We start from the raw sequence: 54,055 nt of genomic DNA, 5'->3' as shown, positions 1-54,055 counted from the left end.
TATTTGACAATCCTCAATCGGCGCGCTGTAAACAATTCATGTCCAGCCATCGCTAAATGGAGCAACACCGCATGAAGAGCTATAAGAAGATCCTGCTGACCGCTGCTGCCTCGCTGATCATCGGCACCCAGGCATTCGCGGCGGAAAAACTACGGATTGGTACCGAAGGCGCCTACCCACCCTTCAACCTGATCGACGCCAGCGGCAAGGTGGTCGGCTTCGACCTGGATATCTCCCACGCGCTGTGCGCCAAGATGAAGGTCGAGTGCGAGGTGGTTACCTCCGACTGGGACGGCATCATCCCGGCGCTGAACGCCGGCAAGTTCGACTTCCTCGCCGCCTCCATGTCGGTCACCGAGGAACGCAAGAACGCCGTCGACTTCACCGACCATTACTACACCAACAAGCTGCAGTTCGTGGCGCCGAAGAACGTCGAGTTTCAGACTGACGAAGGCTATCTGAAAGGCAAGGTGATTGGTGCGCAGCGCGCGACCATCGCCGGTACCTGGCTGGAAGACAACCTGGATCGCGTCGTCGACATCAAGCTCTACGACACCCAGGAAAACGCCTATCTGGACCTGGCCTCAGGTCGCGTCGACGGCATCCTGGCCGACACCTTCGTGCAGTGGGAATGGCTCAAGAGCGATGCCGGCAAGAACTTCGAGTTCAAGGGCGAGCCGGTATTCGATGACGACAAGATCGCCATCGCCGTGCGCAAGGGCAACGATGAACTGCGCGAGCGGCTGAACAAGGCGCTAGCTGAAATCATCGCCGACGGCACCTACAAGCAGATCAACGACAAGTACTTCCCTTTCAGCATTTACTGATCCAACCGAACCGAAGCCCGATCGCCAGCCTGCTGGCCGATCGGGCTTCGGTGTTTGAGTTCCTATGATTCCTGACCTTCACGGATTCGGTCCGGCCTTGATCGCCGGCACCTGGATGACCATCCAGCTGGCCCTCGCCTCCCTGGCGCTGGGGCTGGTGCTCGGCCTGCTCGGCGCACTCGCCAAGACCTCACCCTACAGCGCGCTGCGCTGGCTGGGCGGCACCTACTCGACCATCGTGCGCGGCGTACCCGAGCTGCTCTGGGTGCTGCTGATCTATTTCGGCACCATCAGCATGATTCGCGGCATCGGCGAGCTGTTCGGCATCGAGAATCTCGCGCTCAGCCCGTTCGCCGCCGGCACCATTGCCCTGGGTCTGTGCTTTGGCGCCTACGCCACCGAAGTGTTCCGCGGCGCACTGCTAGCCATTCCCAAAGGCCACCGTGAAGCCGGCCTGGCACTGGGCCTGGGCAAACGGCGCATCTTTACCCGCCTGATCCTGCCGCAGATGTGGCGCCTGGCCCTGCCTGGCCTCGGCAACCTGTTCATGATCCTGATGAAGGACACCGCGCTGGTCTCGGTGATCGGCCTTGAGGAAATCATGCGTCGCTCGCAGATCGCGGTGACCGCCAGCAAGGAACCCTTCACCTTCTTCCTGGTGGCAGCCTTCATCTACCTGTGCCTGACCATCGTCGCCATGGTGGGCATGCACTTCCTTGAAAAACGTGCCGGCCGTGGCTTCGTGCGGAGCGCAGCATGACCTGGGAAATCTTCATCAAGTGGCTGCCAAGCTTCATCGACGGCGCCTGGCTGACCCTGCAACTGGTCGGCGTATCGGTGATCGCCGGTCTGATCGTCGCCGTGCCACTGGGCATCGCTCGTTCTTCCCGGCACCTAGCGGTGCGTGCATTGCCCTACGGCTACATCTTCTTCTTCCGCGGCACACCGCTGCTGGTCCAGCTGTTCCTGGTCTACTACGGCATGGCACAGTTCGACGTGGTGCGCCAGAGTGCGCTCTGGCCATACCTGCGTGACCCGTACTGGTGCGCCATCATCACCATGACGCTGCACACCGCGGCCTATATTGCCGAGATCATCCGCGGCGCGATCCAGAATGTGCCTCACGGCGAAATCGAAGCCGCCCGCGCGCTGGGCATGTCGCGCAGCCAGGCACTGCTGCACATCATCCTGCCGCGTGCCACACGCATCGGCCTGCCGGCCTACAGCAACGAAGTGATCCTGATGCTCAAGGCCAGCGCGCTGGCCAGCACCATCACCCTGCTGGAATTGACCGGCATGGCGCGCAAGATCGCCGCCCGCACCTACCTGCACGAGGAAATGTTCCTCACCGCCGGCCTGATCTATCTGCTGATCGCCTTCGTGCTGATGCAGGGCTTCAAACTGCTGGAGCGCTGGCTGCGGGTCGACGCCTGCCAGGGACGCTGATTCCCGCACTGCCTCCTTGCGCAAGGAGGCAGTCACCCTTTGACCGCTCCGGCTGAATCCCGCCCTCACTCTGCGGTCAGACGCAAACCCGAACCCTTACGAGATTCCCCATGCCTGTCGATATCCAACGCATCGAAATGAACCAGCTCGCCTGCTGGCGAGTACGCCGCGGTGAGGACGAACTGCTGATCGCCGAACAGGGCGCGCAGATCCTCAGCTATCGCCAGGGCGATGCGCCGCCGATCATCTGGCTCAGCGAGGAGGCCGCCTTCGAACAAGGCCAATCGGTACGGGGAGGCGTACCCGTGTGCTGGCCATGGTTCGGCGATCTGGCGCGCAACCCACAAGAGGTCCGGGCGAGCTACCACGGCGAGCAACCCGCACCCTTCCACGGCCTGGTACGCGCCCTGCCCTGGCAACTGCGGGAGCAGCGCGGCGAAGGCGATACGGCGATTCTCGAGTTCCACTGCCCGCAGGCGCTCGGCGCACTGCCGGGCTGGCCGCACCGGGTCGAACTGACGCTGCAGATCCGCCTGACCGACGAGCTGGAGCTCAGCCTCAGCAGCCGCAACGTCGGTACGGAGGCAGTCACCATCAGCCAGGCCCTGCACAGCTACTTCGCTGTCAGCGACATCCATCAGATCCGCGCCGAAGGCCTGGCCAGCTGCCCTTACATCGATACGCTGCTGGATTGGGAGCAGCGCCAGCAGCAGGACGGCGACCTGGCGTTCAACGGCGAAACCGACCGCATCTACTTGCAGCTCCCGACGACCCTGAAGCTCATCGACCCGGCATGGAAACGCAGCATCCGGCTGACCACCCGCGGCTCGCGCTCCGCGGTGCTGTGGAACCCCTGGATCGACAAGGCCAAGCGCCTGTCGAGCTTCGCCGACGACGCCTGGCAGCGCATGGCCTGCATCGAGACAGCCAACGTACTGGACGACGTGGTGGTCTTGCAGCCAGGCCAGCAGCACCTGTTGGGCGTGTCAGTCACCGCAATCCCCGCGCACTGAATAGCCGCCGCGTCGGCTATAACAGCACCAATCATCTGTCTGTGATCGAGTAGATAGTTGCATGTAAGTGATGACTTACATGCAACTGGTTTATTTCGCACAAGTTTAAATAGATCGCAGACGCAACTTTCCCGGCACTTTTGAATTAGTTCCGTCGTTTGCCGGCTAATATTTCCCACTGCAACAGAGATCACACTTCTCGCCTTGAATGAGGCATACCCCCCGTCTAGGATGCCCACCCCATAAGGCCCTGTGCAATTTGTTGCGCAGGGGAAGGTGCGCAAGAAGTTGCGCACCTCCTTTCTCGGAAACATGCCGCTCTTAAATATTCGGCTGTTTCAAAAGTTCATGGATCGAACTTGAGCGTCACGGAAGACACCCAATGCACGCCAGCGCACTCAGCAAGCATTATCTGGAACTTGCCAGAAAGCCGGTCAATGACAGCAATTTCCCTGGCAGTCAGGAAGGAGCGAAGTCATGACCAACAGTGGATCGGTCGCTTCCAAGCAAGTCAGCGAACTTTCTGACGGGCCGGAAGAAAAATACGTCTGTAACATTGAGTCAATCGAGGCGCACGATGACAGTTGCTCCCTGCGTGTCGGGGAACACTCAGCTACTCAAAGTGCCGATCAGAGCCTCGCCCGGCAAAATTCAGAACCGGCCGTTGATGCGCCGAGCCTTTGGCAAAGCAAAGACGCCAGTAGCACAGAGTTGGAAAAGCTGATCGGGCTACGCGACGCCTTGATTGCTCTGAAAGGACCCCACGGAAACATTTCAGCTTTTCGCGAGACGATCCAAAGACTGCTTGAGGATACCGGCAGCTAACCGCCCGTTCGGGCAAACATCCGTCCACAGATGACGCAGTAGAGCAATGCGGCTGCTGAGACGTTAAACCAGCTTAGTGTGGACAACCGTTCGGCAGCTGAACGCCGGCGGGCGATGAACGGACAGGGATTAAGCCGCGCGAAGTGACAAAATGACATCACAGCTGCGGGTGCAGCCCTTCCGATGATCAGAGTCACTTTTCATGTCCGCCAATCGCCGCTATTCCATCATCCTCGAGCACACCGGCCAGGTCCTGCTCGAGCAGGCCTCACTTGAGCAGGTCGAGGCGTTCTGGGACGCCAATGACGAAACCTATTTCGGCCTGCGTATCGAGGACGCCCAGAGCGAACACGCACGCGTATACGTCACGGACGAGATTCCGGAAGACGAAGAACTCGCCCTGTCCTGATCGCCAGCACTGCTCCGCTTTCGCGCCCCGCCTGAGGACGAGTTCGGCATAATCGTCTGCCCGACCGCGGAGCAACGGCCATGCAGATCGACGAAGAGCTGACCCTGAAGAAGCTGGAAGTGTTTCTGGCCTTCATGCGCAGCGGCAATCTGGGTAAGGCGGCGGTCGAGCTGAACACCAGCAACGTCAGCGTGCACCGCGCCATCCATTCCCTGGAAAGCGCGCTGCGCTGCCCGTTGTTCAAGCACGAGGGGCGCAACCTGATTCCGCTGGAGAGCGCCTACGTGCTCGAAGAGCGCGCCCAGCAGCTGGTCAAGGACGTGCTCGAGACGGTGCGCCAGACCCGCGAGGCCGCCGGCTTCTCGGCCGAGCGCTTCAAGCTCGGTGCGCTGTATTCGCTAACGGTGAAAACCGTGCCGCAGCTGATCATGGGCCTGAAGCTGCGCCGCAGCGAACTCAACATCGACCTGATCCTCGGCTCCAACGTCGACCTGCTCTACAAGCTGAAGAACATGGAGCTCGACGCAATCTTGGTGTCGCTCAACGAGAGCGTGGCCGACCCGGACTGCGCCCAGGTGCAGCTGTTTTCCGATGACATCTTCCTCGCCGCGCCTGCCGACTCGCCCTTCGCCAACCAGAGCGAGGTGGATCTCAGCAATCTGCGTGACGCCACATTCATCACCCTGTCGCAGGGCTTCGCCACCCATCAGGACGGCAACCGGGTGTTCCAGCAGGCGGGCTTCGAACCGAAGGTGGCGATGCAGGTTAACGACATCTTCACCCTGCTCAGCATGGTCAATTCCGGGGTCGGTTACGCGCTGCTGCCGGGGCGCGTGGGCATGGTCTACGAATCACGGGTGCGGCTGATCCCGCTGCAGGCGCGCTACCGGCTGCAGCAGCATATCGGCGTGGTGTTCCTCAAGGCCAAGGAACGCGACCCCAACCTGCTGGCGCTGCTCGCCGAATGCCGGATGTATGCGCGGCGTGCGCTGGAGCAGGGCGAGGGTGCCAAGCCTGAAACGCCGTAGGGTTTAAAACCCGCGCGACGGTTTTCCACGCGTCAGCCAGCCGGAACGGGATGATCGGCGCCGCAGCGGTGGAAGAGGCTTGGCCGTCTTCCACCCTACGACCGCTGTATTGGGCGACGTAGGGTGGATAACGCGGAGCTTGCCCACACAGCCTTTCGCAACGCCACAGGATTACGATGACGCCAATGCCCCCACATGGCCAATCAACGCAGGGCCGGAACGCACAAGCCTGCACCCGACGTGAAGCCAGCCACATCGTGGGTGCAGAGCCGGCGCGCAAAGGTGGAAGAGGTCGCCGTCTTCCACCCTACAACTGCATGACTAGGCGACGGCTGTCTGCCCGGACGCGACCGGAGCCGGGCGGCCCAGGCTTTGCGCCACCACGTCACCGACCATATCCGCGGTGATCGCGCTCAGCGTCCAGCCCAGGTGCCCGTGGCCGGTGTTGTAGAACACGCACGGCGAGCTGCCGCGGCCAACCTTGGGCATCATGTTCGGCATCATCGGCCGCAGGCCGGCCCAAGGCACCACGCTGCGGGTGTTGACGCCTGGGAAGCACTGGTTGACCCAGTCCACCAGCGGGCGGATGCGATCGGCACGGATGTCACGGTTGTAGCCGTTGAACTCGGCGGTGCCGGCGACGCGGAAGCGATCGTCACCGAGGCGGCTGCTGACCAGCTTGGTCTCGTCGTCGAGCAGGCTGACGATGGGAGCCGAGGCGCGGCTGACTTCGTCGGTCAGGTTGACGGTGATCGAGTAGCCCTTGACCGGATAGATGTTGACGCGGTCGCCGAGCTGCGCGGCCAGTCCACGGCTGGCAGTGCCGGCGCAGATCACCAGGCCATCGAACTCCAGGCGCTCGCCACCGGCAACGCCGCCCAGCGTCACGGTTGCGCGCTTGCCGTCAGTGGCCACCGCCTGCACGTCCTCGCCATACAAACAACGCACCCCAAGCCGCTCGATCGCCGTGGCCAGGCCATGGGTGAACTTGTGGATGTCGCCGGTGGAATCGCACTCGGTGAAGTAGCCACCGTAATAGCTGCCGGCCAGGGTCGGCTCGATGGCGCGCATCTCCTCGGGCGTCACGCTGCGCCGCGGCAGACCGCCTTCGGCAAGCAGGCGGGAAACCAGCCCGGCATGCTCGAAGCCGGCCTTGTCACGGTAGATGTGCAGGATGCCTTTCTTTTTCAGGTCGAAGTCGATGCCTTCCTCGTCAGCCCAGGCGAACAGATGCTCGCGCGCGGCGATGGCCAGGCGCGCGGTCTCGACGGTGTTCTTGCGGTAATTGGGGATCGAGCCGATGAACTCGGCAAACCAGGAGAGCTTGTGCCAGCTTGGCTTGGGATTGACCAGCAGCGGCGCATCGCTCTTGAGCATCCACTTGAGACCCTTGACGATGGTCGACCAGTGGTTCCAGACCTCGGCATTGGAGGCCGACAGCTGGCCGCCGTTGGCGAACGAGGTTTCCATCGCCGCGTAGCGGTGCTTTTCCAGCAGGGTGACCGAGAAGCCGCGCTTGGCCAGGGCATAGGCGGTGGTGACGCCGGTGATGCCGCCACCGATGACTGCGATTGTTTTCATTGTTGTCGCTCCAGAACGTCGAGGGGTCATAGCCCGTGCGCCCAACGCGCGGCGGGCGCCCCCTCTGTTCTGGACCTGAGAGATTCACGAGCGCATGACGGCTCGCTTGCTCCTTCGGTGCGCCCGGCGACGAAAACCGGTCGGCTCTTCAGAGTGTCAGCAGTGATAGCGGTCCTTTTGCCTGAGAGTTTCCGGGGCGGTTGCTCCTTCGGCGCTGCCATGCGGCAGTCTCTCCCGCAATCACATCGATTCGTGTCAGCGCCGGTTGCGGCATTCTGTCGCGATTCGAAGCCTACCCTGCCAGAAAACGCGACCGCTGTAACCCCCACATTCGCATGACGCGGACGGGAGGCTCTCGCCGCCCGTGAAGCACTCCGCTGAACAGGGCTCGCCTTGAGCGGCCGGACCGGGGCCGGCCGCTCATGAACGCAGCGGTCAGCCCAACAATCCGCGCATGACGAAGAACAGCAGCGATGGCCCGAGCAGGCAGCCCAGCGCGGTGTAGAACGCCGCGGTCAGGCAACCGTAGGGCACCAGCTTCGGATCGGTGGCTGCCAGGCCGCCGGCCACGCCGCTGGAGGTGCCGATCAGGCCGCCGAAGATCACCGCCGAGCGCGGGTTGTTCAGCCCGATGTAAGGCGCGACGAAGGGCGTGGCGACCATCACCACGATCGCCTTGACCAGCCCCGCGGCGATGGACAGCGCCATCACTTCCGAGCTGGCGCCGATGGCTGCGCCGGTGACCGGGCCGACGATGTAGGTCACAGCGCCCGTGCCGATGGTTGTCAGGCTGACGGCATCGGTGTAGCCGAATGCGAAAGCGACCGCCACGCCCGCCACGAACGAGGCGAGTACACCGATGAACAGCGCGAGCACGCCGACCATCCCGGCCCGTTTGAGCTCGTCGACACTGACACCGAAGCCGGTGGCGACGATGGCAAAGTCACGCAGCATCGCCCCGCCAAGCAGTCCGATGCCGGAGAACAGCGCGATATCCACCAGGCCCTTCTGCCCGCCGGTTACCACGCCGCCGATGTACGACAGCAGGAGGCCGATCAGGATGGCCACCGCCGAGCCATGCAGGCGGCCCTTTGTGAGCTTGTCCGACAGCCAGTAGGAGATCCACATGGTCGCGCCGATGATGGCGAAGCCGCTGATCAGGCCGTAGCCAGTGATCACTTTCATGAGAGATTCGTACATGGCCGTTACCCCCGTCCACTGCTGGTGAGCGGCTTGACTGGATCCGCCGGCAGTGTCGGGTCGGCCTCAAGCTTTTTTCGACCGATCCGATCGAGCACCGGGACCAGCATGAAGGCCAGCGCGACCGCAGCGACGCCGGCAAGAATCGCCATTGGTCCGCCGGCAAGTGCGCCGTAAACGTTCTGCTGCGCGGCCATGGCGACCACGATGGGGATGTACACGGCGCTCCAGAACTTGATGCCCTGCTCGGACTCCGGATTGAACAGGCCGCGTTTTTTCAGATAGCTGCCGATGAGGATCAGCAGCACCATGGCGATACCCACGCCGCCGACGTTGGCCGGCACGCCGATCGCCTTGCCGAGCAGCTCACCGACAAAGATGCCGGTGAGGGTACACAAGGCCAGAAAGGCCACACCAAAGATGATCATTGTTCTTGTCCTTTTGGTTGCGCTGCAGCTTGCAGAGGGCTGAGCGCGTGTTGTCGAGGTAGTTGTTTTTATCCATCGATCAGCCGGCGAGGTAAGGCTTGCTCGCGCTGAGTGTGCACGCGGTCTATCGGCTCTGGCTGCCCTCCTGACGCAGCAAGGCGTCCAGTGTGTCCAGCCGGGCACCGTCGAAAGCGACCAGCGTACCCTGTTCGAAAACCCGCCGTGCCAGGCCGGTCAGCACCTGGCCCGGCGGCAGTTCGATATGCAAACGCACGCCACGTTCGTAGGCGGTGCGCAGGGTGCCGTGCCAGTCGACGACGCGGCACATGTTGAAGGCCAGGTCGTCGCGCAGACGCTCGGCGTCGAATAGCGGACGCGCCGAGGAGCCGCTGAGGTAGCGAATCCGCGGTGCACGCACCTCCACCTCGGCGAAGGCATCCGCCAGCCGCTGTGCCGGCTGCTCGAGCAACGCGCAATGCGAGGGCACGCTCATCGCCAGGCGCCGCGCGCAGGAGGCGCCCAGCGCCTTGGCCCGCGCCGCGACCGTGGCCATGGCAGCGTCGCTGCCGGCGATGACGATCTGGTTGTCGGCGTTGATGTTGCCCAGGTGAACCGGACCCTCGGCTTCGGCCAGCAGCGACTCGACCGTGCCCAGCGCCAGGCCGAGGATGGCAGTCATGCCGTAGCCCTCGGGATAGGCTTGCTGCATCAGCTCGCCGCGCAGGGCGACCAGGCGCAGGGCGTCGGCGAACGTCAGCGACTCGGCGACAACCGCCGCGGCATAGGCACCGATGGACAGCCCGGCGACGTAGTCTGGCCGCTGGCCATCGCGCATCAGCAGGCGCGCTCCGGCGACACCGGCGATCAGCAGGCAGAGCTGCACAGCGCGGGTCGAACGCAGCGCCTCGGCCGAATCGAGCAGCAGCGCATCCTCGCCGAGCGCGGCACTGGCCTCGGCCAGGGTCGCGGCGACTTCCGGCGCCTCGGGCAGCCGTTGCAACATGCCAGGCTTTTGCGCGCCCTGACCGGGAAAGGCGAACAGGCTGCTCATGCGGCACGCTCCGTAGCCCAGGGATCGCTCACCAGCCGCGGTCCTTCGGCGGTCTTGACCAGCACCCGTGCGGCGCCACCGGCCCATTCGCCGAGCGCCACACCGCCCAGCGGGGTTTCCAGTTGCAGGTCGACGCGGCAGGCGCGGCGTTCCAGCAGCTGCAGCAACGGGCGCGCCTCGCTACGCGGCAGTGGGCGCTCGGTTCTGAGCAGCAGGTCCAGATCGCTGTCCGGATGCGCCGTCGGCAGCCCGGTGGCGAGCTGGAAGCCGGCCGAGCCGGTGACACCCCAGGCGTAGCCCAGCGCATCGAGCAAGGGGCGTAGCTCGGCCAGCACGCGGAACACCGGCAGATCCTCGCTGGCCTGACGAGCCAGCAGTGCTTCCGGCGCGACCCGATGACTGATCGCTTCGATCGGCATCAGCGCGGCCAGGCGCTGGTCTCGCGTCGCCCCCCGCAACCCGACCGCAACCAGGCCGGCAGCCACACGCGCACGCCGCACCACCACCGGCTGGCCGGCGGCGAGCACGGCAACCGCCCAGGCGGGCGCATCGGCCGGCAGCTGTGCTGGAGTCATACCCCAGAGCAGGTCGTGGGGGCGAGGTGTGTCGTGCATCTACAGCCTCCTCGTGATTGTTGTTGTCGAGTCGCTGATGGGTTCGGCGGTACGGCCGCTCAGGTGTTCGCTACCACTGCGCGCGCAACAGCTCGCGCACCCGTGACGACGCCTCGCGGTTCGGCGCGCCGAGACGGCCGCGCAGACCGCTGCCGCCGCCGATGTCCGCGACGGCCTTGTTCAGGCAATCACGCACCCGCTGCAGGTCGTCCGCCGAGGGCTGCTCAATGCTGTCCACCGAAAGGGTTTCCCAGAGCAGGCCGAGGGTCGCGTAGTTGTCGATGTCGTAGGCCATCGGCGGCACCGATTCGGCCAGGGCTTCCAGCTCCTCGACGCTGCGCAGGGTGATGCGCGCCGCGGCGGCCTTGCCCATGGCATGCACCATGACGCCCGGATCGCGCAGGGCGATGATCCGCTGGGCCTGATAGCCGTGGGCGAGAAAGGCACCGGACATGGCCTTGCCCACCAGCAGCGCGATCACCGGGTGCCCGGCCAGCCGTGCGCGGGCATAGCCGTCCACCGCACCGGCCAGCGCCTGGTGAATGCCCAACGCCTCCTCGCGGCGGCCATAGGCCTGGCTCGGCACGTCGACCACGGCAACCACCACACGCTTGTCCGCCTTGTCGCGATCGGCGGCGATCACCTCGTCCAGCGCCTGGCCCAGGGCCCAGCCTTCGAGCAGGCCGACCTCGCCATTGCGCGCGCGCGGGAATGGATTCTCGGCGTCCGGCACCACGGCGATATAGCGGGCGGCGCGCTCACCGAGCGTGCCGTCGACCACCTTCACCGAGGCCGGATAGCCCGCCAGGGCCTGACCGCCGGCCAGGGCTTGCAACCAGTTCAGTCCACGGCTCATTGGGCATCTCCTTCGTAGAGGGCACGCACGGCGGCAGCATCGAGCTGCGTGCGGGTGTCGACGTCGGCCAGGCGCTGGAGGTACCAGGCGTGGCGGCGGCTGCGCGGCTGCAGCGGCTTGCCGAGGGCGAACAGTTCGTGCAGTTGCGCGCGGATGGCGTCGGTGTCGTCGGCCACGTAGGCATCCACCAGACCCGAGGCATAGCGCTGCTCACCGCCGGTCAGGCTCCAGATGAAGGGGCGGTCGCGCGAGTCGTACTCGTCGAGCCCGGCTTCCTGCTCGATCACCTGCGGGCCATTGAGGCCAACGCGGGCTTCGCGGGTGACGACCAGGTAGCTGCACAGCCCGGCGGCGATGGACATGCCGCCGAAGCAGCCGACGGAACCGGCGACCACGCCGATCACCGGCTGGTAGTCGCGCAGCTCGACGATGGCCGCCTGGATTTCGGCGATGGCAGCCAGGCCCAGATTGGCTTCCTGCAGACGCACGCCGCCGGTTTCCAGCAGGAGCACGGCGCGGGTCGGGATGCCGTTGCGGTTGTCTTCAGCAGCCAGTTCCAGCAAGCCTGCGATCTTCGCGCCGCCGACTTCCCCCATGCTGCCGCCCTGGAAGGCGCCTTCGATGGCGGCGATCACCGCCGGCTGGCCGTCAATGGTGCCCTTGGCAACCACCACGCCGTCGTCGGCCTGGGTGACGATGCCCTGCTTCGGCAGCCAGGGCGAGGTGACGCGATCGAACGGATCGAGCAGTTCGCGGAAGCTGCCTTCGTCCAGCAGTGCGCGGGCACGCTGGCGGGCACCGAGTTCGACGAAGCTGCGCGACTCGAGTAAACGGGCCACGGTGTTAGCGGACACATCAGTCATGGCCGACCTCCTCCAGTCCCTGCTCCAGGCGCAGACGCACTACGCCGGGTGTGGCCCCAAAATCGTGAATATCGATGTTCAATGCCGGTGGCGTCTCTCCGCGGAACATCCGCTCGAACAGGCTCTTCCAGCGTTGCTCGGCACCATTGACCGAGGTGACTACCTGGATCGCCAGCTTGCCGGCCTGGCCGGGCTCCAGCAGCACTTCCAGATCGCCCGAGCCGACCACGCCGACCAGGGCCTTGCCACGGGCGGGTTGCCCGGCGGCGAATTCGAAAGACAGGGTTTCCATGTTCAGTTGCTCCCAGTCGGCGCCGGCGCATGCGGCGCCAGACGGTCGAGGAAAAGGGTGGCGGCCAGGAGGTCGGCGGCGCCCCCCGGCGAGGCGTTGAGGGCGAGCATGTCGCGATCGAGCAGGCGCAGCTGGCGACGACCGGCGAGGCTGGCGGCACCGCCGGCTTCGAGCACGGCGCGGGCACCGGCCTGCATGTGGGTCAGCCCTTCAAGACCGGCGCGATGCAGCACGCAGGTGTCGGTCAGGCTGCTCATGATCGCCAGCAGTGCATCGAGCCTGGCGTTCTGCTCGCCGGCGCCGGCGCGGCGACTGGCCAGGAGCTGCGGCAAGCCGTGCTCGATGACTGCGGGAAAGCCGTATTGGGCCTGTTCGCGGGCGCCGAGCACGCCATAGCGACGGCAGACCCGCGCGCCGTGGCTGTCCGGATTGTGCGGCGCGGCCGGGTCGTCCAGCCGCGCCAGGGCGGCCGCGCTGGCGGCGATCCCGCCAGCCGAAGCGCCGCTTTCCAGCATCGCCGCCGCGCTGAGCAGCCCCAGCGCCCAGATCGCGCCGCGATGGGTGTTGACCCCGGCGGTGACGCGCAACATCTCCGCTTCGCCGTCGCGGCCCAGCTGGCCGAGGGTTTCACGCAGCGCCTGGCTGACCCGACCTTCGCGCCGCGCGGCATCGGCCATGGCGGCGAACGCCGGCCACAGCGACTGCGCCGAGGCGTGCATCAGCCCCAGGTGCAGATCGCTGTGCGCGCCACTGCCGCGCCGGTCGACCAGCCCCGGCTTGGGCGACAGGTCGGCCTCGTCGACCAGCGCCTGCACCGCCAGATCGGCCAGGCGCTCGGCCGCGGACGGCGCCTGTCGTGCAATGAGTGCGCTCATCACCAGCTCCTGAACTTGGCAGGCGGGTTGTAGAGGCCGCCGGACCAGTCGACCAGCTCGGCGATGCTCTTGGCCGCCAGCAGCTCGCGGCTGGCGTCGTTGCGGCGGATGCCGAGGTCTTCCGGCAAAGCGATCAACCCTTCGCGGCGCATGCGCTCGGTGTCCTTCGGGTTGTGGCGCAGGCCGATGCTGGTGACGCCGGCGACTGCGGCGATCATCGCCTGGCGCTCCTCCAGCGAGCGGGCCTTGTACAGGTAGGCGATGCCTTCCTCGGTGAGCAGGTGGGTGACGTCGTCGCCGTAGATCATGATCGGCGCCAGCGGCATGCCGCTCTTCTTCGCCACCTCCACCGCGTCGAGCTGCTCGACGAAGGTGGGTTTGCCGCCTTCCTGGAAGGTCTCGACCATCTGCACCACGAGCTTCTTGCCGCGCTCGAGCATGGTCACCGGGGCTTCGCCGCCGGGCATGGCCATGTCCAACCAGGCGGGCGTCGGATGGCGACGGCCGCGCGGATCGTGGCCCATGTTCGGCGCACCGCCGAAACCGGCCAGGCGGCCACGGGTGACAGTGGAGGAATGCCCGTCGCCATCGACCTGCAGCGTTGCACCGATGAACAGGTCCACCGCGTACTGCCCGGCCAGCTGGCACATCATGCGGTTCGAACGCATCGAGCCGTCGCGACCGGTGAAGAACACGTCCGGGCGCTGGGCGATATAGCCCTCCATACCCAGCTCGGTGCCGAAGCAGTGCACGCTCTCGACCCAGCCGGTCTCGATCGCCGGGATCAGCGTCGGGTGCGGGTTGAGCGTCCAGTTGCGGCAGATCTTGCCTTTCAGGCCGAGGGATTCGCCGTAGGTCGGCAGGATCAGCTCGATGGCGGCGGTGTTGAAACCGATGCCGTGGTTGAGCGACTGCACGTTGTGTTTTTCGTAGATGCCGCGGATCGCCATCATCGCCATCAGCACGTGCACCGGCTTGATATGGCGCGGGTCGCGGGTGAACAGCGGCTCGATATAGAACGGCTTGTCGGCCACCACGACGAAATCGACCCAGCTCGCCGGGATATCCACACGCGGCAGCTCGTCGACGATTTCGTTGACCTGAAAGATGACGATGCCATCGCTGAACGCGGTCGGCTCGACCAGCGCCGGGGTGTCTTCGGTGCTCGGCCCGGTGTAGATGTTGCCGTGGCGGTCGGCCTGAAAGCCGGCGACCAGCGCGACGTTGGGGATCAGGTCCACCAAGAGGCGCGAATAGAGTTCGATGTAGGTGTGGATGGCGCCGACTTCCAGCAGGCCGTCTTCGAGCAGCTGGCTGATGCGCAGGCTCTGCGGACCGGCGAAGGAGAAGTCGAGCTTGCGCGCGATCTGCCGCTCGAACAGGTCCAGGTGCTCGGCGCGGCTGACGCTCGGCATGATCATGTGCAGGTCGTGCAGCTTGCCGGGGTCGGCCTTGGCCAGGGAGCGGGAGAGGAAATCCGCCTGCTTCTGGTTGTTGCCCTCGAGCACCACCCGGTCGCCAGGGGCGATCAAGAGTTCCAGGGCCTCGACGATCCGCTCGCTGGGCAGCACCACGCCATCGGCGAGGCTCTGCACCTGATCGAGACGACGGGCTTTTTCAGCGCGACGACGCGACCACTGCGGCGGTGGGGAGATTGTTGTTGTCATGGCGACTCCACAGTTTTTCCGCTTGTGGAGCGCACAGTAGGGACGTGACCGAAGGGTCATCAATCAAGCAGCGGACGCAATCGTTACGCTTGGGTTAACGATATGTCTGGACGGCCGGTTTGCCGGGATGCAGCAGGCGCGGCGCATTGCACGCCACGCCTGCCGGAGCCGATTACTTGTCGCGATCGATGTTGAACGGCGACCAGGCCTGGCGTGTCGGCATCACTTCCAGACGGTTGATATTGATGTGATCCGGCAGGGTGGCGACGTAGAAGATCTGCTCGGCGATGTCCTCGGCGGTCAGCGGCGTGGTGCCGCGGTAGAGCCGATCGCTGGCGTCCTGATCGCCCTTGGTGCGGACCAGGGTGAATTCGGTTTCGGCCATGCCCGGCGCGATGTCGGTGACGCGCACGCCGGTGCCAAGCAGGTCGCAGCGCAGGTTGTAGCCGAACTGCTCGACGAAGGCCTTGGTTGCGCCGTAGACGTGTCCGCCCGGGTACGGCCAGTGGCCGGCCACCGAGCCGATGTTGACGATGCTGGCGCCCTTGCCGGTGGCGATCAGCGTCGGCAGCAGCGCGTGGGTGACGTTGACCAGGCCGGTGATGTTGGTGTCGATCATGGTGTGCCAGTCGGCGAGGTCGACCTGCTGCGCCGGCTGCGGCGCCAGCGCCAGGCCGGCATTGTTGACCAGGCAATCGATCTGGCTGAACCCGGCAGGCAGCTGCTCGACCACCTCCTTCACCGCGCCGGCATGGCGTACGTCGAGGGTGGCGATGTGCACCGGCACCTTCGCCGACAGCTCGGTCTGCAGTTCTTCCAGGCGTTCGCTGCGCCGCCCGGTGAGCACCAGTGCCCAGCCAGCCTCGGCGAAACGGCGGGCGGTGGCGCGGCCGAAGCCGGAGGTGGCGCCGGTGATGAATACGATCTTCTGTTTCATGCTCTTCCTCTTTCTCTTCAATGCCTGACGGTCGCGTAGACGACGCGCCAGCACGGGACGCAATGACGGCGTCCAGCTTAGGGGGCCGCGCCGCGAAGGCAAAGCGCCGCGTGCGCTGATCGCGCGCCAGCCGGCGCCCGCTGCGCTGACCATCGAACCTTCACCGAATGGTCATCGCAGGTTCACGGACGCTTAGCGGGACTGCAACAGAGCCTGACTACCTTCTCGTCTAGACAAGTTGGCCGACCTCCCCGGCCGCGCAGACGAGAGGGCAAGACATGAATGCGGCTATTCGAGTCGAGCGACTGAACAAGACCTTTGCCGGCAAGCAGGCGCTGTTCGACCTGGGTCTGGCGATACAGCCGGGCGAGATGGTGGCGCTGATCGGCGCATCCGGTTCCGGCAAATCCACGCTGTTGCGCCATCTGGCCGGCCTGGCCTGCTGCGACCGCTCCACCGGCGGACGCATCGAGGTGCTCGGCCGCGAGGTGCAGGCCACCGGTCGCCTGCACGGCGAGGTACGCCGCCTGCGCGCCGACATCGGCTACATCTTCCAGCAGTTCAATCTGGTCACCCGCCTCAGCGTGCTGGACAACGTGCTGCTCGGCTTTCTCGGGCGCATGCCGCGCTGGCGCGGATCGCTGGGCATGTTCAGCGACGAGCAGAAACGCCAGGCCATGGCTGCGCTGGAGCGCGTCGGCCTGGCCGAACGCGCCGCGCAGCGCGCCTCGACGCTCTCCGGCGGCCAGCAGCAGCGGGTGGCGATCGCCCGTGCGCTGACCCAGCAGGCCGAGGTGATCCTCGCCGACGAGCCGATCGCCTCGCTCGACCCGGAGTCGGCGCGCAAGGTCATGGAAATCCTCGCCGACATCAACCGCCAGGACGGCAAGACCGTGGTGGTCACCCTGCATCAGGTCGACTACGCCCTGCGCTACTGCTCCCGCGCCGTGGCGCTCAAGGGTGGCCGCATCCATTACGACGGCCCCTCGGCAGCACTCAGCGACCGCCTGCTCAACGACCTCTATGGCGCCGATCTGGACGCCAGCCTGCTGTTCTCCGACCGCGCCCGCAACGCCGAGCCGCGGCCGTTGCAGCTGGTCAACGGCTGACCCGCAGGCCGCCCCGACAACCAACGCCACACCCAAGGAGTGACCTCCATGTTGAAACGCTTCAGCCGCGCCCTCGCCGCCTCCACGCTGCTGGCCGGTGCCCTCGCCGGCGCCACGCTCGGCACGGCCCAGGCCGCCGAGACCATCACCTTCGGCATCATCTCCACCGAGTCCTCGCAGAACCTGCGCAGCATCTGGGACCCCTTCCTCGCCGACATGAGCAAGCAGACCGGCTACGAGGTGAAGGCCTTCTTCGCCCCCGATTACGCCGGGGTGATCCAGGGCATGCGCTTCGACAAGGTCGATCTGGCCTGGTACGGCAACAAGTCGGCGATGGAAGCGGTGGATCGCGCCGGCGGCGAGATCTTCGCCCAGACCGTCGCCGCCAACGGCAGCCCGGGCTACTACAGCCATCTGATCGTGCACAGGGACAGCGCCCTGAACTCGGTCGAGGACGTGCTGAAGAACGCCAAGAGCCTGACCTTCGCCAATGGCGACCCGAACTCCACCTCCGGCTACCTGGTGCCCGGCTACTACGTGTTCGCCAAGAACAAGGTCGACGCCGGCCAGGCTTTCAAGCGCAGCCTCAACGGCAGCCACGAAGTGAACGCGCTGTCGGTGGCGAACAGGCAGGTCGACGTCGGCACCTTCAACAGCGAAGGCATGGAGCGCCTGGAGTTGACCGCGCCGGACAAGGCGGCCCAGCTCAAGGTGATCTGGACCTCACCGCTGATTCCCGCCGACCCGCTGGTGTGGCGCAAGAACCTGAGCGACGAGCAGAAGAACAGGCTGCGCGAGTTCTTCATGAGCTACGGCGCCAAGCCCGCCGAGAAGGAAATCCTCGCCGCGCTGCAGTGGGCACCGTTCCGCGCCTCCGACAACGACCAGCTGTTGCCGATCCGCCAGCTGGAGCTGTTCAAGAAGCGCAGCGAAGTCGCCGCCGACAGCAAGCTCTCCGACAGCGACCGCCAGGCGCAGCTGCAGGGCATCGATCAGGAGCTGGCCAAGCTGGAGCAGCGCATGGCCGAGCGCGAGCAGAAGACCGCGACCGCCAAGGCCAGCTGAGCAACGCCGGGCGTGGCGCGCTGGCGCCACGCCCCCGTCCGTGCCGTTTGTGAGAACCGAACATGACCACTCTGAGCACCACACCGCCGTTGGCGGGCAACGACAAGCGCAGCTGGTTGCGCCTGCTCGGCTGGGGCCTGTGCCTGGCCGTACTGGCCTGGTCCTGGCAGGGCGCGGAGATGAATCCGCTGCTGCTGATTCGTGACAGCGCCAACATGGCGACCTTTGCCGCCGACTTCTTCCCGCCGGACTTCAGCAACTGGCAGCTGTACCTCAAGGAGATGATCACCACGGTGCACATCGCCCTCTGGGGCACCCTGCTGGCGATCGTCTGCGCCATTCCACTGGGCATTCTCAGCTCCGAGAACATCGTGCCCTGGTGGGTCTACCAGCCGGTGCGCCGACTGATGGATGCCTGCCGGTCGATCAACGAGATGGTCTTCGCCATGCTCTTCGTCGTCGCCGTCGGCCTCGGCCCGTTCGCCGGCGTGCTGGCGCTGTGGATCAGCACCACCGGCGTCCTCGCCAAGCTGTTCGCCGAAGCGGTGGAAGCCATCGAGCCGGGCCCGGTGGAAGGCGTGCGTGCCACCGGCGCCAGCGCACTGCAGGAAGTCATCTTCGGGGTGATTCCACAGGTGCTGCCGCTGTGGATCTCCTACTCGCTGTACCGCTTCGAGTCCAACGTGCGCTCGGCCACCGTGGTCGGCATGGTCGGCGCCGGCGGCATCGGCGTGATCCTCTGGGAAGCCATTCGCGGTTTCCAGTTCGGCCAGACCGCTGCCCTGCTGCTGATCATCATCGCCGTGGTCAGCCTGATCGACCTGTGCTCCCAGCGCCTGCGCAAACTCTTCATCTGACGGAGTGGGGCGCTGTGCGCCTCTCGAAAACACCATGCAGTTGTCTAGACAACCCAGCGAACCGCTCTACCTCGAACTGGCCCAGGTGCTGCGTGGCGAGCTGCGCCACTACCGCATCGGCGACTTCCTCCCCGGCGAGATGCAGCTGGCGCGACGCTTCGCGGTCAACCGCCACACCCTGCGCCGCGCCGTCGACGAGCTGATCAACGAAGGCCGCCTGCTGCGCCGTCAGGGCAAGGGCACCCAGGTGCTGCAACGCCCGCTGGTCTATCCGCTGCAGGCCGACAGCGCCTACAGCGATGCGCTGGCGGCGCTTGGCGTGCGCACCGAAGCGCGCCTGCTCGAGCGTCGCCGGCTCAGCGCCAGCGCCGAGGAGGCGCGTCACCTGCAACTGGCCGAGGGCGCCGCGCTGATCGAACTGAGCACCCTGCGCCTGCTCGACGGCGAGCCGGTCAGCCTGATCCGCCACCGCTACTGCGCCAGCCACACCGAGCTGCTCGCCGACTATCAGGGCGGTTCGCTGCGCCGCTACCTCGGCGAACGCGGCCTGCCGCTGACGCGCCGTTTCAGCCTGATCGGCGCGCGCCTGGCCGACCGCGACGAGGCCGCACAGCTGCTGATGCCGCTGCGCATGCCGCTGCTGTCGGTCTTCACCCTGTCCTGCGACGCCAGCGGCCGACCGCTGGAGATCGCCCTCTCGGCCAGCCGTTCCGACCGCTTCCAGTACCAGGTCACCACCTGATGGAGAACCCCATGCCCACCCGCGAACAATCCCCCCGCCAGCGCTGGATGGCCGTGCTGGCCCGCGCCGGCGCTGCCGAACTGGCGCCTTTCGAGAGCGCCCTGCGCGACTGCGCCTACCAGCTGATCCGCCCGGCGGAAATCGGCATGACCCTGGTGCGCGGCCGCATGGGCGGCACCGGCGCGCCGTTCAACCTTGGCGAGATGAGCGTCACCCGCTGCGTGGTGCGCCTGGCCGATGGCAGCACCGGCTACAGCTACCGCGCCGGCCGCGACAAGCGCCAGGCCGAACTCGCCGCCCTCGCCGACGCCCATCTGCAAGGCCCGCAGCAGAGCCGCTGGCTCGCCGAGCTGATCGACCCGCTGGCCGCCGCGCAGGCCCGACGCGCCGCGCAAAAGGCTGCCGAAACCGCCACTACCCGCGTGGAGTTCTTCACGCTGCTGCGAGGAGAAGACTGATGCATCGCGCCCCATCCGACCTGTTGCAGGCCGCCTTCGCCGACCCGGTGCTGGACGCGCAGAAGTGCTTTCGCGCCGCGCTCAAGGCGTTGTCCGAGCCGGGCACGCGCCAGCCGCTGGTCAGCGTCGCCGCCATCGAGCCGCTGCAGGCCGCCAGCTACGCGCTGTGCCTGAGCCTGCTGGATAACGACACGCCGCTGTGGCTGGCGCCGGCCTTCGACACTCCGGCGATCCGCACCAACCTGGCCTTCCACTGTGGCTGCCCGATCGTCGAGGCGCGCGAGGAGGCGATGTTCGCCCTGCTCGACGCTGCGGCACTGGACGACCTCTCCGGCTTCTACGCCGGCAGCGAGCGCTACCCGGACCAGTCCTGCACATTGCTGATCCAGCTGGAACACCTCGACCGCGGCCCGGCGCTGAGCTGGCAGGGTCCGGGCATCGACGGCAGCCGGCTGGTCGGCCTGCCCCTGGCGCCGACGTTCTGGCAGCAGCGCGCCGCACGCAACGATTTCCCGCGCGGGCTGGACGCGCTGTTCTGCGCCGACGGCGAAGTGCTCGGCCTGCCGCGCAGCACCCGCATCGGCGATTCGCTGCAGGAGGTGGCCTGATGTACGTCGCAGTCAAGGGTGGCGAACAGGCCATCGACAACGCCCACGCGCTGCTGGCGAAGAAACGCCGCGGCGACACCGGCATCGCCGAACTCGCCGTCGAGCAGATCCGCCAGCAGCTGCCGCTCGCCGTGGCGCGCGTGATGAGCGAAGGCTCGCTGTACGACGAGGAACTCGCCGCGCTGGCGATCAAGCAGGCCGCCGGCGATCTGATCGAGGCGATCTTCCTCTTGCGCGCCTACCGCACCACGCTGCCGCGCTTTGCCGAAAGCCTGCCGCTGGACACCGGCGCCATGCAGCTCAGCCGGCGCATCTCGGCGACCTTCAAGGACGTGCCCGGCGGCCAGCTGCTCGGCCCGACCTTCGACTACACCCACCGCCTGCTGGATTTCGCCCTGCTCGCCGAAGGCGAGCGCCCCGGCCCGCCGGTGGATGAAAGCGCCATGCTGGGCAACTGCCCGCGGGTACTCGGTCTGCTCGGCGAGGAAGGCCTGATGACGCCGGAAGTCGACCGCGGCGAGCCGGTGCCGGACCTCACCCGCGAGCCGCTGGAGCTGCCGACGAGCCGCGCCGAACGCCTGCAGGCGCTGGCCCGCGGTGACGAGGGCTTTCTCCTGGCGCTGGGTTATTCGACCCAGCGTGGCTACGGCCGCAACCACCCGTTCGCCGGCGAGATCCGCATCGGCACCGCCGAGGTCTGGATCGAGCCGCAGGAGCTGGGCTTTCCGGTCTGCCTCGGCGAGATCGAGCTGACCGAGTGCGAGATGGTCAACCAGTTCGTCGGCGAGAGCGCTGCACAGGCGCAGTTCACCCGCGGCTACGGCCTGGCCTTCGGCTACGCGGAGCGCAAGGCGATGGGCATGGCGCTGGTCGACCGCGCGCTGCGTGCCGGCGAGTACGGCGAGGAGGTGCAGGGCCCGGCGCAGCAGGAGGAATTCGTCCTGATGCACTGCGACAACGTCGAGGCCGCCGGTTTCGTCTCGCACCTGAAACTGCCGCACTACGTCGACTTCCAGTCCGAGCTGGAGCTGATCCGCAAGCTGCGCCAGCCGCAGGCCGAACCGGCCGAGCTAGCCGCCGAGACGCCGGCAAAGGAGAAACGCGCATGAATGCCCAGGCCATTCCCACCCGCGAGGCGGGCTACAACTTCGCCTACCTCGACGAGCAGACCAAGCGCATGATCCGCCGTGCGCTGCTCAAGGCGGTCGCCATACCCGGCTATCAGGTCCCCTTCGGCGGCCGCGAGATGCCGCTGCCCTACGGCTGGGGCACCGGCGGCATGCAGCTGACCGCCGCCATTCTCGGCGCCGACGACGTGCTCAAGGTGATCGACCAGGGCGCCGACGACACCACCAACGCGGTGTCGATCCGCCGTTTCTTCGCCCGCACCGCCGGAGTCGCCACCACCGAACGCACACCCGCGGCGACGGTGATCCAGACCCGCCACCGCATCCCGGAAACCCCGCTCGCCGCCGGGCAGATCATGGTCTATCAGGTGCCGATACCCGAGCCGCTGCGCTTCATCGAGCCGTCGGAAACCGAGACGCGCACCATGCACGCGCTGGGCGACTACGGCGTGATGCACGTGAAGCTCTACGAAGACATCGCCACCTTCGGCCACATCGCCACCAGCTACGCCTACCCGGTGACGGTGGACGGGCGCTACGTGATGGACCCCTCGCCGATTCCCAAATTCGACAACCCCAAGCTGGACCGCAGCCCGGCGCTGATGCTGTTCGGCGCCGGGCGCGAGAAGCGCCTCTACGCCGTGCCGCCGTACACCCGCGTGGTCAGCCTGGATTTCGAGGATCACCCGTTCCAGATCCAGCAGTGGGAGCAGTGCTGCGCCATCTGTGGCAGCGGCGACTCCTACCTCGACGAGCTGATCGTCGACGACGCCGGAAGCAAGCAGTTCGTCTGCTCGGATACCGACTATTGCGCGCAGCGCGCCCAGCAACAGGAGAGCCGCCCATGAGCGCCGCCGAACAACTGCTGCCCGCCGCGGGCGTCGGCACCGAGCCGCTGTTCGCGGTGCGCGACCTGACCCGCCTGTACGGCCCGGACAAGGGCTGCCAGGGTGTGTCCTTCGACCTCTACCCCGGCGAAGTGCTGGGCATCGTCGGCGAGTCCGGCTCCGGCAAGTCCACCCTGCTCTCGCTGCTCTGCGGCCGCTGCCCGCCGGATCGCGGCAGCGTGCAGTACCGCGATGCTGCCGGCGACTGGCTCGACCTCTACGCCGCCAGCGAAGCCGAGCGGCGCACGCTGCTGCGCACCGAATGGGGCTTCGTCGAACAGAACCCGCGCGACGGCCTGCGCATGGGCGTTTCCGCCGGCGCCAACATCGGCGAGCGGCTGATGGCCCAGGGCGTCAGGCATTACGGCCAGCTGCGCGCCGCCGGGCTGGATTGGCTCAAGCAGGTGGAGATCGACCCGGCGCGCATCGACGACCTGCCGCGGACCTTCTCCGGCGGCATGCAGCAGCGCCTGCAGATCGCCCGCAACCTGGTTTCCAGTCCGAAGCTGGTGTTCATGGACGAACCCACCGGCGGCCTCGACGTGTCGGTGCAGGCACGTCTGCTCGACCTCCTGCGCGGGCTGGTGCGCGAGCTGGATCTGGCGGTGGTGATCGTCACCCACGACCTCGCCGTGGCGCGCCTGCTGGCCGACCGGCTGATGGTGATGCGCCGCTCGCGGGTGGTGGAGTCGGGCCTGACCGATCAGATCCTCGACGACCCGCAGCACCCCTACACGCAGCTCTTGGTGTCCTCGGTGCTGCAGCCATGAAGGAATCCGTCATGACGAACCTGATCGAGGTCCGCGACCTCGCCAAGACCTTCACCCTGCACCAGCAGCACGGCGTCAGCCTGCAGGTGCTGCGCGGGCTGAACTTCACCGTCGCCGCCGGCGAGTGCCTGGTGCTGCACGGTCAGTCCGGCGCCGGCAAGTCGACCCTGCTGCGCACGCTGTACGGCAACTACCTGCCCGCCGGCGGCAGCATCCGTATCCGCCATGCCGGCGACTGGCTGGAGCTGGTCGGCGCCGAACCACGCCAGGTACTCGCGGTGCGCCGGCAGACGCTGGGCTACGTCAGCCAGTTCCTGCGGGTGATCCCGCGGGTGCCGGCGCTGGAGGTGGTGATGGAACCGGCGCTGGCGCGCGGCTGGACGCGTGTCGATGCCGAGGCGCGGGCCAAGGCGCTGCTGACCCGGCTGAACATTCCCGAACGGCTCTGGCAGCTGGCCCCCGGCACCTTTTCCGGCGGCGAGCAGCAGCGGGTCAACCTGGCGCGCGGCTTCATGGTGGGCTGGCCGGTGATGCTGCTCGACGAACCCACTGCCTCGCTGGACGAAGCCAACGCCGGCGTGGTGCTGGAACTGATCGGCGAGGCCAGGGCCGCCGGCAGCGCGCTGATCGGCATCTTCCACGACCGCGCGATCCGCGAGGCAGTCGCCGACCGTTACCTGGACATGACGCAGGAGGACCTGGCCCATGCCAGCTGAACAGATACTCAGCAACGCCCGCCTGGTGCTGGCCGATCAGGTGATCCACGGCAGCCTGCTGATCCGCGACGGCCTGATCGCCGATATCAGCGAAGGCGCCAGCAGCCTGCCGCAGGCCCAGGACCTGGGCGGCGACCTGCTGCTGCCGGGGCTGGTGGAACTGCACACCGACAACCTGGAAAAGCACATGAGCCCGCGCCCCGGCGTGGACTGGCCGTCCGCCTCGGCGGTGCTGACCTATGACGCGCAGATCGTCGCCGCCGGCATCACCACGGTGTTCGATGCGCTGTCGATCGGCGACATCAATCCCAAGGGCAAGCGCATGCAGCAGCTCGGCGTGATGCTCGAGGCCATCGCCGAGGCCGAAGCGGCCGGGCAGACCCGCGCCGAACACCGCCTGCACCTGCGCTGCGAAGTCAGCCACCCGCAATGCCTGGAGCTGTTCCGCGAGCTGGTCGAGCAGCCGCTGGTGCAGCTGGTCTCGGTGATGGACCACGCGCCGGGCCAGCGCCAGTTCGCGCGCATGGAGAAGTACCGCGAGTACTACATGGGCAAGTACCATCTGAGTCCGGCGGAGATGGACCGCTTCGTCAGCGAGCAGCTGGCCAACTCGGCGCGGCACAGCGACCAGCAGCGCGCCGCCATCGTCGATATCTGCCGCAGCCGCGACCTGGCGCTGGCCAGCCACGACGATGCGACCCTGGAACACGTAACCGAGTCGGCGGACTACGGCATGGCCATCGCCGAATTCCCGACCACCTTCGAGGCCGCCGAGGCCAGCCACGCACGTGGCCTGAAGGTACTGATGGGCGCACCGAACATCGTCCGTGGCGGCTCGCACTCGGGCAACATCGCCGCTGCCGACCTGGCGCAGCGCGGCGTGCTGGACATCCTCTCCAGCGACTACTACCCGGCCAGCCTGCTGCAGGCCGCGCTGGGCCTGGCCGAGCAGGACAACGGCTACGACCTGCCGCGTGCCATCGCCACCATCAGCCTGGCGCCGGCACGCGCGGCCGGGCTGGATGATCGCGGCGAGATCGCCGTCGGGCTGCGCGCCGACCTGGTCCAGGCGCAGGTGCACAAGGGCCAGCCGGTGATCGGCCAGGTCTGGCGCCAGGGCCGGAGGGTGTTCTGATGCGTCGACCACAGCCTGTCGAGCGCGCCGCCCCTGCAACCGCGGCGAGCTCTATACTGCCCGCCCACCCTCGGCTTTCGACCCTCGGGAGTAACCTGATGCAAGGCCGCCTGATCTACCTGATCGGCCCCTCCGGGGCCGGCAAGGACAGTCTGCTCGACGCTGCACGCGCAGCGCTCGCCGAGCGTGGCGTGCGCATTGCCCGGCGGGTCATCACCCGCTCGGCGGAGGCTATCGGCGAAGCCGCGCACTCGGTGAGCGCCGAAGAGTTCGCACGCCTGGAAGCCGAGCAGGCCTTCGCCCTCGCCTGGCGCGCCAACGGGCTGGCCTACGGCATTCCCGCGGAAATCGACGGCTGGCTGGCGGCCGGCGAGGATGTACTGGTCAATGGCTCGCGTGGTTACCTGCCCGAGGCACGGCGGCGCTACCCGGACCTGCTGGCAGTGCTGCTGACGGTCGAGCAGGACGTGCTGCGCGAGCGCCTGTTGACTCGCGGCCGGGAAACCCCCGAGCAGATCGAGGCGCGTCTGGCACGCAACGCGCTGTTCAGCGGTGAGCTGGACGACTACATCCGCCTGGACAATTCCGCCTCGCTGGCGAGCAGCGTCGAGCGCCTGCTGCAGCTGATCGACGAGCACCGTCAGTGCAACTGACCCTGCTCGGCACCGGTGGCGCCGCCCAGGTGCCGGTGTACAACTGCGCCTGCCCGGCCTGCCACGCCGCACAGCTCGACCCGAGTCGACGCCGCCGTGCCTGCTCGGCGCTGGTGGAATGCGGCGGCCAGCGCTGGCTGCTCGACAGCGGCCTGCCCGATCTCTGCGAGCGTTTCGCCCCGGGCAGCTTCAGCGGCATCCTGCAGACCCACTACCACGCCGATCACGCTCAGGGCCTGCTGCAGCTACGCTGGGGCACCGGGCTGCGCATTCCGGTGCTCGGCCCGGACGACGCAGAAGGCCTGGCCGACCTCTACAAGCACCCCGGCATCCTCGATTTCAGCGAACCCTTCGCCGCCTTCGAGCAGCGCATGCTCGGCACGCTACGGGTCACTGCGCTGCCACTGGTGCATTCGAAACCCACCTTCGGCTATCTGCTGGAAGGCCACGGCCGCAGCATCGCCTACCTCACCGACACCGTCGGCCTGCCGGACCGTACGCGGGAGTTTCTGCAGGACACCGCGCTGGACGTGGTGGTGCTCGATTGTTCGAGCCCGCCGCGCGACACGCCGCCGCGCAACCACAACGACCTGACCCGCGCATTGCAGAGCATCGACGCGTTGCAGCCGGCGCAGGCGGTCCTGACCCATATCGGCCACGAGCTGGATACCTGGTTCATGCAGGCGCCACGGGAGCTGCCGGACAACGTGTGCCTGGCATACGACGGGATGATGCTCTAGCGCTTAGGAGAGAAACCGAGCTTAGCGGCTTCCATCGTCCAGCAGCGGACGAAACACCGAGCCGCCTGCTCGCAACGCGTGGAAACGCTGCGCGGTCTTCCACCCTACCGATGGCGATGGCGATGGCGATGGCGATGGCGATGGCGATGGCGATGGGATCGTAGGGTGGATAACGCGAAGCTTATCCACCATGGGTCCGTTGCATGGCGAAACGTCGGGCAGGGCCTCCGACGCGTGGAAAACGCTTCGCGGTTTTCCACCCTACGGACATGAAGCATGGAGCGGATTCCGGGCTGACGTCGGCTTTAACGCCCCGGCTGCGGACGGAACCCCGGCACGCTGCTCGGGCGGTCGATGCGCGCAGCGGGCATGGTGCAATTGAGATCGCGGAAGGGTCGGCCGTCGAGCTGCTCCCAGCCTTCGCCCGGGGAGGTCTGGCGGCAGATGATGGTGCCGTCGAGCTTGCTCTGCCATTGGTAATAGGGCGCCGGCGCGGCGCTGGCCGCGATGGGCAGGAACAGACTGAAGGCGAGCAGGAAAATGCGCATGGCGGACTTCGGCGGTGCGATGGCGCCACTCTAACCGTTCGGTTGGCCTTGGCAAGCGCCGTCCGGCGCGCTCAGAACCAGACCCGCGCTGCCTCGCGCATGAAGATCTCGACGGTCTTCGGTCCCACTCCTTCGAATTCCTGCAGGCGCCTTTCCACCCCGCGGCGTGTCTCACCAAGCTCGCGCAGGCGACTCAGGCTGCCGTCGTACTCGCTTTCCAGCTTGTCGCAGAGCTTCAGCAGCCGCGCTGCAGTGGACTCGTCGTAACGCACGTAGCGCGCCTGGCCGAGCAGCTGCACCAGCCGGCGATGACCAGAGCGGCGCAGCCTGTCCGGCGTGTCCAGCTTGTTGAGATCGACCACCACCCGATAGGCCCCGGCGGCAATGTCGCGCTGGATGCGCTTGCCGAACAGAAAGCTGGCGACGAACCACTTGAACAGCTCGGCTTCGCCCTGCATCACGTCGATGCCCAGATCCTTTGCCGCTATTTCCGTCATGCGCCCTCCCGTCATCGTCGGACATTCGAAGGCTGCGCGGCGCCAGGGTTCGCCGGGGCATGAGCGAGATCCCGCCTATCAGATCCTCGCCATAGGCGGATTCTTGCCTACGAGCGCCGAGAGCGGCGCCATCACCCGCGGCCCAGAGCCTCCACGGCAGCTGGCACGGCTTCTGCTAATGGCAATGTGCTCGATGCGATTCCAACGACAAGAAGAGCTGCCTGCGATATCACCCGTCCGGGACCTCCCGGCGCCATCGCCCATCTGCTTGTTCGACCGGCGCGTTCGCTGAATGCGGCATCGTCTATCGTCAACATGCTGCGTCAACCAATAAAAACGAAACGGAGATCCACCATGAGACTGACCAAACGCCTGGGCCTGCTCGCTGCCGCTGCGGCCTTCACCGCCAGCACCGCGGCCGTCGCTGCACCGACCTTCATCAACATCCTCACCGGCGGCACCAGCGGCGTGTACTACCCGATCGGCGTGGCCCTGTCGCAGCAGTACAACAAGATCGACGGCGCCAAGACTTCGGTACAGGCCACCAAGGCCTCGGTAGAAAACCTCAACCTGCTGCAGGCCGGTCGCGGTGAGCTGGCCTTCTCCCTGGGTGACTCGGTGGAAGATGCCTGGAACGGTGTCGAGGACGCCGGCTTCAAGGCCCCGCTCAAGCGCCTGCGCGCCATCGCCGGCACCTACAACAACTACATCCAGATCGTCGCCAGCGCCGAATCCGGCATCAAGACCCTGGACGACCTGAAAGGCAAGCGCATCTCCGTCGGCGCGCCGAAGTCCGGCACCGAGCTCAACGCCCGCGCGATCTTCAAGGCCGCCGGCCTGGACTATAAGGACATGGGCCGCGTCGAATTCCTGCCCTACGCCGAGTCGGTCGAGCTGATCAAGAACCGCCAGCTGGACGCCACCCTGCAGTCTTCGGGCCTGGGCATGGCTGCCATCCGCGATCTGGCCAGCACCATGCCGGTGACCTTCGTCGAGATCCCGGCCGACGTGGTCGAGAAGATCGAGAGCGACGCCTACCTGGCGGGCGTGATTCCGGCCGGCACCTATGACGGTCAGGACGCCGACGTCCCCACCGTGGCCATCACCAATATCCTGGTGACCCACGAGAAGGTCTCCGATGAGGTGGCTTACCAGATGACCAAGCTGATGTTCGACAACCTGGCCGCCCTGGGCAACGCCCACTCCGCCGCCAAGGACATCAAGCTGGAAAACGCCACCCAGAACCTGCCGATCCCGCTGCACCCGGGTGCCGAGCGCTTCTACAAGGAAGCCGGGGTTCTCAAGTAACCCAGCGCTGAACGACGGGCTGAGCGGGCCGTAGCGCCTGCTCCAGCCCGCTCCTTGTAGCAGCAGGCTTGCCCGCGTTGCCTCGTTGGCAAGCCTGCTTCTACAGGCATCCCCTTGCAGTGAGAGAGTGATACCCATGAGCGAAAGCCAAGGGCTGCATGCCAGCCCCAGCGAATGGCCGAGGGCGCTGTTCTATGTCGCCCTGCTGTTCTCCATCTATCAGATCGTCACCGCCGCCTTCCACCCGGTGTCCAGCCAGGTGCTGCGCGCCGGTCACGTCGGCTTCCTGTTGCTGCTGGTGTTTCTCTGCTACCCGGCACGCGGCAACGGCAAGCCGTTCCAGCCAGTGGCCTGGGTGCTTGGCCTGGCCGGTTTCGCCACCTTCTTCTACCAGTGGTATTTCGAGGCGGACCTGATCCAGCGCTCCGGCGACATGACCACCACCGACATGGTGGTCGGCCTGACGCTGATCGTGCTGGTGTTCGAGGCCGCACGCCGCGTCATGGGCATCGCCCTGCCGATCATCTGCGGGCTGTTCCTCGCCTACGGCCTGTTCGGCGAGTACCTGCCCGGTGATCTCGCGCACCGCGGCTATTACCTCGACCAGATCGTCAACCAGCTGTCGTTCGGCACCGAAGGCCTGTACGGCACGCCGACCTACGTTTCGGCGACCTACATCTTCCTGTTCATCCTGTTCGGCTCGTTCCTCGAGCAGGCGGGGATGATCAAGCTGTTCACCGACTTCGCCATGGGCCTGTTCGGCCACAAGCTGGGCGGCCCGGCCAAGGTGTCGGTGGTGTCCTCGGCATTGATGGGCACCATCACCGGTTCCGGCGTCGCCAACGTGGTCACCACCGGCCAGTTCACCATCCCGCTGATGAAGCGCTTCGGCTATCGCCCGGCCTTCGCCGGCGGCGTCGAGGCCACGTCCTCGATGGGCAGCCAGATCATGCCGCCGGTGATGGGCGCGGTGGCCTTCATCATGGCCGAGACCATCAACGTGCCCTTCGTCGAGATCGCCAAGGCCGCGCTGATTCCGGCGCTGCTGTACTTTGGCTCGGTGTTCTGGATGGTCCACCTGGAAGCCAAGCGCGCCGGCCTCAAGGGCCTGCCGAAGGACGAATGCCCGAGTGCCATGGCTGCGGTGAAGGAGCGCTGGTACCTGCTGATTCCGCTGGTGGTCCTGGTCTGGCTGCTGTTCTCCGGGCGCACGCCGATGTTCGCCGGCACCATTGGCCTGTCGCTGACGGCCATCGTCATCCTCGGCTCGGCGATCATCCTCAAGGTGTCGTCGTTCGGCCTGCGCATCGCCTTCTGGATCGCCCTCGGCCTGCTCTGCGCCGGGTTCTTCCAGCTCGGCATCGGGGTGATCTTCGGCGTCATCGCCGCGCTGGTGGTGGTGTGCTGGTTCATCAAGGGCGGCCGCGACACCCTGGTCATCTGCCTGCACGCGCTGGTCGAAGGCGCACGCCATGCGGTGCCGGTGGGGATCGCCTGCGCCCTGGTCGGCGTGATCATCGGCGTGGTTTCGCTGACCGGCGTGGCCTCGACCTTCGCCGGCTACATCCTGGCCGTCGGCGAGAACAACCTGTTCCTTTCGCTGCTGCTGACCATGCTGACCTGCCTGGTGCTGGGCATGGGCATCCCGACGATCCCGAACTACATCATCACCAGCTCGATCGCCGCGCCGGCACTGCTCGACCTGGGCGTGCCGCTGATCGTCTCGCACATGTTCGTCTTCTACTTCGGCATCATGGCCGACCTCACCCCGCCGGTGGCGCTGGCGTGCTTTGCCGCCGCGCCGATCGCCAAGGAGAGGGGCCTGAAGATCAGCATGTGGGCCATCCGTATCGCCATCGCCGGTTTCATCGTGCCGTTCATGGCGGTGTACAACCCGGCGCTGATGATGCAGGGCGGCGACTGGGGCGCCACGCTGTACATGCTGTTCAAGGCGGCCTTCGCCGTCGGCCTGTGGGGCGCCGTGTTCACCGGTTACCTGCAACGGCCCATGGCGCTTTGGGAGAAGGTCCTCGCCTTCGCTGCGGCCGCCTCGATGGTGCTGGCGATGCCGATCAGCGATGAAATCGGCTTTGGCCTGGGCGCGCTGTTCCTTATCCAGCACTTCTGGCGCGCCCGTCGCGCCGAGCCGGCGGCGGCGTGATCGGTCTGTGCCTGGGGCTGGCAGGCGTGGTGTGGGCCGAAGTGCCCACCCCCGCCTTCACCCTGGCGTGGAATCACACCATCGAGAAGATCCGCTGGGAAGAGGATTACCGCGTGACGCCGGACGGGCTGCTGCTCGGCGAAGCGCGGGTCAAGGGTTCTGGTGCCGGGATGGAAATCCCGGATGACGCCGAACTGCGCGACGGGGCCTGGCACTACCAGCGCCAGATGCCTGCGTTGCCACTCCTGCGCCTGGGGCGAACCCCCGAGGCAGGGGATTACCAACTGTGTTTTGACCAGCGTTGCCACGCCATGAGCGAATGGCTCGGCCCGCCACAAGCGGACCAGCCGGCGCTGGAAGTCTGGGGCTGTACCGTGCAAACGGCGAGTGTCGGGAACGATTGACCGGCTAGCCGGTGATCGTTGAGGAGGGGTGTTCGCGCAGGCGGCACCCCTTTTTCTTTGGTCCTTCGATTGGTTCGAGGAAGTAACTGCAGCGATGGCTGGACTGGATGGATGCACGCTCAGATCGCATAACTATTTCCGAGCTGCTTGGAAGCTTAGTTTCGCCCTGCTGGGCGACCCACTTTTTCCAGTCGCGCCTGCCCGGCCGGGAAAAAAGTAGGCAAAAACGCTGGCCCCTCCATCCGGACTGGGCGTCCCCGGTTCGCTGCGCTCGACTTCCCTCATTCCATCGCCGCTCCGGGGGCCGGCGTACAAGGGCCATCCATGGCCCTTTATCGCGGGGACGCCTAGTCCTCTCGCGGCATCCATGCCGCTCGCTCCCCTACGCAACGATTGCACTCGGCCTCCTGAAAGGGGCGAATGGTGTCGCCTGATGACTTGTGCGCAAGAAGCCAAGCAAAAGAAAAGAAAAAGAAAAGAAGAGCGGATGATCGTGCCGTAGGGATTGACGCGTCCTCAATGGAGAGTGCGAGGGCTGGGCCCACGTGCAGAAATTTGGAGGCTTTTGGGCCATCAGCGACCACTTAAACGCCGAACATCTGTTCTGCTTGTACGGTCCGCCAGGCGACTCAAACGCCCCATCAGGAGGGTGAGTGGAATCGGTGCGTAAGGGGGTGAGCCGCAGGGATGCGGCGAAAGGCTTAAAGGGCCATGGATGGCCCTTGTAAGCCGACCCCTGAAGCAGCGATGGAGCGAACGAACCCCGCGCGAAGCGCGGGGCCGGATGGCAGGGGCAAGACCTTTTGGTTTCTTTTGGGGCGACTGCCAAAAGAAACTCGCCCAGCAGGGCGAAACTAAACCCTCAAGCAGCTCGCTAATCGGCAAGAGCTAAAAACGTTCATTCACCACATTCCTGAGCCCATAAAAAAGACGCACACCCCTTTCGGTGGTGTGCGCCAAAGCGTCCCGCTCGCACGCTGTTACTTGGTCTGCATGATCAGATCCCGACGCATCAGCGTCTTGATCTTCACCAGATGGTCATCTTCCTGGGTCTTGGCCTTGACGAAGCTGTCGGCGATGTTCGGATGACCGGCCGCCTGCGCCAGCTCAATCAGCAGTTCCCAGGCCGCGTTGTCCGCCAGTTCGGCGGTCAGCAATGCATTCAGACACTGCGGCACGTTGGTGCGCGGATCGGTCAGCACCTGCATGATGCCCATCGCCATGACCCCGGCGACATCCGCGCTCGGCGTCTGCGCGGTGGGGTCGGCGCCGAGTTTCTCCATCGCCGCGTGCACCAGCATCATGTGCTCGAACTCTTCGTCGCGGATGTGTTGCAGCACGCCCACCAGATCGCTCCCGGTGTCCATGTTGCGCGCCTTGGCGATCATCGCCTCGTACAGGCGCACGCCGTTGCGCTCGAACGCCAGCCGCTCGCCGAGCTTGTCGATGAACACTTCGGGGCTCTTGCCCTTCATCATGTCGAAGCTGGTCTTGAGCATGCCCTTGGCCGAACCCGGCACCGGGACGGAGCCGATGCGGTCGGCTTCTTCGTTGCGCTCGGAGCGTTCGACGAGCATGCCGCGCTCATCGCCCGGCACGTCCGGATGAATCTCGTTGACGGCGTCGAGCAGGCGCTTGGTGTCCTTCGGGGACATCTGCACGCCGGTGAAATTGGTACCCACTTTCGCTGCAGTAGCCATGTTCGTCTCCTCAGGAAGCCTTGCGCATCAGTTCGCCACCCGGCGCCCACTGGTAACCCGCCGAGACGATGTCCGAGGCGAGCCCTTCCGAGGCGAGGTGGTTGCGGTAATCCAGCGAGGACTGCGGCTCCTTGGCCTTGTCCACGTAGGCGGGGCCGGCGGTACGCAGGTTGACCTCGGCGGCCAGCACCTGGCGCACGAAATCGCGCTGGCTCTTGAACTCGACCATCTTCGGCAGCGGGCCGGCGAGGACCTCGGCCGGGTCGCGGCCTTCGAGCTTCTTGAACCACTCGCAGGCAACGTTGAGGTGGCCGAGCTCGTAGTCGAGGAAGCGCTCCCACATGGCCTTGATGCGCGGGTTGGTCTCCTGCTCGGCGCAGCTGGCGTACATGTAGACCTCCATCGCCTCATGCACCAGCCACTTCTCCATATGGCTCTCGCTCGGGTCGGACAGCGCGCCGTACTGGGTCACGTGCTGCTCCTCCACGGAGGCGATCTCGGCGTACAGCTGGCGCGCCAGCGGGTCGGCGAACAGCGGGCCGATGTTCATGTAGTAGTCGTGGGTCTGGTATTCCGCGCCGGTGATCAGCGCCGCGTGGATCTTGGTGATCAGCGCGGCGGAGTTCTTCTCGTAGTTGTCGCGGATGTCGTTTTCCGGATGGCGGTGGTGCTCCGACGTTTTCCGTCCGGGCACGATGTCGGTATAGCCCTGCAAGATGTTGTTGGCATCCTTGCCCTCGAGGCGATCAAGCATCGCCGAGTAGCGGTACAGGTGGTCGAAGTCCTCCAGCAGGCCGAAGCGATAGGTCTGCGCCTGGTAGGGGTCAGGCTCGCTCTGCGCCACGGCCGCGGTCACCTCGATGGCCACCTGTTCGTAGGCGACGGTGGTTTCCAGCGGCGAGTGATCGGCGCCGATCAGCCAGTTGATCATGGTCGCCTGGTGCTGCTCGACACGGCGGATCTCGGCGAGCGGCAGGCGCAGTTCCTTGTTGAAGCGGGCAATGCCGTGGCTCAGGCGCAGGGCATCGGTCTCGACACCGTTCATGAGGATGATGCGCACACGGGTAAAGGCATCGTCATCGAGCTTGCTGATCGGCTTGCCGGCCATTTCCTTCCATGTGAACTTCTGCTTCTCCAGTGGCGTGCCTTTGTTGTCGAGAATTCCGGAAATGGTCTCCATGGAGCCTCCGTTGTTATGCGTGGGAATCAGGCATAGGGGGATCGCCGCCGTTGAATCGGCGACCTAGTAATGAGGACCGGAGGCTTTCGGAAACGATTCGCACCGTTCAGCGGGTGGGCGTATCGCTGCCGATGAACGGTAGATCACGGATTTTCGGCGCAGGACTGGCACGTGCACGTAATGCCCGCGCTGGCAGGGCGCGCCGTTTCGCTTGTTCAGTTGGCGAGCCTGGTCAGGATCTGTTCCCGCTCGTCGGCAGGGCTTTTTGCCAGCATGGCGACTGCAGCGTGGAAGCGCGCCCAGTCGCCGTCATTGGCTTCGAACAGTGCCGCGAATGCCGGCACCCAGCGGTCGTACAGGCCGAATGGCAGCAGCGTGGCGTTGTTCAGCGGCTGGGCGAACCAGCGGTCGAAACGCCTGTCGCCCTCCCACTGCTCGTCACGCAATGCCCGATAGCGCTGGCGCAGCGCCGTGAACTCGGCCTGCTTCAGCTCGCGCAACCGCGCCGGTGGCTGCCCCGACGCATAGAGGTCGGCAAGCCGCTCGCGTGCGTCGAGCAGCAGCCGTACCAGTTGCCGATAGCGCTGGCGGCCCTGCTCGTCCTGCTCCGGCAACCCACGACTGGTACGCCATTGGCGCAGCCCCTCGCGCTCGACGAAAGTGGCGTAGGACTCGTTGAACGCGGTGTCACCGGGCAGGTAGAGCTGCTGATGGGCGAGTTCGTGGAAGATCAATGCGGCCAGTTGCTCGTCGTTGCGCCGCAGCATGGAGCTGAGCAGCGGGTCGGCGAACCAGCCCAGTGTCGAATAGGCCTCGACGCCGGCGACGTGGGTATCCAGCCCGGCCATGCGCAGGCGAGCCGCCTCGCCGCGGGCAGCGCCCTGGCGGAAATAGCCACGGTAGGCGACGCAGCCGGCGATGGGAAAGCAGTGCTCCAGCGGCTTGACCGAGAATTCCTCGGTAGCGAACAGGTTCCACACCACATAGGGCCGCCCGAGCTCGGCGTAGAGGCGATAGCTGCGGTTGTCCGGCAGGCTCAGCGCCTGGCTGGCGAACATGCGGGCCTGCAGCACCTCGGCCAGCCGCTGGCGCAGCGCCGGGTCGCGCGTGTCATCGGCGATCAACGCCTCGATGGGTTGGCGTTGGCGCAACAGATCGAGCTGGCCGACCGCGAGCTGGCTGTAATAGCTGCAACCATTCAGACAGGCGGCAAGCACCAGGGGAACCCAGCGCAGGCTGCGGTTGTCGATCAAGGCGGCGTTGGGCTTGGGCATCGGATGAACCGGTCAGTGGTCGGGCAGCGCCGGCGCGCGTAGCGCACCCTACAAAGGCCACGCCGTTGAATGCAACCTGCGGCCAACAGGCTTCCTCTTTCGATTTCTCGCCGGAACGGATGGTTTCGGCCGGAGCATTGCACATGCGCGGTTTCCTTTTTCTCCTGTTCCTCGCCAGCCTGACCGGCTGCGCGGCCATGATGCCCAAACCCGACCCCGAGCAGGCCTGGATCGACCTCAATCCGAACGGCGAAACCGAGCTGCAGGCCGTCGCCGTCGATGGCCGGACGCTGGAAGACCCCCGCTATTTCCAGGTAACCCCCGGCAGCCGCAAGCTGGAGATGCGCTACCGCTTCGACGTCGATGGCGCCAACATCGGGCCGGGCAGCAGTGCGCTGGCACGCGATTGCAAACTGACCCTGGAGTACGACAGGTTCACCGCCGGCGCGCGCTATCGTCTGGTCGCCGGCGGCTATGGCTTCCGCCCGTGGGCCAAGCTCTACGATCAGCACCAGTACGTGCTGGCCCGCGCCGAGGAAAAGGGCTGCGGCGACCTCGCCGGCCGCTGAACCCGCGTTGAAATGCGCCGCTTTCTGGCGCACCCTCGGCGGCATCGGATAGGCGCCAGCGCGTCCTGCCCAGCCATTCGCCGAGGATCCAGCCATGCGTCGCTCACTCTCCCTCGCCATTCTTGCCCTGCTGCTGGCCGGCTGCGCAGGGCCCTTGCCGCAACCCGATCCGAACATGGCCTGGGTAGACATGACCGCGCAGACCAGCGACATCTTCATGTCCGACCAGCTGGACGGCAAACGCACACCCGACGGCCGCTATTTCCAGGTCCCGCCAGGCGCCCATGAACTCGAAGCGCGCTATGAATTCGAAGTCACAGGGGGCGCCTTCGGCCTGTTTGGCGAAACCCACACCATTCGCTGCACCCTGGTGATCCGCTACGACGATTTCCAGCCCGGCCAGCGCTACCTGTTCCAGGCCCGCTCGCTGGGCTTTACCCCGCAAGGCTGGTTGCGCGACGAACAGCGCAACGTGGTGGCCGAGGCCCAGGCCGAACACTGCCGCTGAGCCGCCCGCATTCTTCGCACGAGGTTACCGATGTCCCGCATTGCCCAGACCCGTTTTTCCGCCCTCGACCTGGCCCCCATTCGTGACGACGGCACGCCGGCCCAGGCGCTGCACAATGCCCTGGCCCTCGCCCAGCATGTGGAAGGGCTCGACTTCCAGCGCTTCTGGGTCGCCGAACACCACAACATGGACGGCATCGCCAGCGCCGCCACCGCCGTGCTGATCGGCTACCTGGCCGCCAACACCACGCGCATCCGTCTCGGTGCCGGCGGGGTGATGCTGCCGAACCACGCACCACTGGTGATCGCCGAACAGTTCGGCACGCTGGAAGCGCTGTATCCCGGGCGCATCGACCTCGGGCTCGGTCGCGCCCCCGGCGCCGACCAGTTCACCGCGCACGCCCTGCGTCGCGACCGCATGGGCAGCGCCGACGACTTCCCCAAAGACGTCGAGGAGCTGGAGCTGCTGCTCGGCCCGCGGCAGCCCAATCAGCGCGTGATCGCCATGCCCGGGGTGAACAGCAATGTGCCGATCTGGCTGCTCGGCTCCAGCCTGTTCAGCGCCCAGCTGGCCGCGGCCAAGGGCCTGCCCTACGCCTTCGCCTCGCACTTCGCGCCGCGCTACATGCACCAGGCGATCAAGCTCTACCGCGACAACTTCAAACCCTCGGCGGTGCTCGACAAGCCCTACGTGATGCTCGGCGTCCCGCTGATCGCAGCCGACAGCGACGAGCGCGCCGAACACCTGGTGACCAGTGTCTACCTGCGCATCCTGTCGCTCATCCGTGGCCAGAGCCTGGTGCTACGCCCGCCCGTGGAGAGCATGCAGGGCCTGTGGCTGGCGCATGAACAGCAGGCAGTCGGCGACTTCCTCGGCCTGGCGCTGATCGGCGGCCCGGAGAAGGTTCGCGCACGCCTCGACGTGCTGCTGGAGCAGACCCAGGCCGACGAGCTGATCTTCACCTGCGATCTCTACGAAACGGCTGACCGCCACCGCGCGTTCGAGATCGTCGCCGGGCTGCGATAGACCCGCGTTAACCAACTGTCGCCGTCCTGACCGACGGCGGCCTGCCCGCGCACCACCGGCGAACCCTGCCGCCGGCAACCGTTCCAATGGCACACACCACCCGGGCGCAACACCGCGCCCCGCCATCGGAACATGCATGAATTTTCTCGAATGGATGGCCGTACTCGGCGTCCTGCTGCTGATCCTCGCCCTTGCCTCGGCCTTCCTGCGCTGGCTGCCAATCACCACGTCCCTGATCTACCTCGGTTTCGGCGTGCTCATCGGCCAGCTCGGCATCGGCCTGTGGGAAATGGAATTTCTCCACATCGCCGGCTGGATGGAACACCTCACCGAGGTCGCCGTGCTGGTGTCGCTGTTCGTCAGCGGACTGAAACTGCGGATGCCACTACGCCATCCCGCCTGGAAAAGCGCCTATGTGCTGGCCGGGCCGGTGATGCTCGCCTGCATCGGCGGCGTCACCCTGCTCTGTCACTACGTGTTCGGCCTGAGCTGGGGCGTCTCGGTACTGATCGGCGCGATCCTGGCGCCCACCGATCCGGTGCTGGCCAGCCTGGTACAGGTCAACGATGCCCGCGACAGCGACCGACTGCGCTACGGTTTGTCCGGCGAAGCGGGATTCAACGATGGCACCGCGTTCCCCTTCGTGGTCTTCGGCCTGATGCTCATCGCCCAGGGCCAGCTTGAGGCCGACTGGGTCGGCGAATGGGCGCTGCATCGGCTGCTATGGGCGGTACCAGCGGGACTGCTGATCGGCTTTCTGCTCGGCAAGCTGGTCGGCCGCGTGGCCATCTACCTGCGCGCACGCCACACCGATACCGCCATGTCGCCCAACGATTCGCTGGCCCTGGCGCTGATCGCATTGGCCTACGTCGGCGCCGAGCTGGCCGGTGCCTGGGGCTTTCTCGCCGTGTTCGCCGCGGGCCTCGGCCTGCGGCATGCCGAGATCGCTGCCGCCGATGATTCGGCCACACCGTCCGAAGAGCTGATCAACGATGCCGTGCCGCACCTTGCCGAAGGCGGTCTGGCGCCACGTGCCTTGTCGCTGGATGACCGGCAGCTCGGGCAACCCCGGGTCGCCGCCGGCGTGCTGATGGGGGATGTACTGGCATTCGGCGGGCAGCTGGAGCGCAGCCTGGAAGTGTTGCTGGTGACCATGCTCGGGGTGCTGGTCTCGGTGCACTGGGACTGGCGTGCAGTGCCGCTCGGCCTGGCGCTGTTCCTGCTGATCCGGCCGCTGAGCGTGATACTGCTGATGCCGCGGCGCTACCTCGATCGCGCCCAGTGCCTGACGGCCGGCTGGTTCGGCATACGAGGCATCGGCAGCCTGTACTACCTGAGCTACGCGGTGACCCACGGCCTGCTGCCGGAGGAAGCGCATACGATCATCGGCCTGGTGCTATCGGTGGTAGCGCTGAGCATCGTGGTGCACGGCCTGAGCACCCAGCCGCTGTTGCGACGCTACGAACGCAGCCGCGGCGAGACGCCCGACGGCGAGGGCTGAAGCCGGCATCCCGGGCAGCCGACCGTACAGCCGCTGCCGGGTCGCCTGGACAGCAGATCAGCTGTTGGCGAGGCGGAAGCCGACCTTCATGGTGACCTGGAAATGCCCGACCTTGCCGTTCTCGACATGGCCGCGGATCTCGCCGACCTCGAACCACTCGACGTTCTGCAGCGAGCTGCTGGCCTCGGCGATACCGTTCTGAATCGCCTCGTCGACGCTGTTGCGCGAGGAACCGACGATTTCAACCTTCTTGTACGTGTGATGATCCGACATTGAAACAATCCCCTTATGGTCTGGAGAGCCTCCGCTCGGTGATGACGCGTCCTGTTGATTGAGGCCCGCAGAGCGGCCCGGAAGTTCAGCGGAACGGTCGATCTGCCGATGGCGGGCGGCGAATCGCCGTGGTGGGAAATGCTGCGCAGTCGGTAGGGAGGATGTCGCTTTTTACATCCACCGCGCGCCGCGCGGCCTACGCTGTGCAGGCACGCGTAGGGTGGATAACGCGCAGCTTATCCACGCGCTTCCCGGCACGATCACTCCACGCGCCGATAGCGGTAGTGCTGCGGCTTGAACACCTGGTTGAAATGCCGGCCCAGCGAGTCGGCTTCGAGCAACGCCTGCACCGCTTCGGGCGGGACCTCTTCGTAGCGGTACAGCGCGCCGCTGCTGAACTCCACTTCCAGCACCTGCTGCCCGGGGTCGTAGCCGAGCGAGCGCAGGCTGCGCGAAGACACCGCCGCACGCTTCATACCGCCGGCCCGGGTTCCTGAGCGAAGCCTTCGGCCTGCATGCGCCACAGCGCGTCGAACTCACCGCCGCGGCGGCGCAGCTCCTGCGGCGGGCCGTCTTCGACGATGCGGCCGTCGCGCAGCACGATGATGCGATCGAAGCTCGCCAGGGTGGACAGCCGATGCGCCACCGCGACCACGGTGCGGTTGTGCACCAGGTTGTTCAGCGCCGCCTGGATCTCACCTTCGGACTGGGTATCCAGCGCCGAGGTGGCCTCGTCGAGGATCAGGATCGGCGCGTCCTTGAGGAATGCCCGGGCGATACCCAGGCGCTGGCGCTGGCCGCCGGAGAGCATCACCCCGCGCTCGCCGACCAGGGTGTCGTAACCCTGCGGCAACTCGCGGATGAAGCCGTCGCAGAAGGCACTACGCGCCGCCTCGACCACCTCTTCATCGCTGGCGTCCGGGCGGCCGTAGCGGATGTTCTCGCGGATGCTGCGGTTGAACAGCGCGGTTTCCTGCGGGACCACGGCGATCTTCTCCCGCAGGCTGTCCTGGCTGACGCCGCGGATATCCTGGCCGTCGATGAGTATGCGCCCGTCCTGCACGTCGTCGAGACGCTGGATGAGGTTGATCAGGGTCGACTTGCCGGCGCCGGACGAGCCCACCACACCGACCTTCTGCCCAGCCGGAATGTGCAGGTCCAGGCCCTCGAACACGGCGCCGCGGTCCGGGTAGCTGAAGCTGATGCGCTCGAAGGTGATATCGCCTTCGGCCAGCATCAGCTGGTTGTCGGTGTCATCGAGACCGTGGGGCTGGACGATGATGCGCAGGGTGTCGTCGATGGCACCGATCTGCTGCGTGGCATCCACCAGCGCCAGCGCCAGGTCCCGCGAGCCATGCAGGATGCGAAAGGTCAGCGCGCTGACCAGCACCACGTCACCGGCCGTGACCTCGCCACCGACCCACAACTGGATCGCCCAGATCAGCATGCCGCCGGCCATCACCGACAGGCAGATGTCGTGCATCACCCGGGCCTTTTCCAGGTACATCCAGCTGCGCCGCTGGGCGCGGGCCTCGAAGCCGATCTCGTGGGCCAGGCGCTCGGCCTCGCGGTCACGGGCGGAGAAGGCCTTGATGGTCCAGACGTTGGAGACTGCATCCACCAGCTCGCCGCCGACCCGTGCCGATTGCGCGGCGAAGCGCTGATGCTTGTAGCGGCCACGAATGCCGAAGCCGGTGATCAGCACGGCGACGATGGCGACGAACAGGATCAGCGCCACCGCCATGCGCACGTCCACCGTCAGCAGCACCACCACCGCACCGAGAAAATCGACGATCGGCGGCACGATCTTCCACGCCAGGCCGCCATAGATGGCACCCGCCGCCTGGCCGACGGCGGAGATGCGATTGCCCAGCGAACCGGCGAAATGCTCGGTGAAATAGCGCATCGGGTGGCCGGTCAGGTGCTTGAACAGGTCGACGCGGATATCCACCACGCTGGCCACCACGGTGCGGCAGCCGAGCCAGCCGCCCAGGCGCCAGAACACGTTCTCGGTGACGATCAGGCCGATGAACAGCCCCAGCGGCCACCAGACGTTGGCCGAGCCGCGATCCGCCGTGCCCTGGGCCATGGCGTCGACCAGCAGTTTCATGCCGTATTGCACCGCCACCGCGCAGCTGGCGGCACCGATGATCAGCGCCAGCAGGCCACCGAAATGCCAGGGCCGGGCGCAGATGTAATGCCAGAGAAAGGCGACCGGGCGGCTCGGCAACGGCAGCTCGTCCGCCTGCGCCTGCGGTATCCCGGTCGCCTGGTTCATGGCGTGGCTTCGGCGAACTGCGGGGCCGGGCTGGACTGGCTGAAACGCATCTGCTGCAGCCGCAGCTCGTCGGCCAGGCCCTCATGCACGCAGCGCTTGCCGTTTTCGTCAGGGAAGCCGAGCAGGCCGACCGGGCAGTGGCGCTCGTCGGTCCAGCCCGGATAGTCGAGCACCGGATACAGGCAGATGCCTTCCACCGGCACCCCGGCCTGCATGGCCAGGCCCGCCTGCTCGCTGACATAGCGCAGCCAGTCGCCGCGCACGTCGCCCTCGGCCCCGGTTTCGGCGATCAACAAGGGTCGCCCATAGCGCTGATGGATTTCCCGCAGGATGCCCTTGAAGGGCCGGTAATCCGGGTTGTGCCGCTCGATGGTACGGCCATCGCCGTGGTACCACTGGTTGTTCGAGTAGTAGTTGATGCCCAGCACGTCGAGGTACTCCGGGGCACCGCCGAGGCCCGGCCATTGCTCGCCGCAGAGCATGTCCCAGGCCTCGAACTGCGATTGGCGGAAGCGCTCGGCGTCGCGCTGCGGCCCGGGCCGGTCGTTGCCCGCGACCACATGGATCGCCGGGTCGACCTGAACGAAACGCGCCCGTGGCTCGACCGCACGGATCGCCTGCATCGCGGCGATGGTGGCGCGCACCAGCTGGTGCTTGAGTTCGAAGCCACGGCCGCGGGCCATGGGATTGAAATAGGCCTCGTCGCCACCGGCCCAGGCCCAGAAGGAGATTTCATTGAGCGGCGCATAGAACGGCACCTCACCGGTCTCGTCCCTGATCAGCTGCGCGGCCGCTGCGGCGTAGCGGGCGAAGCGCTCGACGAACTGCGGCCGCCAGATGTCGATGTCGTCCGGCCAGCCGTAATGGCACAGGTCCCAGATCACCTGGGTGCCCTGGCGCTGCGCCGCCTGCAGCATGGGCAGGAAGCTGGACCAGTCATACTGCCCCGGCGTGCGCTCGATCAGGTGCCAGCGCAGACCGTCGCGCACGCTGTGCAGGCCGTAGCGGTGCAGCTCGGCGTAGTCGTGGGCCGCCCAGCGGTCGTGCCCCGTCGCGGCAATCAGATCGAGACGGCGGCCGTCGCTGCGCCGGTGGTTCGAACACTCGAAACCACCAAGGAAGAAACTCCTGAACAGACTGGGGTGGTGCATCGTTTACCTCATGGATGACTCGCTACGGCCGGGCAGCAGCCGAGCGGCACTGGCCTGCCGCGTGGCGACAGGCTCATGCATAACGACCGTCTGGCTTCAGCCGAGTTGCTCGGGCACCGCTTGCGGCTGCGTTGCCAGCTCGGCTTCCTCGATGCGCTTGTACAGCGCCAGCGCCTGCCCGACCACCTGATCCATGTTGTAGTACTTGTAGGTGCCCAGACGGCCGACGAAGGTCACGCCGGGCGTCTCGTCCGCCAGCTGCTGATAGCGCTTGTAGAGCTCGGCATTTTCGGGACGCGGGATCGGGTAGTAGGGGTCGCCCTCGGCCGCGGGGTACTCGTAGGTGACGCTGGTTTTCGGGTGGACCTGCCCGGTGAGGTGCTTGTACTCGCTGATGCGCGTATAGGGCACGTCCTCGCTGGGGTAGTTGACCGTACCCACGGCCTGGAACTGCTCCTGGTCGAGCTGCTTGTGCTCGAACTTCAGCGAGCGATACGGCAGCTTGCCGAAGCGGTAGTCGAAGTACTCGTCGATCGGTCCGCAGAAGATCAGGTGGTCGTACTGCACCTCGTCGCGGATTTCGCGGTAATCGGTGTTGATCATCACCTTGATGTTCGGATGCGCGAGCATCTTCTCGAACATCCTGGTGTAGCCGTACCTGGGCATCTGCTGGAAGGTATCGGTGAAGTAGCGGTCGTCGGTATTGGTGCGGGTGGGGATGCGCGAGGTCACCGACTTGTCCAGCTGCGACGGGTCCAGCCCCCACTGCTTGCGGGTGTAGCCGCGGAAGAACTTCTGGTACAGCTCGCGGCCGATGCCGTTGATCACCACGTCTTCGCTGGTCTGGATGTTCTCCACCGGCTCGGCACGGCTGGCGAGAAAATCTGCCGCTTCCTCTTCGGTGGTCATGTTCAGACCGTAGAGCCTGTTCAGCGTGGTCAAGTTGATCGGGATCGGTACTTCCTGGCCATCCACCTGCGCCAGCACGCGATGTTCGTAGGGGCGCCACTCGGTGAACTGCGAAAGGTAGTCGACGATGCGCTGGGCGTTGGTGTGGAAGATGTGCGGGCCGTAGCGGTGAATCAGCACGCCGGCTTCATCGTAATGATCGAAGGCGTTGCCGCCGATGTGCGGGCGGCGGTCGACCACCAGCACGCGCTTGTTCAGCCCCGCGGCGAGGCGCTCAGCGAGCACGCTGCCGGCAAAACCGGCACCGACGATGAGGTAGTCGAAGCCGCGCCTGCGCGCCTGTGGCTGGTCGCCAGAGCCTGCGCCGAGACGTTCCGGGTTGCGGTCCTGCGGGCTCATATCGCGCATTGCATCTTCTCCTTCATCAGGCTCCAGGTGTGATCCCAGGACATGTCGCCAAGGATCTCGTCGGCCTTGGCCAACAGCGCGTCGCGGTCTTCGGCATCGGCCAGCGCAGCTTCGGTGGCGGCGACGAACGCCTCGGCGCTGTCGGCGATGCGCACGATGCAGGTGTCACCGTAGGTGCGCACCACATCGGTAATCGGCGTGGACACCACCGGGCAACCACCGGCGAGGTATTCGGGGGTCTTGGTCGGGCTGATGAAGCGGGTCGACTCGTTCAATGCGAACGGCATGATCGCCACGTCCCAGCCGGACAGGTATTGCGGCAGCTCGTCGTAGGTCTTGCCGCCGAGGTAGTGGATGTTGTCGCGCTGCGGCAGCTCGGCCGGGTCGATCTTGACCACCGGACCGATCAGCACGATCTGCCAGTCCGGCTTCATCCGCGCGACCTGCTCGATCAGCTTGAGATCGAGGCGCTCGTCGATCACCCCGTAGAACCCGAGCCGCGGATGGGGAATTTCCGCCTGGTCGTCCGGGTCGTGCTGCGGCCGGCGCGCGGCGGCGAAATGCTCCACATCGACGCTGCTGGGGAACGGGTGGGCATTGTCGTGACGCTGGCGCTTGGCTTCATAGAGGCTGTAGCCGCCAGTGAAGACCAGATTGGCCCGGCACATCAGCTCAACCTCGCGCTCGACCAGCTGCGGAGGCGCGCCGCGGAACGCCGACAGCTCGTCCATGCAGTCATAGACGATCAGGTTCGGCGCCAGATGGTCGGAAAAGGCCAGGCTCATCGGCGTGTAGTACCAGAGCAGCAGGTCGCTGACGCCGAGCTTTTCCAGGTAGCCATCGAGCAACTGGCGCTGCACGCGGGTCGCATCCTCGCCCTCGCAACCGGCCGGCAGGCGCGGAATCAGCACCTGCACGCCGTTCTCCTCGGGGCGTACTTCCAGCCAGGGCTGGGCATCCTCGGTGGGAATCGGCTCTTCATGGAAGAGCACGTTGTAGTCACGGGCAAAGCGCGACATCAGATGCTGCGGGCGCTGGTAGACGAAGCTCCAGCGCAGGTGCGACAGGCATAGCAGGGTCGGGATCTGATCGTCGAAGACAACCTCGGCCGGCGCCTGCTGCGCGTTGCGGGATTTACCGATGTCGTATTGGAAAGGGCCGGCCCAGCTCATCTAGCACCTCGTGTCGGTAACCGTGCCCAGGCGCTCCTGCCCGTTCACCTGCCACTCCGATGCCAGCGCTGCCCTGCGTAAGGCGTTTCGACGTGCGACACGGGGCTGTCAAAACGTCCTGCAACCCGCGCCGCCTGCCGGTAATGGACGGCGGGCGCCGTTACGGGTTCCCGCCAATCATCCGATAGCGACGGCGACCGACCGGCTGGCGGGTAGATGGAACTCGCTCGAACCTCGTCCCGTCCCTATCTGCAGGACGCCTGATTTAAACCGGCATCGGAACCCCCCGCGCGCAGCTCGTCGTCGCCGTCCCGTTCCGTTTCGCCGATCCCAATTACGGAGACTCATGCAGCGCCAGCCATGGCCAGCCGCAGTGTCCCGAGCGTGTCGAAAGACTGCGAATTTCGGAGGTAGACAGATGATTCTGGTGACAGGAGGAGCTGGATACATAGGCTCGCACGCAGTGCTCGAGTTGCTGCAGGCCGGGCGTGAGGTGCTGGTGCTCGACAATCTGTGCAACAGCTCGCAGGCGGCCCTGGACCGAGTCGAGCAGCTGTCTGGCCGGCCACTGCACTTCGTCAAGGGCGACGTGCGCAACCGCGCGCTGCTCAAGGCGCTCTTCGCCGCCTACCCGATCACCGCGGTGATGCACTTCGCCGGTCTGAAGGCCGTTGGCGAAAGCGTGCGCGAGCCGCTGCGCTACTACGAAACCAATGTCGGCGGCAGCATTGCGCTGTGCCAGGCGATGGCCGAAGCCGGTGTGTTCAAACTGGTGTTCAGCTCATCGGCGACGGTCTACGGCGAGTCGCCGGTGATGCCGATCACCGAGGACCGCCCTACCGGCGTGCCGACCAACCCATACGGCCAGTCCAAGCTGATGGCCGAGAACGTGCTCAAGGGCCTGGCCGATTCCGATCCGCGCTGGTCGATCGGCCTGCTGCGCTACTTCAACCCCATCGGCGCGCACGAGTCGGGGCTGATCGGCGAAGACCCCAACGGGGTGCCGAACAACCTGCTGCCCTACATGCTGCAGGTCGCGGTCGGCCGCCGAAAACAACTGAGTGTCTACGGCGACGATTACCCGACCCCGGACGGCACCGGCGTTCGCGACTACATCCATGTGGTCGATCTGGCCAAGGGTCATCTGAAAGCGCTGGAGCGACTGCAGCTGATTCACGGTGTTTCCACGTGGAACCTCGGCACCGGCAAGGGTCATTCCGTGCGCGAGATGATCACTGCCTTCGAGGAGGTCACCGGGCGCATGCTGCCGCACGTGATCAAGCCACGCCGCTGCGGCGATATCGCCCAGTGCTGGTCAGATCCCACCAAGGCCGAGCGCGAGCTGGGCTGGCGCGCCGAAAAGGACCTGATCACCATGCTTGCCGACGCCTGGCGCTGGCAGAGCCGCAATCCGCGCGGCTACGCCGCCGACAAGGTCACTGCGGCGGAGTCGGTGGCCACGCAGACCGCGCTGGCCAGCTGAGCCTGCGGGGGTCTTCCCGCTGTTCCTGCCGCAAGGGCGCATCACGGCCCACCCGCCCTGATGCGCCCGCGCGCGGCTACTGCCGCTCGGCCAGATAGGCCTCGGTGGACTGCACCGTCGCATAGCCGAACGCCAGCGACGCCATGATCGCCGCATGGACCTGCTCCGCCGGCACCCGGGTGCCATTGAACTCGACGTCACGCGCGGCACAGGCGTCGTGGATCACCGTAGCGCTGAAGCCGAGGTCGGCGCTGGCACGGGTGATGGCGTCGATGCACAGATGGCTCATGTTGCCGACGATGGTCAGCGTATCGACCCCGCGCCCCCTGAGCAGGGCTTCCAGTTCGGTGTCACGAAACGAATTGACCTGATGCTTGAGGATCACCGGTTCGCCCGCGCGACTCTCCACCTTGGGATGAATCCGCGCGCCATCGGAGCCCGGCGTGAAGAACGGCGCATCCGCCGAGGCAAACTCGTGGCGCACATGCACCACCAGATCGCCCGCGTCCCGTGCCGCGGCCAGGAGGCGCGCCGCATTGTCCGCCGCCGCCTCGACCCCGTGCAGCGTCCACTTGCCGCCGGGGAAATAATCGTTTTGGATGTCGACCAGTACCAACGCTCGCTTGCCCATCACACTCTCCTGCCGTGAGCCCAATGCCCGTCTGCAGACTGTAGATGCCCTGGAGCCTGGCGAGGATGGGCCAGACCGACATTATCGTGGGAAAAACTGACATGCCTGCCGCACCCGAGACGCTGGAAATCGGCCTGCTCCTCTACCCGGGCGCGCAGCTGGCGGCCGTTTACGGGCTGACCGACCTGTTCAGCGTGGCCAACCGCATGGCGGCCGAACGCGCTGCCGCGACGCTGCCGGCCCTGCGCGTCACCCACTGGGCGCAGCAGGAGGGCCTATCAGGCATTCAGCGGGTGTTCGACAGCCGCCCTGGCAGCGCGGGTTCGCCACGGATCATCATCCTGCCGCCGTGTCTGGAGGCCCGCCCCGAGGCGCATGTGATCCAGCCCTTCGCGGTCTGGCTGGGACAATTCCACCAGGCCGGCGTCACCCTCGGCTCGGTCTGTGCCGGCGCCTTTCTGCTCGCCGAAACCGGCCTGCTCGACGGCCGCACCGTCACCACCCACTGGGGTCTGGCCCAGGCGCTGCGCGAGCGCTTCCCGAACGTGCAGGTGGATGCGGACCGGATGATCGTGGATGACGGCGACATCATCACCGCCGGCGGCCTGATGGCCTGGACCGACCTCGGGCTGGCGCTGGTGGAGCGGCTACTGGGGCCGACCATTGCCTCGGAAACGGCGCGTTATCTGGTGATCGACCTGACGCGGCTCTCGCAGCGCTACTTCAGCAGCTTCGTGCCGCGCCTGGACCATGGCGACGAGCCCGTATTGCGGGTGCAGCGCTGGCTGCAGAGCCAGAGCGCCAGCGCCGTACCTGTCGCCGCCATGGCTGCCCAGGCTGGAATGGGCGAGCGCACCTTCCTGCGCCGATTCCGCGCGGCCACCGGCCTCAAGCCGACCGAATACTGCCAGCAGCTGCGCGTCGGCAAGGCCCGGGAACTGCTGGAGCTGACCAACCGGGGCATCGAACAGGTGGCCTGGGCGGTGGGCTATCAGGACCCGGGGGCGTTTCGCAAGGTGTTCCAGCAGCTGGTGGGACTGTCGCCCGGCGACTACCGTCGACGCTTCGGCAGCGGTGCGCAGCCGTTGGCGCCGACGTAACCCGGCTTTACTGCCGGTCGATCTGATGGCCGATGCCGGAGGTCGACAGCGCCGGCTCGTCCCCGCTCCACTTCAGCTTATTGTCGACGCCGTCCAGGGAGATCTGCGCGGGCCCGTCGAACTCCAGTTCCAGTTCATGCTCGCCGCCAGACACCTCGACGATCGCCGTCTGCCCGTGTCCGACGACTTTGGTGCGGATGCGGTTCTGGCTGGTGTCCACCAGCAACCGACCGACAGACGTCGCCGTGACGCTGTTATTGATGCCGGAAACTTCCAGCGCCGAGGCCATTGCCAGGCTGACCTCATGGTCCGTGCCATAGACCTGCACCACACCGCATTCGCCGGTCAGGGTGATGTTGTTGGCGCTGCCGGAGATATTCACGTCCTTGCCGAGGCAGGGCACGTCGCGGGACAGCTTGATGCCATCCAGTTCGATCGGTTGAGCATGGGCAGCACCAGCCAGCAGCAGGCTGGCCACGAGCATCGCAGCAGAAGCGCAAGCATTCATTCGCAAAGTCCTTTCGAGGCGGAAGAAGGCACCGGAAGGTTTTGCATATGTTTAACCGCTCCGCTGCCGTGCGGCGTAGGACTCGATGGCTTCAGCCAAGTTCAGCCGGCGCCGGGTCACCGTGAAGGACCCAGCGTCGCTGCGCTAACGCCTTCCCAGCTGCGGATCGCTGCGCTCAGCGCCAAACCAGGTCGGATGCCCGAATGACAGCAGCAATCTCAAGGCATACCACAGGCCAGTTCACGGCGGATCTTCGAGGCATCCAGCCGGCGGTTGAGCTGCGTCACGCCGGTCAGCTGCGGGTCCTGCACGGCCAGGCGCAGCAGCGCCTCGCGGGTCTGCGCGGCGGTGGCACAGGGGTTGAGTGAGGCGTACAGCGCCGCCGCACCGGTGACGTGCGGCGCCGCCATGGAGGTGCCGCTCATGTAGGCGTAGCCGGCCGCGCCCTGGGCAGTCGGTACCGTGGAAACGATATCGACGCCCGGCGCGGCGATGTGCACGCTCTTCGCCCCGTAGTTGGAGAAGCCGGCGCGTTGCCCGTTCTGACCGATCGCGGCGACGGCGATCACGTTCGGCAACTGATAGCTCGCCGGGTAGCTCGGCGTCGCATCGATGTCCAGGCCGCTGTTGCCCGCCGCAGCGACGAACAGGATGTTGGCATCGCCGGCGGCACGGATGGCGTCATACAGCGCCTGGGAATAACCACCGCCGCCCCAGGAATTGTTGGTCGCAACCAGATTGATCTTCTTTGCCAGCTTCAGCTGGGTCAGGTAGTTGACCGCCTTCACTGCACCGGCGGTGGTGCCGCCATTGGCACCGAGAAATTTCGCCGTGATGAGTCTGGCGCTCGGGCAGACGCCGAATACCCCGGTGCCGTTGTTGGCCACAGCAGCCACCGTGCCGGCGACATGGGTGCCATGGTCGTCGGCCGGGCCATCGTAGACGCTGGCATCATTGGCGCTGAAATCCCAGCCGTGGATGTCATCGATGAAACCGTTGCGGTCGTTGTCCTTGCGGTCGGCACGACTGCCTTCGCCCGGATTGATCCAGATATTGGCGCGCAGATCGGCATGGGTGGTCATCACGCCCTCGTCGATGATGCCAACGTGGACCTGACTCGAACAGGCTGCGCCGGCGTTCCAGGCGGCCAGCGCGCCACTGCCGTACGGTGCTGCAGGCGATGTGGTGGCGCCCTGCATGCCCCAGAGGCTGCCGAGCCCCGGATCGTTGGGGTTGGCCAGCTGGGTGCGATAGATCCAGTTGGGCTCGACGAACTCCACCGCCGGGTCGGCGGCCAGCCGGGCCAGCAACGCGGCATCGAGCTTCTTGCCCTTGCCCAGCTGCGCCTGCACCAGATCACCCTTGGCGTCTTTGCGTGCAGCCTTGTCCAGCAGCTTCTGTGCGGCCTTGGCGCCCTGTCTGCTCAAAGCCGTGCTCTTCGCCGCCTCCGAGGCGCCGGGCTTGAACTGCACCAGCAATTCACCCTCGACAAATGGTCTACCCGCCTTCAGCGAGGCTTCCACCGCCGGGTCCGCCTTGGCTACCGCCTGCTCGGCCGCGACCGCCAGCACAACGGACATCAACAAACCGACACGCCGTGTCATCACCATCACTGTTCTCCTCGAACGACTGCAGACAGCTCCGGCACCAATGCCACCGGATCGCTGACTCTGGGGATCGAGCGACTGTATAGACGCAGCCACCGCCGCTTTAGTGGCGCCAGACAAACGGAGCCACCGTCCGTCGCCCTGCCGCGCGGGTGCCGCCAGTGGTCGTCAGCTTGGCTGTTCCACGCTGCGCAGCTCGGCCCGTAGCCAGTCGGCCAGCCGCTCGGCCCGGCGATCCAGCCGCCGCGCCGGCACCCACAGCGCCAGCCGGGCGCTGGTTTCGACGAAACCCCAGGGCGCGAGCAGCCGCCCGGATTTCAGATCATCGGCGACCAGCTGCTGCGGGGCGATGGCCACACCCAGCCCGGCCAGTGCCGCTTCCAGGAGGAAATACAGGTGCTCGAAGCTCTGCCCCAGACGCAGCCGTGCCGGGTCCAGCTGCTGCTGGCTGGCCCAGGTGGGCCACGCCTGCGGCCGCGAGGCGGTGTGCAGCAGCGCTTCGTCGAGCAACGCCTTGGGCGGCGCGTTGCGCAGTTCGGCACAACGCGGATGGTAGGGGCTGAGCACCGGGCCGATGCGCTCGGCGGCCAACTCGAACACCTGCATGTCTGCCGGCCACGGCGGCTCGGCGTACCACAGCGTGGCATCCATGCCCGGCTTGCGCGGGTCCAGCTCGCCTTCGCTGGCCGACAGCTGCAGGCGCAGCTCGGGCAGGTCGCGATTGAGCCGATCCAGCCGCGGAATGAACCAGCGCGCCAGCAGGCTGCCGGGACAACCGAGCACGAACGGCGCCTCGGCCGTCTGCCGCTGCAGCTCGGCGCAAGTGCTGCGCAGACGCTCGAAGGCCTCGCTGGCTGCCTCACGCAGACGCCCACCGGCATCGGTGAGTTTTACGCCGCGACCATCCTTGACGAACAGCGGGATGCCCAGCTGCTCCTCGAGCTGTCTGACCTGCCGGCTGACGGCACCATGCGTGACGTGCAGCTCGCGTGCGGCTTCGCTTACGCTACCGAGACGGGCTGCCGACTCGAATGCGCGAAGGGCGTTGAGCGGTGGAAGTTCGTGCGGCATATACGTGAGTTTTCCTGACAGGTTGCGGCGATCTTATCGCTTTTAACCAGGCGCCCATAGCCGTACCCTGCATCCATCGCATCATCCGATCGCCTGTGGAAGCGGTTTTGTCCTGAACCCGGCAACAGCCACGTTCAGGACAAGCACCCAGGACCAGGCCCGGCAACCGTTACAGGAGCCTCACATGACCTCATACCGCACCGGTCCCGATAACCGTGGCCTGTTCGGCCGCTTCGGCGGTCAGTTCGTCGCCGAAACCCTGATGCCGCTGATCAACGAGCTGGCCGCCGAATACGAGAAGGCCAAGAGCGATCCGGCCTTTCTCGAGGAGCTGGCCTATTTCCAGCGCGACTACATCGGCCGCGCCAGCCCGCTGTACTACGCCGAGCGCCTGACCGAGCAGTTCGGCGGGGCGAAGATCTACCTCAAGCGCGAAGACCTGAACCACACCGGCGCGCACAAGATCAACAACTGCATTGGCCAGATCCTCTTGGCCAAGCGCATGGGCAAGCAACGCATCATCGCCGAGACCGGCGCCGGCATGCACGGCGTGGCCACCGCCACCGTGGCCGCGCGCTTCGGCATGCAGTGCGTGGTCTACATGGGCACCACCGACATCGACCGCCAGCAGGCCAACGTCTTCCGCATGAAGCTCCTGGGCGCCGAAGTGATCCCGGTCACCGCCGGCACCGGCACGCTGAAGGATGCGATGAACGAAGCCCTGCGCGACTGGGTGACCAACGTCCACAACACCTTCTACCTGATCGGCACCGCCGCCGGCCCGCACCCCTACCCGGCCATGGTGCGCGACTTCCAGTCAGTGATCGGCAATGAAGTACGCGAGCAGATCATGCAGAAGGAAGGCCGCCTGCCCGACTCGCTGGTCGCCTGCATCGGTGGCGGTTCCAACGCCATCGGCCTGTTCCACCCGTTCCTCGATGACGAGTCCGTGCAGATCGTCGGCGTCGAAGCGGCCGGCCACGGCATCGACACCGGCAAGCACGCCGCGAGCATGGCCGGCGGCGCGCCGGGCGTACTGCACGGCAACCGCACCTTCCTCTTGCAGGATGCAGACGGCCAGATCACCGACGCGCATTCGATTTCTGCCGGCCTCGACTACCCGGGCGTCGGTCCCGAGCATGCCTGGTTGCACGAGATCAAGCGCGTCGAATACGTGCCCTGCACCGACGACGAAGCCCTGGCCGCGTTCCACCAGTGCTGCCGCCTGGAAGGCATCATCCCCGCGCTGGAATCCGCCCATGCCCTGGCCGAAGCCTTCAAGCGCGCGGCGAAGCTGCCCAAGGATCACCTGATGGTGGTCAACCTCTCCGGCCGCGGCGACAAGGACATGCAGACCGTGATGCACCACATGAGCGAACAGGAGACGCACGCATGAGCCGCCTGCAGAGCCGCTTTGCCGAGCTGAAAGAACAGAACCGCGCCGCGCTGGTGACCTTCGTCACCGCCGGCGACCCGGACTATGCCACCTCGCTGGCCATCCTGAAGGGCCTGCCGGATGCCGGCGCCGACGTCATCGAACTGGGCATGCCGTTCACCGACCCGATGGCCGACGGCCCGGCGATCCAGCTGGCCAACATCCGCGCCCTGGCAGCCAAGCAGAACCTGCCGAAGACCCTGCAGATGGTCCGCGAATTCCGCGAAACCAACGCCAGCACCCCGCTGGTGTTGATGGGCTACTACAACCCGATCTTCGCCTATGGCGTGGAGCGCTTCGTGGCAGACGCGAAAGAGGCCGGCGTCGATGGCCTGATCGTCGTCGACCTGCCGCCGGAGCATAACGACGAACTCTGCGACCCGGCCCAGCGCGCCGGCATCGACTTCATCCGCCTGACCACCCCGACCACCGACGATAAGCGCCTGCCCACCGTGCTCAACGGCAGCTCGGGGTTCGTCTACTACGTCTCGGTGGCCGGCGTGACCGGTGCAGGTTCCGCCACCATGGAACACGTCGAGGAGGCGGTCGCTCGCCTGAAGCGTCACACCGACAT

General features: G+C 66.2%; 58 protein-coding genes and 1 riboswitch (2 of these 59 cut by a window edge). Of the genes, 32 read left to right on the top strand and 26 right to left on the bottom strand.

Translation table 11 applies throughout. The features are described from left to right. The 8 genes from EA798_RS00565 to EA798_RS00530 form a co-directional block, all read left to right on the top strand. Positions 1-56 carry the end of an ABC transporter ATP-binding protein gene (locus EA798_RS00565; protein WP_003281313.1) on the top strand. The gene continues 718 nt to the left of window position 1, outside the view, so only the last 56 of its 774 coding nucleotides appear in the window; its start codon lies off the left edge, out of view; its stop codon occupies positions 54-56. Between the two features lie 15 nt (positions 57-71). Then, positions 72-827, top strand: a complete 756-nt coding sequence (locus EA798_RS00560) for an ABC transporter substrate-binding protein (RefSeq protein WP_015275161.1) — start codon at positions 72-74, stop codon at positions 825-827. Positions 828-891: 64 nt separating this feature from the next. Next, a complete protein-coding gene (locus EA798_RS00555; protein WP_003281309.1) occupies positions 892-1,587 on the top strand; it encodes an ABC transporter permease in 696 nt (231 codons plus the stop codon). Further along, positions 1,584-2,273, top strand: coding sequence for an ABC transporter permease (locus tag EA798_RS00550; RefSeq protein WP_106157182.1), 690 nt, complete (start codon positions 1,584-1,586; stop codon positions 2,271-2,273). The genes EA798_RS00555 and EA798_RS00550 overlap by 4 nt, the downstream gene beginning before the upstream one ends. A 110-nt stretch (positions 2,274-2,383) precedes the next feature. After that, positions 2,384-3,286: a D-hexose-6-phosphate mutarotase gene (locus EA798_RS00545; protein ID WP_122097707.1), complete on the top strand. Its 903-nt coding sequence runs from the start codon at positions 2,384-2,386 to the stop codon at positions 3,284-3,286. A 477-nt stretch (positions 3,287-3,763) separates the two neighbouring features. Further along, positions 3,764-4,111: a type VI secretion system contractile sheath small subunit gene (locus tag EA798_RS20850; protein ID WP_122097706.1), complete on the top strand. Its 348-nt coding sequence runs from the start codon at positions 3,764-3,766 to the stop codon at positions 4,109-4,111. Positions 4,112-4,313: 202 nt separating this feature from the next. Continuing rightward, complete coding sequence (locus EA798_RS00535; protein WP_122097705.1) at positions 4,314-4,520, top strand: hypothetical protein; 207 nt, start codon at positions 4,314-4,316, stop codon at positions 4,518-4,520. Positions 4,521-4,600: 80 nt separating this feature from the next. Continuing rightward, entirely contained in the window at positions 4,601-5,548 is a 948-nt protein-coding gene (locus EA798_RS00530) for a LysR family transcriptional regulator (protein WP_122097704.1), read from the top strand. Between the two features lie 321 nt (positions 5,549-5,869). Here EA798_RS00530 and EA798_RS00525 read toward each other — a convergent pair whose 3' ends face one another. The 11 genes from EA798_RS00525 to EA798_RS00475 all read right to left on the bottom strand — a co-directional run bounded on the left by EA798_RS00525 (position 5,870) and on the right by EA798_RS00475 (position 15,912). After that, entirely contained in the window at positions 5,870-7,129 is a 1,260-nt protein-coding gene (locus tag EA798_RS00525) for a D-amino acid dehydrogenase (RefSeq protein ID WP_122097703.1), read from the bottom strand. A gap of 159 nt (positions 7,130-7,288) precedes the next feature. Then, positions 7,289-7,376: riboswitch (glycine riboswitch) on the bottom strand. A 188-nt stretch (positions 7,377-7,564) separates the two neighbouring features. Then, positions 7,565-8,329 (bottom strand): malonate transporter subunit MadM, encoded by a 765-nt coding sequence (gene madM, locus EA798_RS00520; RefSeq protein WP_058065382.1) that lies wholly within the window; start codon positions 8,327-8,329, stop codon positions 7,565-7,567. 5 nt (positions 8,330-8,334) lie between these two features. Continuing rightward, complete coding sequence (madL, locus tag EA798_RS00515) at positions 8,335-8,757, bottom strand: malonate transporter subunit MadL (RefSeq protein WP_003281894.1); 423 nt, start codon at positions 8,755-8,757, stop codon at positions 8,335-8,337. A gap of 124 nt (positions 8,758-8,881) precedes the next feature. Beyond that, entirely contained in the window at positions 8,882-9,808 is a 927-nt protein-coding gene (mdcH, locus tag EA798_RS00510) for a malonate decarboxylase subunit epsilon (RefSeq protein WP_122097702.1), read from the bottom strand. Further along, positions 9,805-10,422 carry a malonate decarboxylase holo-ACP synthase gene (locus EA798_RS00505; protein ID WP_122097701.1) on the bottom strand — a complete coding sequence of 206 codons (618 nt, stop codon included), beginning with the start codon at positions 10,420-10,422 and terminating at the stop codon, positions 9,805-9,807. The genes mdcH and EA798_RS00505 overlap by 4 nt, the downstream gene beginning before the upstream one ends. 70 nt (positions 10,423-10,492) lie before the next feature. Beyond that, complete coding sequence (gene mdcE, locus EA798_RS00500; protein ID WP_122097700.1) at positions 10,493-11,278, bottom strand: biotin-independent malonate decarboxylase subunit gamma; 786 nt, start codon at positions 11,276-11,278, stop codon at positions 10,493-10,495. Next, positions 11,275-12,141, bottom strand: a complete 867-nt coding sequence (locus EA798_RS00495) for a biotin-independent malonate decarboxylase subunit beta (RefSeq protein WP_013984460.1) — start codon at positions 12,139-12,141, stop codon at positions 11,275-11,277. The genes mdcE and EA798_RS00495 overlap by 4 nt, the downstream gene beginning before the upstream one ends. Next, complete coding sequence (locus tag EA798_RS00490) at positions 12,134-12,433, bottom strand: malonate decarboxylase subunit delta (protein WP_110778703.1); 300 nt, start codon at positions 12,431-12,433, stop codon at positions 12,134-12,136. Before EA798_RS00490 ends, EA798_RS00495 begins: the two co-directional genes overlap by 8 nt. 2 nt (positions 12,434-12,435) lie before the next feature. Further along, positions 12,436-13,308 carry a triphosphoribosyl-dephospho-CoA synthase gene (locus EA798_RS00485; RefSeq protein ID WP_122097699.1) on the bottom strand — a complete coding sequence of 291 codons (873 nt, stop codon included), beginning with the start codon at positions 13,306-13,308 and terminating at the stop codon, positions 12,436-12,438. Then, positions 13,308-14,975, bottom strand: coding sequence for a malonate decarboxylase subunit alpha (gene mdcA, locus EA798_RS00480; protein ID WP_122097698.1), 1,668 nt, complete (start codon positions 14,973-14,975; stop codon positions 13,308-13,310). The genes EA798_RS00485 and mdcA overlap by 1 nt, the downstream gene beginning before the upstream one ends. Before the next feature lie 172 nt (positions 14,976-15,147). Then, positions 15,148-15,912, bottom strand: a complete 765-nt coding sequence (locus EA798_RS00475) for an SDR family oxidoreductase (RefSeq protein ID WP_122097697.1) — start codon at positions 15,910-15,912, stop codon at positions 15,148-15,150. A gap of 278 nt (positions 15,913-16,190) precedes the next feature. Here EA798_RS00475 and phnC point away from each other — a divergent pair, with 278 nt between their 5' ends. The 13 genes from phnC to phnP all read left to right on the top strand — a co-directional run bounded on the left by phnC (position 16,191) and on the right by phnP (position 26,779). Continuing rightward, positions 16,191-17,021, top strand: a complete 831-nt coding sequence (phnC, locus tag EA798_RS00470) for a phosphonate ABC transporter ATP-binding protein (RefSeq protein ID WP_122097696.1) — start codon at positions 16,191-16,193, stop codon at positions 17,019-17,021. A gap of 48 nt (positions 17,022-17,069) precedes the next feature. Next, the gene (gene phnD, locus EA798_RS00465) at positions 17,070-18,086 is read left to right on the top strand and encodes a phosphonate ABC transporter substrate-binding protein (RefSeq protein ID WP_122097695.1); all 1,017 of its coding nucleotides are present in this window, start codon (positions 17,070-17,072) and stop codon (positions 18,084-18,086) included. Positions 18,087-18,148: 62 nt separating this feature from the next. After that, positions 18,149-18,943, top strand: a complete 795-nt coding sequence (gene phnE / locus EA798_RS00460; protein WP_015275125.1) for a phosphonate ABC transporter, permease protein PhnE — start codon at positions 18,149-18,151, stop codon at positions 18,941-18,943. A gap of 34 nt (positions 18,944-18,977) precedes the next feature. Continuing rightward, positions 18,978-19,685: a phosphonate metabolism transcriptional regulator PhnF gene (gene phnF, locus EA798_RS00455; RefSeq protein WP_122097694.1), complete on the top strand. Its 708-nt coding sequence runs from the start codon at positions 18,978-18,980 to the stop codon at positions 19,683-19,685. An 11-nt stretch (positions 19,686-19,696) separates the two neighbouring features. Further along, complete coding sequence (gene phnG / locus EA798_RS00450; protein WP_122097693.1) at positions 19,697-20,143, top strand: phosphonate C-P lyase system protein PhnG; 447 nt, start codon at positions 19,697-19,699, stop codon at positions 20,141-20,143. Next, positions 20,143-20,751: a phosphonate C-P lyase system protein PhnH gene (gene phnH, locus EA798_RS00445; protein WP_122097692.1), complete on the top strand. Its 609-nt coding sequence runs from the start codon at positions 20,143-20,145 to the stop codon at positions 20,749-20,751. The genes phnG and phnH overlap by 1 nt, the downstream gene beginning before the upstream one ends. Continuing rightward, positions 20,751-21,860: a carbon-phosphorus lyase complex subunit gene (locus EA798_RS00440; RefSeq protein WP_122097691.1), complete on the top strand. Its 1,110-nt coding sequence runs from the start codon at positions 20,751-20,753 to the stop codon at positions 21,858-21,860. The genes phnH and EA798_RS00440 overlap by 1 nt, the downstream gene beginning before the upstream one ends. Beyond that, positions 21,857-22,726 carry an alpha-D-ribose 1-methylphosphonate 5-phosphate C-P-lyase PhnJ gene (locus EA798_RS00435; RefSeq protein WP_122097690.1) on the top strand — a complete coding sequence of 290 codons (870 nt, stop codon included), beginning with the start codon at positions 21,857-21,859 and terminating at the stop codon, positions 22,724-22,726. The genes EA798_RS00440 and EA798_RS00435 overlap by 4 nt, the downstream gene beginning before the upstream one ends. Next, positions 22,723-23,535, top strand: a complete 813-nt coding sequence (phnK, locus tag EA798_RS00430) for a phosphonate C-P lyase system protein PhnK (RefSeq protein WP_122097689.1) — start codon at positions 22,723-22,725, stop codon at positions 23,533-23,535. Before EA798_RS00435 ends, phnK begins: the two co-directional genes overlap by 4 nt. A gap of 11 nt (positions 23,536-23,546) precedes the next feature. Further along, positions 23,547-24,251, top strand: a complete 705-nt coding sequence (phnL, locus tag EA798_RS00425; protein ID WP_122097688.1) for a phosphonate C-P lyase system protein PhnL — start codon at positions 23,547-23,549, stop codon at positions 24,249-24,251. Then, positions 24,241-25,386 (top strand): alpha-D-ribose 1-methylphosphonate 5-triphosphate diphosphatase, encoded by a 1,146-nt coding sequence (locus EA798_RS00420; protein WP_122097687.1) that lies wholly within the window; start codon positions 24,241-24,243, stop codon positions 25,384-25,386. Before phnL ends, EA798_RS00420 begins: the two co-directional genes overlap by 11 nt. Positions 25,387-25,484: 98 nt before the next feature. Continuing rightward, entirely contained in the window at positions 25,485-26,039 is a 555-nt protein-coding gene (gene phnN, locus EA798_RS00415) for a phosphonate metabolism protein/1,5-bisphosphokinase (PRPP-forming) PhnN (protein ID WP_122097686.1), read from the top strand. After that, the gene (gene phnP / locus EA798_RS00410) at positions 26,030-26,779 is read left to right on the top strand and encodes a phosphonate metabolism protein PhnP (RefSeq protein WP_122097685.1); all 750 of its coding nucleotides are present in this window, start codon (positions 26,030-26,032) and stop codon (positions 26,777-26,779) included. Before phnN ends, phnP begins: the two co-directional genes overlap by 10 nt. 305 nt (positions 26,780-27,084) lie before the next feature. On the opposite strand, the gene EA798_RS00405 is transcribed toward phnP, so the two are convergent. Both EA798_RS00405 and EA798_RS00400 read right to left on the bottom strand, forming a co-directional pair. Continuing rightward, positions 27,085-27,327, bottom strand: coding sequence for a hypothetical protein (locus tag EA798_RS00405; RefSeq protein ID WP_122097684.1), 243 nt, complete (start codon positions 27,325-27,327; stop codon positions 27,085-27,087). Between the two features lie 71 nt (positions 27,328-27,398). Next, positions 27,399-27,824, bottom strand: coding sequence for a DNA methylase (locus tag EA798_RS00400; RefSeq protein ID WP_122097683.1), 426 nt, complete (start codon positions 27,822-27,824; stop codon positions 27,399-27,401). A 354-nt stretch (positions 27,825-28,178) separates the two neighbouring features. On the opposite strand from EA798_RS00400, the gene EA798_RS00395 reads away from it, so the two are divergent. From EA798_RS00395 to EA798_RS00385, 3 genes are all read left to right on the top strand, one after another. Next, the gene (locus EA798_RS00395) at positions 28,179-29,132 is read left to right on the top strand and encodes a TAXI family TRAP transporter solute-binding subunit (RefSeq protein WP_122097682.1); all 954 of its coding nucleotides are present in this window, start codon (positions 28,179-28,181) and stop codon (positions 29,130-29,132) included. Positions 29,133-29,268: 136 nt separating this feature from the next. Beyond that, positions 29,269-31,293 carry a TRAP transporter permease gene (locus EA798_RS00390; RefSeq protein WP_122097681.1) on the top strand — a complete coding sequence of 675 codons (2,025 nt, stop codon included), beginning with the start codon at positions 29,269-29,271 and terminating at the stop codon, positions 31,291-31,293. After that, positions 31,290-31,697 (top strand): DUF1850 domain-containing protein, encoded by a 408-nt coding sequence (locus EA798_RS00385; RefSeq protein ID WP_017244207.1) that lies wholly within the window; start codon positions 31,290-31,292, stop codon positions 31,695-31,697. Before EA798_RS00390 ends, EA798_RS00385 begins: the two co-directional genes overlap by 4 nt. A 980-nt stretch (positions 31,698-32,677) precedes the next feature. On the opposite strand, the gene EA798_RS00375 is transcribed toward EA798_RS00385, so the two are convergent. The 3 genes from EA798_RS00375 to EA798_RS00365 form a co-directional block, all read right to left on the bottom strand. Continuing rightward, positions 32,678-33,397 (bottom strand): ferritin-like domain-containing protein, encoded by a 720-nt coding sequence (locus tag EA798_RS00375; RefSeq protein WP_122097679.1) that lies wholly within the window; start codon positions 33,395-33,397, stop codon positions 32,678-32,680. Positions 33,398-33,407: 10 nt separating this feature from the next. Continuing rightward, positions 33,408-34,577 carry a hypothetical protein gene (locus tag EA798_RS00370; RefSeq protein ID WP_122097678.1) on the bottom strand — a complete coding sequence of 390 codons (1,170 nt, stop codon included), beginning with the start codon at positions 34,575-34,577 and terminating at the stop codon, positions 33,408-33,410. A gap of 215 nt (positions 34,578-34,792) precedes the next feature. Continuing rightward, positions 34,793-35,851, bottom strand: coding sequence for an aminopeptidase (locus tag EA798_RS00365; protein WP_122097677.1), 1,059 nt, complete (start codon positions 35,849-35,851; stop codon positions 34,793-34,795). Between the two features lie 143 nt (positions 35,852-35,994). On the opposite strand from EA798_RS00365, the gene EA798_RS00360 reads away from it, so the two are divergent. From EA798_RS00360 to EA798_RS00345, 4 genes are all read left to right on the top strand, one after another. Further along, positions 35,995-36,420, top strand: coding sequence for a PA0061/PA0062 family lipoprotein (locus EA798_RS00360; protein WP_106156784.1), 426 nt, complete (start codon positions 35,995-35,997; stop codon positions 36,418-36,420). Positions 36,421-36,514: 94 nt separating this feature from the next. Next, the gene (locus EA798_RS00355) at positions 36,515-36,928 is read left to right on the top strand and encodes a PA0061/PA0062 family lipoprotein (RefSeq protein WP_106156786.1); all 414 of its coding nucleotides are present in this window, start codon (positions 36,515-36,517) and stop codon (positions 36,926-36,928) included. A gap of 30 nt (positions 36,929-36,958) precedes the next feature. Beyond that, positions 36,959-37,954, top strand: a complete 996-nt coding sequence (locus tag EA798_RS00350; RefSeq protein ID WP_122097676.1) for an LLM class flavin-dependent oxidoreductase — start codon at positions 36,959-36,961, stop codon at positions 37,952-37,954. 136 nt (positions 37,955-38,090) lie between these two features. Continuing rightward, positions 38,091-39,455 carry a cation:proton antiporter gene (locus tag EA798_RS00345; protein WP_122097675.1) on the top strand — a complete coding sequence of 455 codons (1,365 nt, stop codon included), beginning with the start codon at positions 38,091-38,093 and terminating at the stop codon, positions 39,453-39,455. A 57-nt stretch (positions 39,456-39,512) separates the two neighbouring features. On the opposite strand, the gene EA798_RS00340 is transcribed toward EA798_RS00345, so the two are convergent. The 6 genes from EA798_RS00340 to EA798_RS00315 all read right to left on the bottom strand — a co-directional run bounded on the left by EA798_RS00340 (position 39,513) and on the right by EA798_RS00315 (position 45,646). Continuing rightward, positions 39,513-39,728, bottom strand: a complete 216-nt coding sequence (locus EA798_RS00340) for a dodecin (RefSeq protein ID WP_015275102.1) — start codon at positions 39,726-39,728, stop codon at positions 39,513-39,515. 260 nt (positions 39,729-39,988) lie between these two features. After that, entirely contained in the window at positions 39,989-40,204 is a 216-nt protein-coding gene (locus EA798_RS00335) for a KTSC domain-containing protein (protein WP_122097674.1), read from the bottom strand. Next, entirely contained in the window at positions 40,201-42,006 is a 1,806-nt protein-coding gene (locus tag EA798_RS00330; protein WP_058065401.1) for an ABC transporter ATP-binding protein, read from the bottom strand. The genes EA798_RS00335 and EA798_RS00330 overlap by 4 nt, the downstream gene beginning before the upstream one ends. Then, on the bottom strand, positions 42,003-43,157 hold the full coding sequence (locus EA798_RS00325) for a glycoside hydrolase family 1 protein (RefSeq protein WP_122097673.1): 1,155 nt from the start codon (positions 43,155-43,157) through the stop codon (positions 42,003-42,005). Before EA798_RS00325 ends, EA798_RS00330 begins: the two co-directional genes overlap by 4 nt. A gap of 96 nt (positions 43,158-43,253) precedes the next feature. Beyond that, positions 43,254-44,474: a UDP-galactopyranose mutase gene (gene glf / locus EA798_RS00320; RefSeq protein ID WP_167462860.1), complete on the bottom strand. Its 1,221-nt coding sequence runs from the start codon at positions 44,472-44,474 to the stop codon at positions 43,254-43,256. Continuing rightward, the gene (locus EA798_RS00315) at positions 44,462-45,646 is read right to left on the bottom strand and encodes a glycosyltransferase family 1 protein (RefSeq protein WP_122097672.1); all 1,185 of its coding nucleotides are present in this window, start codon (positions 45,644-45,646) and stop codon (positions 44,462-44,464) included. Before EA798_RS00315 ends, glf begins: the two co-directional genes overlap by 13 nt. A 418-nt stretch (positions 45,647-46,064) precedes the next feature. On the opposite strand from EA798_RS00315, the gene galE reads away from it, so the two are divergent. Beyond that, positions 46,065-47,129, top strand: coding sequence for a UDP-glucose 4-epimerase GalE (galE, locus tag EA798_RS00310; protein WP_122097671.1), 1,065 nt, complete (start codon positions 46,065-46,067; stop codon positions 47,127-47,129). A 76-nt stretch (positions 47,130-47,205) separates the two neighbouring features. Here galE and EA798_RS00305 read toward each other — a convergent pair whose 3' ends face one another. Then, positions 47,206-47,760, bottom strand: coding sequence for a cysteine hydrolase family protein (locus tag EA798_RS00305; RefSeq protein WP_122097670.1), 555 nt, complete (start codon positions 47,758-47,760; stop codon positions 47,206-47,208). Positions 47,761-47,861: 101 nt separating this feature from the next. On the opposite strand from EA798_RS00305, the gene EA798_RS00300 reads away from it, so the two are divergent. Continuing rightward, on the top strand, positions 47,862-48,860 hold the full coding sequence (locus EA798_RS00300) for a GlxA family transcriptional regulator (protein WP_122098159.1): 999 nt from the start codon (positions 47,862-47,864) through the stop codon (positions 48,858-48,860). 7 nt (positions 48,861-48,867) lie between these two features. Here EA798_RS00300 and EA798_RS00295 read toward each other — a convergent pair whose 3' ends face one another. The 3 genes from EA798_RS00295 to EA798_RS00285 all read right to left on the bottom strand — a co-directional run bounded on the left by EA798_RS00295 (position 48,868) and on the right by EA798_RS00285 (position 52,046). Next, the gene (locus EA798_RS00295) at positions 48,868-49,368 is read right to left on the bottom strand and encodes a DUF3060 domain-containing protein (RefSeq protein ID WP_122097669.1); all 501 of its coding nucleotides are present in this window, start codon (positions 49,366-49,368) and stop codon (positions 48,868-48,870) included. A 218-nt stretch (positions 49,369-49,586) separates the two neighbouring features. Continuing rightward, complete coding sequence (locus EA798_RS00290) at positions 49,587-50,978, bottom strand: S8 family peptidase (protein ID WP_122097668.1); 1,392 nt, start codon at positions 50,976-50,978, stop codon at positions 49,587-49,589. Between the two features lie 165 nt (positions 50,979-51,143). Continuing rightward, a complete protein-coding gene (locus EA798_RS00285; RefSeq protein WP_106156811.1) occupies positions 51,144-52,046 on the bottom strand; it encodes a LysR family transcriptional regulator in 903 nt (300 codons plus the stop codon). Between the two features lie 184 nt (positions 52,047-52,230). Here EA798_RS00285 and trpB point away from each other — a divergent pair, with 184 nt between their 5' ends. Then, positions 52,231-53,442, top strand: coding sequence for a tryptophan synthase subunit beta (trpB, locus tag EA798_RS00280; RefSeq protein WP_122097667.1), 1,212 nt, complete (start codon positions 52,231-52,233; stop codon positions 53,440-53,442). After that, positions 53,439-54,055, top strand: partial view of a tryptophan synthase subunit alpha gene (gene trpA, locus EA798_RS00275; protein WP_106156816.1) — the 5' portion only. It continues 193 nt past the right edge of the window; only the first 617 of its 810 coding nucleotides appear in the window; the start codon lies at positions 53,439-53,441; the stop codon falls past the right edge of the window. Before trpB ends, trpA begins: the two co-directional genes overlap by 4 nt.

The organism is Pseudomonas songnenensis (assembly GCF_003696315.1).
GTDB lineage: Bacteria > Pseudomonadota > Gammaproteobacteria > Pseudomonadales > Pseudomonadaceae > Stutzerimonas > Stutzerimonas songnenensis.
The sequence above is the reverse complement of the archived record's forward strand: the minus strand, read 5'-3'. Positions and strand labels throughout refer to the sequence as shown.

What these genes read in the sequence shown, in the direction of transcription:
- EA798_RS00490 (WP_110778703.1), bottom strand. Translation starts at nt 12,433, where the DNA reads ATGGAAACCCTGTCTTTCGAATTCGCCGCCGGGCAACCCGCCCGTGGC.
- EA798_RS00545 (WP_122097707.1), top strand. Translation starts at nt 2,384, where the DNA reads ATGCCTGTCGATATCCAACGCATCGAAATGAACCAGCTCGCCTGCTGG.
- EA798_RS00305 (WP_122097670.1), bottom strand. Translation starts at nt 47,760, where the DNA reads ATGGGCAAGCGAGCGTTGGTACTGGTCGACATCCAAAACGATTATTTC.
- EA798_RS00435 (WP_122097690.1), top strand. Translation starts at nt 21,857, where the DNA reads ATGAATGCCCAGGCCATTCCCACCCGCGAGGCGGGCTACAACTTCGCC.
- EA798_RS00475 (WP_122097697.1), bottom strand. Translation starts at nt 15,912, where the DNA reads ATGAAACAGAAGATCGTATTCATCACCGGCGCCACCTCCGGCTTCGGC.
- EA798_RS00420 (WP_122097687.1), top strand. Translation starts at nt 24,241, where the DNA reads ATGCCAGCTGAACAGATACTCAGCAACGCCCGCCTGGTGCTGGCCGAT.
- EA798_RS00355 (WP_106156786.1), top strand. Translation starts at nt 36,515, where the DNA reads ATGCGTCGCTCACTCTCCCTCGCCATTCTTGCCCTGCTGCTGGCCGGC.
- EA798_RS00370 (WP_122097678.1), bottom strand. Translation starts at nt 34,577, where the DNA reads ATGGAGACCATTTCCGGAATTCTCGACAACAAAGGCACGCCACTGGAG.
- madM (WP_058065382.1), bottom strand. Translation starts at nt 8,329, where the DNA reads ATGTACGAATCTCTCATGAAAGTGATCACTGGCTACGGCCTGATCAGC.
- EA798_RS00330 (WP_058065401.1), bottom strand. Translation starts at nt 42,006, where the DNA reads ATGAACCAGGCGACCGGGATACCGCAGGCGCAGGCGGACGAGCTGCCG.
- EA798_RS00440 (WP_122097691.1), top strand. Translation starts at nt 20,751, where the DNA reads ATGTACGTCGCAGTCAAGGGTGGCGAACAGGCCATCGACAACGCCCAC.
- EA798_RS00495 (WP_013984460.1), bottom strand. Translation starts at nt 12,141, where the DNA reads ATGACTGATGTGTCCGCTAACACCGTGGCCCGTTTACTCGAGTCGCGC.
- trpB (WP_122097667.1), top strand. Translation starts at nt 52,231, where the DNA reads ATGACCTCATACCGCACCGGTCCCGATAACCGTGGCCTGTTCGGCCGC.
- EA798_RS00365 (WP_122097677.1), bottom strand. Translation starts at nt 35,851, where the DNA reads ATGCCCAAGCCCAACGCCGCCTTGATCGACAACCGCAGCCTGCGCTGG.
- phnH (WP_122097692.1), top strand. Translation starts at nt 20,143, where the DNA reads ATGCATCGCGCCCCATCCGACCTGTTGCAGGCCGCCTTCGCCGACCCG.
- mdcE (WP_122097700.1), bottom strand. Translation starts at nt 11,278, where the DNA reads ATGAGCCGTGGACTGAACTGGTTGCAAGCCCTGGCCGGCGGTCAGGCC.
- phnL (WP_122097688.1), top strand. Translation starts at nt 23,547, where the DNA reads ATGACGAACCTGATCGAGGTCCGCGACCTCGCCAAGACCTTCACCCTG.
- EA798_RS00505 (WP_122097701.1), bottom strand. Translation starts at nt 10,422, where the DNA reads ATGCACGACACACCTCGCCCCCACGACCTGCTCTGGGGTATGACTCCA.
- EA798_RS00390 (WP_122097681.1), top strand. Translation starts at nt 29,269, where the DNA reads ATGAGCGAAAGCCAAGGGCTGCATGCCAGCCCCAGCGAATGGCCGAGG.
- phnK (WP_122097689.1), top strand. Translation starts at nt 22,723, where the DNA reads ATGAGCGCCGCCGAACAACTGCTGCCCGCCGCGGGCGTCGGCACCGAG.
- EA798_RS00485 (WP_122097699.1), bottom strand. Translation starts at nt 13,308, where the DNA reads ATGAGCGCACTCATTGCACGACAGGCGCCGTCCGCGGCCGAGCGCCTG.
- EA798_RS00550 (WP_106157182.1), top strand. Translation starts at nt 1,584, where the DNA reads ATGACCTGGGAAATCTTCATCAAGTGGCTGCCAAGCTTCATCGACGGC.
- EA798_RS00340 (WP_015275102.1), bottom strand. Translation starts at nt 39,728, where the DNA reads ATGTCGGATCATCACACGTACAAGAAGGTTGAAATCGTCGGTTCCTCG.
- EA798_RS00315 (WP_122097672.1), bottom strand. Translation starts at nt 45,646, where the DNA reads ATGAGCTGGGCCGGCCCTTTCCAATACGACATCGGTAAATCCCGCAAC.
- phnN (WP_122097686.1), top strand. Translation starts at nt 25,485, where the DNA reads ATGCAAGGCCGCCTGATCTACCTGATCGGCCCCTCCGGGGCCGGCAAG.
- phnC (WP_122097696.1), top strand. Translation starts at nt 16,191, where the DNA reads ATGAATGCGGCTATTCGAGTCGAGCGACTGAACAAGACCTTTGCCGGC.
- madL (WP_003281894.1), bottom strand. Translation starts at nt 8,757, where the DNA reads ATGATCATCTTTGGTGTGGCCTTTCTGGCCTTGTGTACCCTCACCGGC.
- glf (WP_167462860.1), bottom strand. Translation starts at nt 44,474, where the DNA reads ATGCGCGATATGAGCCCGCAGGACCGCAACCCGGAACGTCTCGGCGCA.
- EA798_RS00405 (WP_122097684.1), bottom strand. Translation starts at nt 27,327, where the DNA reads ATGCGCATTTTCCTGCTCGCCTTCAGTCTGTTCCTGCCCATCGCGGCC.
- phnD (WP_122097695.1), top strand. Translation starts at nt 17,070, where the DNA reads ATGTTGAAACGCTTCAGCCGCGCCCTCGCCGCCTCCACGCTGCTGGCC.
- EA798_RS00555 (WP_003281309.1), top strand. Translation starts at nt 892, where the DNA reads ATGATTCCTGACCTTCACGGATTCGGTCCGGCCTTGATCGCCGGCACC.
- EA798_RS00335 (WP_122097674.1), bottom strand. Translation starts at nt 40,204, where the DNA reads ATGAAGCGTGCGGCGGTGTCTTCGCGCAGCCTGCGCTCGCTCGGCTAC.
- EA798_RS00560 (WP_015275161.1), top strand. Translation starts at nt 72, where the DNA reads ATGAAGAGCTATAAGAAGATCCTGCTGACCGCTGCTGCCTCGCTGATC.
- EA798_RS00525 (WP_122097703.1), bottom strand. Translation starts at nt 7,129, where the DNA reads ATGAAAACAATCGCAGTCATCGGTGGCGGCATCACCGGCGTCACCACC.
- EA798_RS00395 (WP_122097682.1), top strand. Translation starts at nt 28,179, where the DNA reads ATGAGACTGACCAAACGCCTGGGCCTGCTCGCTGCCGCTGCGGCCTTC.
- EA798_RS00285 (WP_106156811.1), bottom strand. Translation starts at nt 52,046, where the DNA reads ATGCCGCACGAACTTCCACCGCTCAACGCCCTTCGCGCATTCGAGTCG.
- EA798_RS00300 (WP_122098159.1), top strand. Translation starts at nt 47,862, where the DNA reads ATGCCTGCCGCACCCGAGACGCTGGAAATCGGCCTGCTCCTCTACCCG.
- mdcA (WP_122097698.1), bottom strand. Translation starts at nt 14,975, where the DNA reads ATGACAACAACAATCTCCCCACCGCCGCAGTGGTCGCGTCGTCGCGCT.
- EA798_RS00375 (WP_122097679.1), bottom strand. Translation starts at nt 33,397, where the DNA reads ATGGCTACTGCAGCGAAAGTGGGTACCAATTTCACCGGCGTGCAGATG.
- phnE (WP_015275125.1), top strand. Translation starts at nt 18,149, where the DNA reads ATGACCACTCTGAGCACCACACCGCCGTTGGCGGGCAACGACAAGCGC.
- EA798_RS00360 (WP_106156784.1), top strand. Translation starts at nt 35,995, where the DNA reads ATGCGCGGTTTCCTTTTTCTCCTGTTCCTCGCCAGCCTGACCGGCTGC.
- EA798_RS00290 (WP_122097668.1), bottom strand. Translation starts at nt 50,978, where the DNA reads ATGGTGATGACACGGCGTGTCGGTTTGTTGATGTCCGTTGTGCTGGCG.
- EA798_RS00325 (WP_122097673.1), bottom strand. Translation starts at nt 43,157, where the DNA reads ATGCACCACCCCAGTCTGTTCAGGAGTTTCTTCCTTGGTGGTTTCGAG.
- EA798_RS00530 (WP_122097704.1), top strand. Translation starts at nt 4,601, where the DNA reads ATGCAGATCGACGAAGAGCTGACCCTGAAGAAGCTGGAAGTGTTTCTG.
- EA798_RS00535 (WP_122097705.1), top strand. Translation starts at nt 4,314, where the DNA reads ATGTCCGCCAATCGCCGCTATTCCATCATCCTCGAGCACACCGGCCAG.
- phnG (WP_122097693.1), top strand. Translation starts at nt 19,697, where the DNA reads ATGCCCACCCGCGAACAATCCCCCCGCCAGCGCTGGATGGCCGTGCTG.
- EA798_RS00400 (WP_122097683.1), bottom strand. Translation starts at nt 27,824, where the DNA reads ATGACGGAAATAGCGGCAAAGGATCTGGGCATCGACGTGATGCAGGGC.
- phnF (WP_122097694.1), top strand. Translation starts at nt 18,978, where the DNA reads ATGCAGTTGTCTAGACAACCCAGCGAACCGCTCTACCTCGAACTGGCC.
- galE (WP_122097671.1), top strand. Translation starts at nt 46,065, where the DNA reads ATGATTCTGGTGACAGGAGGAGCTGGATACATAGGCTCGCACGCAGTG.
- mdcH (WP_122097702.1), bottom strand. Translation starts at nt 9,808, where the DNA reads ATGAGCAGCCTGTTCGCCTTTCCCGGTCAGGGCGCGCAAAAGCCTGGC.
- EA798_RS00345 (WP_122097675.1), top strand. Translation starts at nt 38,091, where the DNA reads ATGAATTTTCTCGAATGGATGGCCGTACTCGGCGTCCTGCTGCTGATC.
- EA798_RS00350 (WP_122097676.1), top strand. Translation starts at nt 36,959, where the DNA reads ATGTCCCGCATTGCCCAGACCCGTTTTTCCGCCCTCGACCTGGCCCCC.
- EA798_RS00295 (WP_122097669.1), bottom strand. Translation starts at nt 49,368, where the DNA reads ATGAATGCTTGCGCTTCTGCTGCGATGCTCGTGGCCAGCCTGCTGCTG.
- EA798_RS20850 (WP_122097706.1), top strand. Translation starts at nt 3,764, where the DNA reads ATGACCAACAGTGGATCGGTCGCTTCCAAGCAAGTCAGCGAACTTTCT.